This is a genomic window from uncultured Tateyamaria sp. (assembly GCF_947503465.1).
Taxonomy (GTDB): Bacteria; Pseudomonadota; Alphaproteobacteria; order Rhodobacterales; family Rhodobacteraceae; genus Tateyamaria.
Window position 1 is genome coordinate 1,176,751 of record NZ_CANNDN010000001.1, and the last position, 54,483, is coordinate 1,231,233.

Genomic DNA, 54,483 nt, shown 5'->3' on the forward strand with positions numbered 1-54,483 from the left:
AAAAGAAAGAGGAAGCGACGCATCCGCCTGGTTGTCCTGTCTGAAAGTGAAAAGCGCGCGGAAACCGCGCGCTTTGGCCTTGGTGCATGTGCCGCGGATCAGTGATCGAGGCCGGGCATCGTGCTGACGCCCCAGATGTAGACGGCCATGAACAGGAACAGCCACACGACATCCACAAAGTGCCAATACCACGCCGCCGCTTCGAACCCGATATGCTTCTCGGCCGAGAAATGTCCCTTCATCGCCCGCAGGAGGCAAACAAACAGGAAGATGGTGCCGATGATCACATGTGCCCCGTGGAACCCGGTTGCCATGAAGAAGCCCGAAAAGAACTTGTCGCCGCCAAATTCCCAGCCCTGGTACAGCAGGTAGGAATATTCGTAGGCCTGCAAAGCGGTAAACGCGACACCCAGAACCACGGCGATGGCAAGGCCGTTGATTACGTCCTTGCGTTCCCCGCCATGCACCAGCGCGTGGTGCGCCCAGGTCACGGCACAACCGGACAGCAAAAGGATCAACGTGTTGATCAGCGGCAGGTGGAATGCATCCACATGGTAGATTTCGGGCTGGACGTATTCAGTGCCGACATATTCACTCATCGGGTAGATGTAGCTTTTGAACGAGGCCCAGAACCAGGCGGCAAAGAACATCACCTCGGACATGATGAACAGGATAAAGCCATAGCGTAGGCCAATGCGCACGACGGGTGTGTGATCGCCAATCCGGCTTTCGGCAACAACGTCAGCCCACCAACCGAACATCGTATAAAGGACAGCGACAAAGCCGATCAGGAACAACCATGGACCGCTCAATTCGATCGACTTGAAGAAGATGGTCATACCGCCGGACATCCAGCAAACGGCGCCAAACAACATGGCAAAGCCCGCAAGCGCGCCAAGCAAAGGCCAGGTCGATGGCGCAAGAATGTGGTAGTCGTGATTTTTTGCGTGGGCCATGGTCCGTCCCTCAGTTCAGGTTTGTATCGTCCGCCTGCTCCAACGCGGCATAGCCGTCGGGCAGGTCGATTTGGTAAAAGGTATAACTCAGCGTGATCGTATGCACATATTTTGCGTCGCGGTCCGTCACGATGTCCGGGTCGACATAGAAGGTCACAGGCATCACCACCCGTTCACCGGGCTGCAAGACCTGTTCTTCAAAGCAGAAGCAATCGATCTTGGAAAAGAAGCCGCCCGCCTCGTAGGGGGCCACGTTATAGCTGGCCGATCCGGCCACGGGCCGGTCCGTCGGATTGTACGCTTCATAAAACGCGAGGCCGGTTTCACCGATGCGTAATTCCATCTCACGCACTTCGGGGGTGAATTGCCACGGCATGTGACGCTCCAGCGATGCGTCAAAGCGCACCTTGATCGTCTGATCCAGGATATCTTCGTTTGCGACCTCGGACACACCGGGCGTGCCACCGAAACCGGTGACCCGGCAAAACCAATCGTAGAAGGGCACGGATGCCCACGCCAGGCCACCCATGACCACAACCAGGCCCACGGTCTGGGCGACGGTTCTTGTAGGACCTTCCAGACGCATCACTGTGTCTCCTCGATCCGCGGCAGTTCGAACGCGCCGCCTGTGATTTTCACGAATGTCAGCGCCAGAACCAGCACGACGAATCCGGCCAACATCAGACCCACACCGACATTGCGCCCTTTGCGCCGCTGATGGATTTCATGTTCTGCCTTGATGCTCATGCCCAGATCCCCCACGCGGCGGGCAACATCGCCTCAACCAGGATCGCACCAAAGTGCAGGAACAGGTACAGCAACGACAGCTTGAAGAATGTCTTCTCGACCGCATAGCCGTCGGCTTCGGCCTGTGCCTCATCCCGGCGCCAGATGTCGAAGGCCCCCTTGAGGAACAATACGTTCAGGACCACGGCAGCCACCAAGTAGACCGGCCCGCCGATTGACGTGAACGCCGTGCCCACGGCCAGCGCAAACAGCAAAGCGGTGTAGGCCAGGATATGCACGCGGGTCACCTTGCGCCCGTGGGTCACGGTTAGCATCGGCACGCCCGCGTCGTCGTAGTCGGACTTCATGAACAGGGCCAGCGCCCAGAAGTGGGGCGGCGTCCACATAAAAATGAGCGCAAACATCAGCCACGCCTCGATGGACATGGACCCGGTGGCAATCACCCAGCCAATGACCGGCGGGAAGGCCCCGGCCGCGCCACCGATCACGATGTTCTGCGGGGTCGAGCGCTTGAGCCACATGGAGTAGATGACGGCATAGAAAAAGATGGTGAAGGCAAGCAGCCCGGCGGCCAGCAGGTTCGCGCTGAGCGCAAGCATCATCACCGACATGCCGGACAGGGCAAAGCCAAGCACCTTGGCTTCGTCCGCGGTTACCTTACCGGCGGGGATGGGCCGTTTGGCCGTGCGCTTCATCACGCCGTCGATATCCGCATCCCACCACATGTTCAGCGCGCCCGACGCGCCCGCGCCGATGGCCACGAACAGGATCGACGCAAATGCAATGACCGGGTGCACCGGCACCGGGGCAGCCAGCAGGCCGACCAGCGCGGTAAAGACGACCAGAGACATTACACGAGGTTTCAGCAGGGCAAAGTAGTCACCCAAGGATGCTTCTGCCTCTTGTGTCTGTGTCTGATAGCTGATGTCGGTCATTTCAATCCTGCTGGACGAACGGTGTATGCGGCGGGGTGACCCGCCGCGTCAGCCTTAGTTGGTCAGAACCGCGCTCACATCGACATAGTCGCCGCCGTCGCGGTTGGCGTCGAGCCACGCGGCATACGCGTCTTCGCTGACAACTTTGACAGTGATCGGCATATAGGCATGGGCAATGCCGCACAGTTCAGAGCATTGACCGAAATAGATGCCTTCCTTCTCGGCTTCGAACCACAGCTCGGCCAGACGGCCGGGCACCGCGTCCTGCTTCACACCGAAAGCCGGGATGGTCCACGCGTGGATCACGTCCGCACCGGTAACCTGCATCACGATGGTCTTGCCCACGGGCACGACGACTGCGGTGTCTGTGGCAAGAAGGAAATCTTCCTCGGAATAACCCGCAGCTTGCAGCTGGGCCACGACCTCGTCGTTCTTGGCATAGTCATACGCCAGCTCGGCATCCAGCGGCGCACTGGCCGGGGCACCGATCATGTAGCTGTCGAATGAGATATCCTCGTCCACATACTCGTAGCCCCAGAACCACTGGTAGCCAGTGACCTTGATGGTCACATCCGCTTCGGGGATCTCCTGCTGGTGGAACAGCGTCGGCAACGAAAAGGCACCGATGAACACCAGAATGACGATCGGGATCACGGTCCACGCAATCTCGACCGGGGTGTTGTGGGTAAAGCTCGAAGGCTCGGGGTTCCGGGTCCGGTTGTAGCGCACGATCACCCATGCCAGCAGCGCCACCACAAACAAGGTGATCAGCGTGATGATGACAAGGATCATGCCATCCAGCCATTGCAGGCGGCGGGCAATCTCTGTCGCGGCAGGCTGAAAGCCGATGCCGCCGTCAACGGGGCGGCCGATCACTTCCAGACCATCCTGGGCCCAGGCCGGGGCGGCGGCAAGGGCGCTCAGCACACCCGAAATCGAGAAAAGCTTTTTCATCTGGTCGTCCTGATCTTGATGATCAACATGAGGAGGGAGAAAGGCCACAGCGCGCACTGCTTCCGCCTCCCGTTGTATTGTCGCGACTTACAATCATATTCTGACTTCAAGATAAAGACGTAAGGGGCGCGTCAAACGGACGCTTGCCGTGGCGAAATGCCCCACAGCATACCGGAGTATACCTGATGACCGACGCCCCCTTTGCCTCGCTGGATCACGACATTGATCGCGGGGTGGCCCTGCAGGTGCTGCGCGATGCGACCGCCGGGGCCGATGATGGCGAACTGTTTCTAGAACGCCGCCGGTCCGAGGCGTTGGTGTACGACGATGGCCGCCTGAAAACAGCCAGCTATGACGCAGCGCAGGGGTTTGGACTGCGTGCGGTGCGTGGCGAAGTGGCCGGATACGCCCATTCCACCGACATCTCGGAATCGGCGCTGCGCCGTGCTGCAGAGACCGCGCGGCTTGCCGTCGGCAGCGGTGGCGGGACGCTCGCCGATGCGCCGACCCCGACGAACACGCGACTCTATACATCCGATGATCCCATCGCCGGGGCCAGCTTTCCCGTCAAACTCGACACCCTGAAGGATATAGACGCCTATGTCCGCGACCTTGATTCGCGGGTGGTTCAGGTCTCGGCCTCCCTTGCCGCCTCTATCCAAGAGGTCGAAATATTGCGTCCCGAAGGTCATTCCGTGCGGGATGTACGCCCCATGACCCGGCTCAACATCTCGGTCATCGTGGAACAGGACGGACGCCGCGAAAGCGGAAGCGCGGGTGGCGGTGGGCGCGTTGGTCTGGACGGCCTGATTGATCGTGACGACTGGCAGGCCAAGGCCCGCGAGGCGTTGCGCGTTGCCGTCGTGAACCTGGATGCCGTGCCCGCCCCCGCCGGGGTCATGGACGTGGTCCTTGGACCGGGTTGGCCGGGTATTCTGCTGCACGAGGCCATCGGGCACGGGCTGGAGGGCGATTTCAATCGCAAGGGCAGTTCCGCCTTTGCTGGGCTTATGGGCGAACGCATCGCGGCACCCGGTGTGACCGTCCTTGATGACGGTACGATCCCGGACCGGCGCGGGTCAATCACCGTGGACGACGAAGGCACGCCGTCGGCCAAGAACACGTTGATCGAAGATGGCATTCTGGTCGGCTACATGCAGGATCGGCAAAACGCGCGCCTCATGGACGTGAAGGCCACCGGAAACGGGCGGCGGCAAAGCTATGCCCACGCCCCGATGCCGCGCATGACCAACACCTACATGCTGGGCGGCGACACCGCGCCCGGCGATATCGTGGCGAACCTCAAGGATGGCATCTATGCCGTGGGATTTGGCGGTGGTCAGGTCGACATCACCAATGGCAAGTTCGTCTTTTCCTGCACCGAAGCCTATAGGGTTGAGAACGGCAAAGTGGGCGCGCCGGTCAAGGGGGCCACGCTGATCGGCGACGGCGCGACGGCCCTCAAGCAGATCCGCGGCATCGGCAATGACATGGCCCTTGATCCCGGGATGGGCAATTGCGGCAAGGCTGGCCAATGGGTGCCTGTGGGGGTCGGACAGCCCACGTTGATGATCGGCGGATTGACGGTTGGTGGGTCCGCAACCTGACGGCACGCTGATTCTGCATAGACCAAAAGACACAAGGACTTAGCCGCAGTCTCCCCATATCTGGGGAGGTTTGGGCAGCCTCGCAGTTCCTCGTTTGTTCTTTGCCGATTTTTTTGCCCAGAAATTTTCGTGGGAAATCAACCAGTAGACGAGCGATCCGCCATTCACTCGCGCTTGTTCACGCCTTGTTAACCTTGCCGCACTTAAAACACATTCAGCAACGGACGGAGCCACGGATGACTGAAAAGGATACCCATCCTTCTTCCACTCACCCCCCACTCCCACCCACCTCGGAAGATGACCAGTTCACACGTCTCCGTCTGTTGCGCTCTCGCCGGGTCGGCATCTCGACGTATAAACGCCTGCTGATTGAACACGGCACCGCGCAAAATGCGCTGGCCGCGCTACCTGAGGTAGCGCGCGCCGCCGGCGTTGAAAAATACCATGTCTGCCCCGAAGCCGTCGTGCACGCAGAACTGCGCGCCGCCCGCGCCGCCGGCGCGCGGCTGGTCGCACAAGGCGACCCCGATTACCCCGCTCCGCTGAATGACCTGAACGATGCACCTCCGTTTCTGTGGTTGCTGGGGGACGCGGCGATCTTGCAGCGGCCCATGATTGCCATGGTGGGCGCGCGCAACGCATCCTCGCTTGGCACGCGCATGGCCAGGTCCCTTGCCCGCGACCTTGCCGACCATGGCTATGTCATCGTGTCCGGGCTGGCGCGGGGTGTGGATGCCGCAGCCCATCTTGCTACGCTCGACACAGGCACCGTTGCGGTGCAGGCCGGTGGGGTCGATACGATCTATCCCGCTGAAAACACCAAACTGGCCGAAGACATTGCCGCAAAAGGTGCGCGCATCAGCGAGCAACCCATGGGGCTGCAACCCATGGCGCGGCACTTTCCAGCACGCAACCGCATCATCTCCGGCCTTGGCCGCGCAACCATAGTTGTCGAGGCGGCGGCCAAATCGGGCAGCCTGATCACGGCGCGTGACGCGCTGGATCTGGGACGTGATGTACTGGCTGTTCCGGGGCACCCGATGGATGCGCGTGCGTCGGGGTGCAACATGCTGATCCGCGATGGCGCGACGCTAGTGCGTGACGCCGCCGACGTGATCGAAGCCCTGGCGCCGATCGCGCCGCGCGTGCCGCCGGAACTGCCCTTGCAGCCGCCGACAACTAGGCCCCACGACAAGCGGAGCCTGCAGGCGACCGCCGCCTTGCATCAGCAAATCCTGGACCGGCTTGGCCCCTCCCCCCTCGCCGAGGATCAGTTGATCCGCGACCTTGGCGCGCCCTCGTCCACCGTGGCCCCTGCCCTTGTGGAACTGGAACTGGATGGCAGCATCGACCGCGCGCCCGGCGGGCTGCTGACCCGCGCCAGTTAAGCGCACCCCAGCGACCCTTCCAGCGGCGCTTGTTGACATTCGGCGCTTGCACCCCACATGTTGCGCCGCCATAGAGCAGCAAATTTTCCCGTCCGAGGTTAGCCCGTTACATGCCTGTCGTCGTTGTCGAATCCCCAGCCAAAGCCAAGACGATCAACAAGTATCTGGGCGACAATTACACCGTTCTGGCCAGCTACGGCCACGTGCGTGACTTGCCGCCCAAGGACGGATCGGTCGATCCCGACAATGAATTCGACATGCTTTGGGAAGTGGCGTCCGACAGCAAGAAACACGTCAAGGCCATCGCCGATGCGCTGAAAGACGACAATGCGCTGATCCTCGCAACCGACCCCGACCGCGAGGGCGAAGCGATCAGCTGGCACCTGCAAGAAGCGCTGACCAAACGGAAATCAATCAAGAAAGACACCGACGTCAAACGCGTCACCTTCAACGCGATCACCAAGGCAGCTGTGACCGAGGCGATGAAAAACGCGCGCCAGGTCGACATGCCGCTGGTCGAAGCCTACCTGGCCCGTCGCGCGCTGGATTACCTTGTGGGTTTCAACCTGTCGCCCGTGCTGTGGCGCAAGCTGCCGGGTGCGAAATCCGCGGGTCGCGTGCAATCGGTCTGCCTCCGCCTCATCACGGAACGCGAGATGGAGATCGAAGCCTTCCGCGCCCGCGAATACTGGTCGGTCAAGGCCGTCCTCGCGTCCCCGCGGGGACAGGAATACGAGGCGCGGCTGGTCAGCCTTGCAGGCAAGAAGCTGGAAAAATACGACCTGGAAAACCAGACGGCCGCTGAATTGGCCCAACAGGCCATCACCAGCCGCGATCTGAAAATCCAGTCGGTCGAGGCAAAGCCTGCCTCCCGCAACCCCTCGGCCCCGTTCATGACATCCACCCTGCAGCAAGAGGCCAGCCGCAAGTTCGGCATGGGCGCGCGGCAATGCATGTCGTCAGCCCAACGTCTCTACGAGGCGGGCTATATTACCTATATGCGGACCGATGGCATAGATATGGCACCAGAGGCTGTGCAGAACGCCCGCGACGCGATCAAGGATCGCTATGGCGCGGAATATGTGCCCGGCAGCCCGCGCATGTACAAGAACAAGGCCAAGAACGCGCAGGAAGCGCACGAATGTATTCGGCCCACGGACATGGCCCGCGATGCCGCCAGCCTGAAGATCACCGATGACGACCAGCGCAAGCTCTATGACCTGATCTGGAAACGGACGCTGGCCTGCCAGATGGAAGGCGCCCGGCTCGAGCGCACCACGGTCGAGATTGGCAGCGATGACGGCCAGGTGGTTCTGCGTGCCACCGGCCAGGTGGTGCTGTTTGACGGGTTCCTGCGGGTCTACGAAGAGGGTCGCGATGACGAGGTCGTCGATGACGACGACAAGCGCCTGCCGCAACTGAGCGAGGGCGAAGGCGCCGACAAGCGCTCGGTCACCCCCGAACAGCATTTCACGCAGCCCCCGCCGCGCTATACCGAGGCGACGCTGGTCAAGCGGATGGAAGAGCTGGGTATTGGTCGACCGTCCACCTATGCCAGCATCGTCACGACGATCCAGGATCGCGAATATGTCCGCAAGGACCGCAACCGCCTGATCCCCGAGGACAAGGGCCGGTTGGTGATTGCCTTCCTGGAAAACTACTTCCGCAAATATGTCGGTTACGACTTTACCGCGGGCCTAGAGGAAGAGTTGGACGATGTGAGCGCGGGCGACCGCAACTACAAGGATGTGCTTGGCCGGTTCTGGCAGGATTTCAGCGCCGCGATTGCCGAAACGTCCGAATTGCGGATCACAGAAGTGCTGGAAAAGATCAACGAGGTGCTGGAACCGCACCTGTTTCCGCCGCTTGAAGATGGCGGTGATCCGCGACTGTGCCCCAATTGCGGGGCCGGTCGCCTGTCCATGCGGACCGCCCGGTCGGGCGGCGCGTTCATCGGCTGTTCGAACTACCCTGAATGCCGTTATACCCGGCCCTTCGGCCCGCCGGACCCAGAGGCGGAGGCCAGCGCCATTCCGCCCGAAGGCAAGTTGCTGGGCACCGATGAGGGAGACGAGATTCGCGTGTTCAAGGGCCGCTTTGGTCCCTACGTGCAACGCGGCGAGGTGACGGAAGAGAACAAGAAACCCCCTCGCCAATCGATCCCCAAGGATTGGGTCCCCGAAGATCTGGAATTGGACCGCGCTGTCATGCTGCTGTCGCTTCCGCGCGAAATCGGCCCCCACCCCGAAGACGGGATCATGGTGTGGGCCAATATCGGGCGATATGGGCCCTACCTGAAACACGCCGAAACGACGTCGGACCGGGGCGGCACCAACGCCAATCTGGAAAGCATTGACGAGGTGTGGACCGTTGGCATGAACCGCGCCGTGCAGCTTTTGGCTGAAAAGGTGGCCAGTCGGGGTGGACGCGGGGCTGCCGCCAAGCCGTTGCATGAGCTGGGGGAACACCCAAGCGAAGGCGGGCCTGTCAACGTGATGAAGGGCAAGTACGGTCCTTACGTCAAATGGGGCAAGGTCAACGCGACCATTCCCAAGGGGACGGAACCCGAAGACGTGACCATGGACATGGCCGTTCAGCTGATCGCGGAAAAAGCGCCGAAGAAAAAGGCGACGCGTAAAAAGGCCGCCCCGAAAAAGGCGGCTGCCAAGAAGAAGTCAGCCTGACCCGTTCTCGAGCGCCGACACGCGCTCGACCACGCGCCCCAGCAAATCCAGCAATGCGGCCTGATCGTGCGGCTCCAACGCCGACAGGAACAGGTTCATGTTGTGCAGGTCCTGCGTGTGGATGGCGTCGGCGATGCGCCGCCCTTCCGACGTCAATTGCAAGTCGTAGGCGCGCCGATCTTCGGTGCTTTGCTGGCGCTCGATCAGTCCGCGTTTGATCAGGCGGGCCACGACGCTGCTGGCTGTGGTGGGCACAATCCCGAGCGCATCCGATATGCCGGATGCCCGCACCACACCGTTTTCCCGCAGCATGCCCAAGGCGTGAAAATCAAGCGCGTTGAAGCGCACCACATGCTGGTGTTCGGGCGAGGTCCGCTCGCTTACCAACATCACCCGCATCAACGTGCGGACATATCCCAACAGCCTGTAATCTTCGGTCATAGGCCGATTTCTGTGCAAAAGGACTTGAACGTTCAAGAGACAATCCCATTTAGTGCGACACTCGTATATTTTAGTACGAGATTCGTATCAAGGAGATCCTGACGATGACCCTACGCCCCTTTGTGATCGCGGCACTTGTTCTGGCGCCTATGGCAGGCATGTCCGTTGCTGGCACGAATGCTGCCGTTCAACTGCCCAACCTCACCTTCCAGACAACCGTCGAAGACACCCCTTCCGCGCATGTGTTGGCCAGTCAAAGCGAACCCACCGCGACCGAAGCCTTTATCGCGAAAAACCCCGATATCCCGCTGCCACCGGACTTGGCTGCCGACGGTTCCTATTTGACCAACACTGTCACGGCGACCCTGCATGGCACCGTTGCCGGTGTTCGTGCGCATTTTGAAGAAAACCCGGTGACAAATTTCACGGTGCCCACAGAATCGATCCCGGCGATCGAAGACATCACCTATCTTGCCGGGGCGTGGCCGGAACCCGGAGCGCTGCGCCGCGTCGATCTGGCAAACGGCTACAGCGTGCACGAGCAGGTCGTCGTGAACACCGAAAGCCGCTTCGTCTACCAGATCTGGAATATCACCGCACCTGCCGGGCGGGCCATCAACCATATCAAGGGCGAGTTCAACTTTGATCAGCAAGGTGACGACGTCAAAATCACGTGGGACTACAACATCAAACCACGGGCGTTTTTTGTTCGCCCCGCAATCAACACCTTCCTCAAAGAAGACTTCGCGCCGTTCATGCAAGCCGGAATGACGGGAACCGTGAACGCCTACGCCCCTCGTTGATCCGCTACGAAACCTGATGCGGCCGGCACCCTTGCTGGCCGCACAACCTGTACCAAGGTCCGGGACACCGGTGCGCGGCATTGCACCCACCGGCAAACGTGCGCCGACCAGCGGCAATCACCTGTTTTTTGATATATTTCGCCAGTCGTTGACGCCCATGATGGGCCATCACGCAATATAGCGCCTGCTTGGTTCAGCGCGTTGACTTTGATGATGTATACATTCACATACTATGCCCGGCGAACGATCCCTTGCTCGGGGTGATTTGGGGAAAGACATGAAGAAGATTTACGGCTCTGCCGCTGATGCGCTGGACGGACTATTGTTTGATGGCATGTTCATCGCCGCCGGAGGATTTGGACTGTGTGGCATCCCCGAACTGCTGCTGGATGCGATCAAGGACGCAGGCACCAAGGACCTGACATTTGCGTCCAACAATGCGGGCGTTGACGATTTTGGCATCGGCATCCTGCTGCAGACGCGTCAGGTGAAAAAGATGATCTCGTCCTATGTCGGTGAAAACGCGGAATTCATGCGCCAGTACCTGTCCGGAGAGTTGGAACTGGAATTCAACCCGCAAGGGACACTTGCCGAACGGATGCGCGCCGGCGGCTGTGGCATCCCGGGGTTTTACACAAAGACCGGCGTCGGCACCGTGATCGCGGACGGCAAGGAACATAAAGACTTCGGTGGCGAAACCTACATCATGGAAGAGGGCATCTTTGCCGACCTGTCGATCGTGAAGGCGTGGAAGGCGGACGAGACCGGAAATCTGGTGTTCCGCAAAACGGCGCGCAATTTCAACCCACCCGCTGCGATGTGTGGTAAGGTGTGCGTGGCCGAGGTGGAAGAGATCGTGCCAACAGGGAGCCTCGACCCCGATCACATTCATCTGCCGGGCATCTATGTCCACCGCTTGATCCAGGGCGAACATGAAAAGCGCATCGAACAACGGACAACGCGCGCCGCGTAAGGAACCAGGCCATGCCTGACACCATCGAAGAACTGCTACGGGACGACAAATCCTTTGAAGGGTTTTCCCGGTCCCAGGTCGCCATGATCGTGACCAACCCGCATCTTGAGGACAATCCGATTGTCTATGTGAACCAGGCATTCACCCGGTCCACAGGCTATGCCCGGTCATCTTCGATCGGGCGCAACTGCCGGTTTTTGCAGGGCGAAGCCACGCGCAAGGCGGACGTGGACAAGCTCCGCGCCGGGATCGAGGCCGAGGAAAGCGTGACGGTCGATATCCTGAACTACCGCGCCAATGGTGAGCCGTTCACCAACCGCCTGATCGTCGCGCCGGTGCATGACGACAAGGGACAGACGCAATACTTTGTCGGCATCCAGAAAGAACTGCGCCAAAATGAACTGTCGACCAGCGTCGAAGAAATCAACGCGCAACTGATCGAGATCCAGAACCGCGTGGCGTCCGACCTGTCGATGATCATCGGCATGATCCGCCAGCAATCCGGCGCCACGTCCGTTCCCGAGGATTTCGCGGCCCTGAGCCGCCGAATCGAAACGCTGCAACTGCTGTACGAAGAAATGAAGCTGAGCGATCAGCAGTCGAACCGCGATAGCATCCAGATGGGCAGCTACCTGTCCCGTCTGTCCGCCGCCATCGCCCATATCGAAGGGCGTTCGGGCATCCGCGTATCCTTGCAGATCGAAGCGCTTGAAGTGCCGATTGAAACAGCAACCCGTGTCGGTCTTGTGCTGTCGGAATTGTTGACCAACGCCTTCCAACACGCCTTCGATCGGATCGATATGGGCCTTGTCGAAGTGCGCATGAGCCGCCTGAGCGCCGGTGGCTTGCGCCTGACCGTGTCTGATGACGGTGTGGGCATCCCCAACGACATGGAGTGGCCGGACACCAAGACAGTTGGCGGAAGAATCGTTTCGGGCCTGATCGAGGGCCTGGAAGGTACGATTCATCTGGGCCGTGGCGCGGCCGGCAGCTTTATTACCATTGATGTGCCCGCGGGCGCAGCCCTCACCGACGAATAAGGACAATCGATGCCCTGGGATCGCAACCAAATGGCGGCGCGCGCCGCACAGGAACTTGAAGACGGCTGGTATGTGAACCTCGGGATCGGGATTCCGACGCTGGTGTCGAACTATATCCCAGAGGGGATCGAGGTTACCCTGCAATCCGAGAACGGGATGCTGGGCATGGGCCCCTTCCCCGTCGAGGGTGAAGAGGATGCGGACCTGATCAACGCGGGCAAGCAGACCATCACCGAACTGCCCCAGACAGCCTATTTCGACAGCGCCCAAAGCTTTGGCATGATCCGCGGCGGCAAGATCGCGATGGCGATCCTTGGCGCCATGGAAGTGGCCGAAAACGGTGACCTCGCCAACTGGATGATCCCGGGCAAGCTGGTCAAGGGCATGGGCGGCGCGATGGACCTTGTTGCGGGCGTGGGCCGCGTGGTGGTGGTCATGGACCACACCAACAAGCATGGCGACAGCAAAGTGCTTAAGGAATGCACCCTGCCCCTGACCGGCAAGGGCGTTGTCGACAGGATCATCACCAATCTCGGTGTTCTCGATGTTGTCGAGGGCGGGCTTGAGATTGTCGAAATGGCCGATGGCGTGACCGAAGACGAACTGCGCGCCGCCACGCAAGCCACCCTTGTCTGATGTCGACATCCGGCGGGAAGAAGGTGACACCAAGGGGCGTTACGTTCTGACCCGGAACGGGGTCGAGGCGGAACTGACCTATTCCATCCTGTCGCCCCAGACCCGCATCGCGGACCACACCGGCGTGCCCGACACATTGCGCGGCACCGGTGCGGGCCAGGCGCTGGTCAAACGTCTTGTGGACGACGCGCGTGCCGAAGGATGGAAAATCGTGCCGCTTTGCCCCTTTGTGAATGCGCAGCGGGCCATGCATCCCGATTGGGCAGATGCGTTCAACGTCTGACGCACCCCCTCAGTTCAACGCTGCAAACACGCATCCATCGGTGACCAGTTCCGGCGGCGTCAGGCACAGCCCGCTTGCGACTTGAAAGGTGGCCAGCACCTTGGGCACATAATCACGCGTTTCGGAAAAGGGCGGTACGCCTTGATGGGTGCGCACTGCCCCCTCGCCCGCGTTATAGCCTGCAAGGACCAGTACGGGATCGCGGTCAAACCGCTGCATCAGCCAATCCAGGTATTTCACCCCGCCCGCAATGTTGTCGGCGGCCGCGAAATTGTCTTTGACCCCGAAACGCGCCGCTGTGTCCGGCATCAATTGCATCAGGCCCTGCGCACCTGCGCTGCTCTGGGCGTCCACCTTGCCCGCGGATTCCACCATCATCACGGCCAGAACCAGGGCGGGTGACACGTCTGTTCCGATGGTGGCTTTCAGGATTTCTACTCCCTGCGCCTGCGCCAGCGCCTGCATTTGCTGAAGACGCGGAACCGGCACCGGCTGTTCCGCACGCGCCAGCGCCCGCAGCGCCAGGTCCAGCCGCCCCGGCCCTGCCTGTTCAATGTCGGGCGACACATCCTGCCAGAACCAGTCGAACCGCGCGGCAGCCGCCGGCGCATCTGCATTCGGCGTGGCGGATGGTGCAGGCGCGGCAGGGACGTCCGGTTCGATCTGTATCGTGATAAACCGTTTGGCACCGGGTTTCGGCGGTTTGACCCGCTTGGCGGAGAACTCCTTGAATGGCGGCGGGTCCTCTGCCGCGGCCAAACCACAGGACAAGCACAGCGCTGTCAGCACAGCAACAGACAAACGAACCATGAAACTGCTCTCGGTTGCGCCCGCTCTCCGGCAGGCATTGCCTAATATTCGCAAAAACTGGCGTTTCAGGCCAGCCCAGGACGGCGAAAAATGGCGATGCTGCCACATTTGCACCGGTGTTTAACGAAAATTACACGAATTCACATGGTCGCCCGACATGTAATTCAATGAAAACAGCAGCTTAAGAATTTTCCGCAAAAAAATCTGACCCAGACGTGAAATCCTCAATATGCCGCCAAATTCGTGCCCCAATCCCCCGACTATATAGCGTCATACCAAGTCGGACACGGGCCAATGAGAGAGAGCGGCCCACCAAGGACGGCGAGGTTGAAACGCAAATCTACTGATCCTTTGGAGGGACACTATCATGATCAAATTCATCAAAAACTTCCGCAACGACGAAGACGGCGCCGTGACAGTTGACTGGGTTGTTCTGACCGCTGCTGTGGTTGGCCTGGCAATTGCTGCTTACACATCGATCGAATCCGGTGCGACCGGCCTGACCGACGCAACTGACACGTTCCTGACCGGCCAGACTGTTGGCGAAATCGGCGAGCCTGCCGGCGAATAATATCGGACATATCGTCTGACACCAGGGGCCGTGACCGCAACAGGACGCGGCCCCTTTTTCGACCAACAAACATTCAAGTATGTGTAATGAGGCAGTCGATGATCCATTTCCTGAGAAACTTCAAGCGCAGCGAAGATGGGGCTGTGACCGTCGATTGGGTTGTGCTGTGTGCTGCCATCGTCGGCCTGGCCATCGCAGTCATTACAGCCATGCAGACCGGTGCGCTGACGCTGACCGGCAATGTCGGCGACTTTTTTGACACGACATTCTTCCAGGGCGAATAAAGTCCACACCTTGCAGATCGACATCCAATGACCCGACCGCCTCGTGCGCGCCGGGTCTTTGTCATTCGAGGGCCCGCCCGGCATCACTGCCTTCGACCTTCCCCACCCGCTCCCCGAAATCGCCACATTCTGATGTCAGTTGACTCGCAAGAGGTTCCGTCCCTTCCGGACAGGGGCCCAAGCAATGAGGTGCTGAAATGCGAATGGTATTTGGATTGGTCTTGCTTGCCGGGGTCGCCCTGGCTGGTGGGGCCGTATACATGGCCAAGAATTACATCGGGCAATATCAGACGGCTTTGGCCGCTGAACGTGCCCAACGTGACAAGATCGTGCCGACCGTCCCGGTCTATGTTGCCGACCGGCAGTTGAAATACGGGGAAACCCTGACGGAAAAGGACGTGCGCCGGATCGATTGGCCGCAAAACGCGCTGCCCGAAGGTGCCTTTACGGCTGAAAAACCGCTGTTCCCCGAGGGCCAGAACGAACCGCGTGTCGTGCTGCGCACCATGGAAAAATTTGAAGCCATCCTCGCGGTGAAAGTGACCGAACCCGGCGAAGAGGCTGGCCTGACATCCCGGCTGGAACGCGGAATGCGCGCCTTTGCCATTCGCGTCGACGTCGCCTCCGGCGTTTCCGGCTTCTTGCGCCCCGGCGACCGCGTGGACGTCTATTGGACAGGTCGCGTGAACCAGGACCTGGGCGGTACGCGCGGCGAAGTTACCAAGCTGATCCAGCCCGCCATTCAATTGATCGCCATCGACCAGAATGCGGCCGGTGACCTGGATGGCGCGATCATCGCGCAGACCGTGACCGTTTCCGTGGCCCCGGATCAGGTGGCCAAACTGGCCCAGGCGCAATCGACCGGGCGTCTGTCCCTGTCCCTTGTGGGCGCCGAGGACGACACGGTTGCAGGCGCAATCGAAGTGGACCAACGTGCGCTGCTGGGCATCGAAACCAAGGAGGTCAAGGTCGAGGTCGAAGAGGAAAAGACCTGTTCCATCCGTACGCGCCGCGGCGCCGAGGTGGTTCAAATTCCGATCCCCTGCACCAACTGATCGCCTCGATTTCAAGCACTTACCCCGGCGTCACCCCAAGTGGCGCCGGTTTTCGTTTGTGCCTCTGTTGCCAGTTGTCCACATAAACGAACTGCCTGAACCCATTGATTCTTGCAAAAAAATCTAAACTGCCGCATGGTGACCCAAATCGCGGGCACCAAGACCCGACACCGAGGCGTGATCAAAAAGGCAGGTCACATGAAAATTGACGGACTTATCAAAGCGGCCCTTCTCGGGTTGTGTTTCGCTGCAGGCCCAATTGCGGAAACCGTTCATGCGGAAAATCTGCGTGTGGTTCGCAAGTCAACTGAATCAACGCTGAATGTTCCGATGAACAGGGCGGTCGTGGTCGAAAGCGACACGGCCTTTGCCGAGCTCAGCATCGCGAACCCCGCGATTGCCGATATCTCGTCGCTCAGCGACCGGACGATCTATGTTCTGGGCAAGTCGCCCGGTCTGACAACCCTAACCCTGCTGGACGCGAACGGACGGCTCATCACGAACGTGAATGTTCGCGTGTCGGCGGATATCTCGGAATTCAAGGAACGGCTACGCCAGATCCTGCCCGGGGAAAAAATCGAAGTGCGTACAGCCAATGACGGGATCGTCCTGTCGGGCGTCGTATCATCGTCTGCGCGACTGCAACGGGCGTTGGACCTTGCAGAACGCTATGCCGAAGGGCGCGTGAGCAACCTGATGAGCGTGGGTGGCATCCAACAGGTGATGTTGAAAGTGCGCTTTGCGGAAATGAACCGCTCTGTATCAAAATCTCTCAGTTCGTCGCTGTCCCTGGGCGGGTCCGTCCTGTCCGGTGACCTCGGCATCAGTGGCGGTAACGGCACAACCGTTTCCGCGGGTGGTGTTGCGAACTCGCTGTCCGGTTCATTGCCAGCTTCAAACACCAATGCGGGCGCGATTCTGTTTGGCTTCAACGCGGGCAACGCGCAAATCGGCCTTCTGCTGGAAGCCCTTGAATCCAAAGGGGTTGTGCGGACGTTGGCAGAACCGAACCTGGTGGCCCTGTCCGGGCAAGAGGCGCGGTTCCTTGCCGGTGGCGAATTCCCCGTCCCAATCGCCCAGGAACAGGGCGTGATCACGGTTGAATTCAAACCGTTCGGTGTACAGCTCAACTTTATCCCCCGCGTGGTGGACAAGGACCTGATCAATCTCGAACTCGAGGCATCCGTGTCGGCCCTCGACCCCACCGCGTCGATTACGGCAGACGGGTTCAGCATCTCGGGCTTCAGCCGCCGCGAAACCTCGACCACAGTTGAACTGCGGGATGGCGAAAGCTTTGCAATCGCGGGCCTGCTCGAAGACAACTTCCTCGACAGCAACAGCCAACTGCCCTGGCTGGGCGATGTGCCGGTGCTGGGTGCCCTCTTCCGCTCCGCCTCATACCAGCGCGAACAGACAGAACTGGTGATCATCATCACCGCGCATCTGGTTTCGCCGGTCAAGGGTGACGCTTTGGCCCTGCCCACGGACCGCATCAAACCCCCGAGCGAACGGGACCTGTTCCTCTTTGGCCGCACAGCCGCAGGCACACGTCCCCCGAAGGAAGGTGCCGCAGGCGAGGTTGCCAAACAGGACTTCTCCGGCTCATATGGCTACGTGTTGGATTAAGGACAGGGTCATGAAACCGATCTTCACCGTCGCATTGGCAAGCAGCATCGCCCTTGGCGCCTGTGGACCGTCCAACGACCCGGTGTATACCCAATTCTACCGCGAAGCGGGCGCATTGGTGGATACGGGCCAGTTTGGCAACGCAACCGCGAACAACACGCTTTTGCTGACCGGTGAACGTCAATACACCTTCGATCTGGCCCAACGCTTCGCGTCCGAGGTTGGTACGACGGTGAACTTCGCCTTCAACTCGTCGCAACTGGATGCAGGTGCGCGTGACGCGCTGCGTGAACAGGCAGTGTGGATCCGTCAATTCCCAGAAATCCGGTTCCGTGTCTATGGCCATACGGATGCGGTCGGATCGGCGGCATATAACAAGCGGCTGGGTCTGGCCCGCGCCAATGCGGTTGTGCAGTACCTGACGACCCAAGGCATCAGCCGGTCGCGGCTCGAAGCGGTCGCCTCATTTGGCGAAACGCAGCCCTTGATCGTCACCCAGGGCCGTGAACGCCGCAATCGGCGCACCGTGACCGAGGTCAGCGGCTTTGTGAAATCGCACCCCACCGTCCTCGACGGCAAGTATGCGCAGATCATTTACCGCGACTACGTAACCTCGGCCGAGGCCAAGTCGACGCTGAGCGGCACAAGCGGCAGCGACTTCGTTACATCCGAGTAAATCTACCCCTTTCAATGCCAAGGGCCCGCAGACAATCCTGTCTCCGGGCCCTTTATCGTTCTGAGATACCCAACAATTGGAGTTTTTTGGCCCAAATCTCGCCTGAATTCGCTGCGACAACTCCCCCTGAGGACACGTATGCCCGGTGAAACGTACCGGGCGAGGGTCAGCGCATCCGCCCACAACGGGGCATTTGGCTGCAAGACCCTTTGAACAAAGGACGAGTGGGCAATGAGCAGCGTAATGCCACAACCGGAAACAGCGCCGATCACGGCTTGTACGATCAGCCGCGATGTACAGAACTTCGACCTTCTGATCGAAGACATGGAACATGCCCTGGGCGAGGCGTGGGGCGATCTCGGCTTTGCCGAAGCCCTGGCGTTTTTCAATCAACCCGAAGCCGAAGCAATGGAATTCGTGGCGCTTGCCCTTGATGAAGAAGACGAAGACAACCTGGTCCTTCTGGGCGAGATCATCAAGCAGGCGAAGTCACGCGGCATCAAGGTGATCCTGATCGCCGAAGACGTCACACCCGCCGCCCTGCACCAGCTCTTGCGCCAGGGCGCCGACGAATTTGTGCCCTACCCGCTTCCCGAAGGCGAATTGCAACAAGCCATTGAACGGATTCAGGCTGCAGACCGTCCACAGCCCGCCGACAGCGAACGCACATCGACACTGAAATCCGGGACCGACAAACAGGGCGCTGTCTTCGTTTGTCACGGCGTGGCCGGCGGCACGGGTGCGACCACGCTGGCCGTCAACCTGGCCTGGGAACTGGCACTGCTGTGCAGCGGCGAAACCCCCTCGGTCTGCTTGTTGGACCTTGATTTCCAGTTCGGGTCGGCCTCGACCTATCTGGACCTGCCCCGACGCGAAGCGGTGTTTGAAATGCTGTCGGACACCGAAAGCATGGATGACGAGATTTTCGGCCAATCCCTTCTGACCTTCGAAGAAAAACTTGAGGTGCTGACAGCCCCCGCGGACATGATCCCGCTGGATCTGGTCACCGCCGAAGATATCGGCCGGGTGGTCGAAATGGCCCGTGCGCATTTCGACTACGTGGTCGTCGACATGCCCTCGACCCTGGTGCAATGGACCGAAACCGTCCTGAACGCGTCGCATCTCTATTTCACAACGCTTGAGATGGACATGCGGTCAGCCCAGAACACACTGCGCTTCAAACGCGCCCTTCAGTCCGAAGAGCTGCCGATTGAAAAGCTGCGCTATGTTCTGAACCGCGCGCCGAAATTCACCGATCTTGGTGGCAAGGCACGGGTCAAACGGTTGTCGGAAAGCCTTGATATCGCCGTCGAAGTCCAGCTTCCCGACGGTGGCAAACCCATCACGCAGGGCGCGGATCACGGTCTGCCGCTTGCCACCTCCGCCACAAAGAACCCGCTGCGCCGCGAAATTGCGAAGCTTGCAGCGTCCATCCATGAACTCAGCGAGGACCACGCCAAAGCGGCGTGATCCGACAACCCGGGGGTCCCTCGATGTTTTCCAAGTACAAGAAAGCCGCACCAAAAGCTGCCGCACCCGAGGAAAAGGTCGCGGAACTGCCCAAGCCGGAAGCCACGAAAAAAATCGTGCGCAAGGCGAACCCGTCGGCTCCGGCGGCCACGGTCACCCCGATGGACAAGGAACGCAAGCGCAAGGAACGCATGGGCGAGATCAAGCTCGAGCTCCATCGCGCGCTGCTTGACAACCTGAACCTCTCCGCCCTTGAACACGCGTCTGAACAGGACCTGCGTCAAGAAATCAGTTCGATCTCGTCCGAAGTGCTGACGGAAAAGAACATCATCCTGAACCGCGAGGACCGTCAGACCCTGAACCAGGAACTTTTTGACGAAGTCACCGGGCTGGGTCCACTTGAGACACTTCTGAAAGATGAAACCGTCAACGACATCCTCGTGAACGGGCCCCGACAGATCTTCGTGGAACGCTCGGGCAAGCTGGAACTGACCGACGTCGTATTCAAGGACGAACGCCACCTTTTGCGGATCATCGACAAGATCGTGAGCGCCGTGGGCCGGCGCGTCGATGAATCCAACCCTTATGTGGATGCCCGCTTGAAGGACGGCTCGCGCTTTAACGCCATGGTGCCGCCCATCGCGGTGGATGGCAGCCTTGTCTCCATCCGTAAGTTCAAAAAGGACAAGCTGGGCATCGACGACCTGGTGAATTTCGGCGCCTTTACCGAAGAAATGGCCGCCTATCTGCAGGCTGCTGTCGCCACGCGTCTGAACGTCATCGTGTCGGGCGGTACTGGGTCCGGGAAAACGACCACGCTCAATGCGCTGTCGTCGTTCATCGACAACGCGGAACGGATCCTCACGATCGAGGATACGGCCGAACTTCAATTGCAACAGACCCATGTGGGCCGGATGGAAAGCCGTCCGCCCAACGTGGAAGGCAAAGGCGAAGTATCTCCGCGTGACTGCCTGAAAAACGCGCTTCGTATGCGCCCCGACCGCATCATCGTGGGCGAGACGCGGGGCGAAGAGGTCATCGACATGCTGCAGGCCATGAACACCGGCCACGACGGGTCGATGACGACAATCCACGCCAACTCTGCCCGTGACGGGGTGTCGCGCCTGGAAAACATGATCGCCATGGCCGGGATCGAAATGCCGCTGAAGGCTGTGCGATCCCAGATTTCCTCGGCTGTGAACCTGATCGTACAGGCCTCGCGTTTGCAGGATGGCTCGCGCCGCATGACCTCGATCACGGAAATCACCGGGATGGAGGGCGACGTGATCTCGATGCAGGAAGTGTTCCGCTTCCAGCGCGTCGGCCTGACGCCCGACAACAAGATCATCGGTCACTTCACGGCCACTGGCGTCCGGTCACACTATTCCGAACGCTTCCGCATGTGGGGTTACGACCTTCCCGCGTCGATCTATGAACCCGTCGCGGCCCAGTAAGAGGATCAGAAAATGAGCGCAGAACCAATTATTTACGGCCTCATCTTCGTAGGCGTGCTGGTGCTGGTCGAGGGCCTGTACCTTGTCGCCTTCGGCAAGTCCATCAGCCTCAACAGCCGCGTCAATCGCCGCCTCGAAATGCTGAACAAGGCCGGTGGCCGACGCGAGGAGGTGCTGGAACAGCTCCGCAAGGAGATGCAGCAGCACATGGGCGCGCGGTCCATCCCGCTCTATTCCCTTCTGGCCGACAAGGCACAGAAGGCTGCCATCGCCTTCACACCGCAACAGCTTATCATGATCATGGCAGGCCTCAGCGTCGTGGCGTTCATCGGGCTGAGCGTCGGCACCGAAACCGATCCGCCCGTGCGCATCCTGTTGTCGGTGGGCATCGGCATCGGCGCTGTGTATTTCTGGGTCGCAGCCAAGGCCGGCAAACGGCTGGGTATGATCGAAGAACAACTGCCTGACGCCGTCGAACTCATGGTGCGCAGCCTGCGTGTGGGTCACCCCTTCAGTTCGGCCATCCAGATCGTGTCGAAAGAGGTGCAGGACCCCCTGGCTTCGGAATTCGGACTTATCGCCGACGAAAGCGCCTTTGGCCGTGATGTGGGCGAAAGCCTCAAGGACATGGCCGAACGGCTCGACATGCAGGATTTGCGCTTTTTGTCGGTGGCTGTGACGATCCAGCAGCAATCGGGCGGTAACCTGGCCGAGATCCTTGCGGGCCTGGCCAAGGTGATCCGCGCCCGCTTCCGCCTGTTCCGCCGGGTCAAGGCGATCACGGCCGAGGCCAAGTGGTCAGGCAAGTTCCTTTCGGCCTTCCCCATCGTGGCGCTGATCGTGATCAACGTGACCGACCCGCACTACTATGACGAAGTGCGCGACCACCCCTACTTTATCCCGGCCTGTTTTGCCGTGGGCATCTTCCTCGCCGCGAACCTCATGGTGATGCGCGTGCTGACCAACATCAAAGTGTAAGGACCCCCCCATGGACGCCCTGCTGCAACCCATAACGGACATCCTTGGCCCCCTTGGCCCCATCGTGCTGGCCGGTGTGCTTGGCCTGATGATGATCGTGATCGTCTTCATCATGATGCTGCGCCAGCCCGAAGATCCGCTGAGCAAGCTGAAAAAGGCGCAAAACGGTGTCGTGGCCTCCGGCCCACAAAAGGAACGCCTGCGCCAGGGGGCGCGCAACGAACAGCTTGAACGCTTCTCCAAGTTTCTTGAGCCCGAGGACGTGGCCGAACTGTCCAAGCGCCAGTTGACGCTGCGCCAGGCCGGCTACCAATCCAAGGATGCGGTGCGCATGTTCCACGCCGCACAGTTCCTGCTTGGCGTGCTGGGGCTGATCCTGGGCGTGATCTATACCAACTTCATCGTCGGCACCGACAACATGACGACGCAAAAGATCATCATGTTCACCATCGGCCCGGGTGGTGCGGGATATTACCTGCCGCAATACTGGGTGACCAAACGGGTCGCCAAGCGGCAAGAGGAGATCACCCAGGGCTTCCCGGACGCGCTGGACATGCTGCTGGTCTGTGTCGAAGCGGGGCAGTCGCTGGATCAGGCGATCACCCGCGTGGCACATGAATTGCAGGCCTCCTACCCGGCGCTGGCCGACGAATTCATGGTCGTCAGCTACGAGATGAAGGCCGGTAAGGACAAGATCACCGTGCTGAACGACATGGGCGAACGCTGTGGTGTCCTGGACGTGGCGAGCTTTGTGACCGTGCTGGTGCAATCGGCCAGCTTCGGGACATCGATCGCCGAAGCGCTGCGGGTCTATGCGGGCGAGATGCGCGACAAGCGTGTCATGCGCGCCGAAGAGGCCGCCAACAAGCTGCCCACCAAGATGACTCTGGCGACGATGATGCTGACCGTGCCGCCCTTGCTGATCATCCTTGTGGGTCCTTCGGCACACGGTATCACGCAACTTGGCAACATGAACGCATTGGGGAACTAGGCCGAAACGCCAACACATGTTAAGGAACACGCACCGCGCGCCCGGAACCGGGCGCGCGGTGCAGTCAATGAAGACCGTCGCAAAGACCGATATGATCACAGGCACCCGGGCATTTCTGGCCCTTTCCCTCGTCCTTGCGCTGACCGCCTGCGGTCCGCCCACAATCGATGCCTCGCAAACGGGCCCGTTTGCCCCGGGTGTGGATGTCCGTGCCGAAGGGGTCGACGGGGTCGAGGTGGCGCACCGCCTGATTGCGGCAGGTGAATTTGAACTCGCCATCAAATCCTTCAACCGTGCCGCGCTGGAACGCGGCGGCTTTGATGCCGAAATCCTGTCCGGGCTGGGAACCGCAAATCTCGGGCTTGGTCGGCTGAACCAGGCCGAAACGCTTTTGCGCCGCGCCACCACCGAATACGATCCGGCGCCGTCGGACCTCAATAACCTTGGCGTTGTCCTGATGGAACGGGGCGAAACGGCCGAAGCGGTCCAGATTTTCCGCAAGGCCTTTGCATTGGATGACGGAGAAAGCACACTTATTCGGGATAATTTGCGCTTGGCACTCGCAAAATCCGAAAATTCTGCTAGCGTGGAACCCAATGAGAGCCAGTATAAACTGGTCCGTCGAGGCAGCAGTGACTTTCTGATCCGCACTGCATCTTGATATTCCGCCCGTTCGGGTGGGTCTGAGGCTGCGCTTTTCGGGGCGCAAAAGGGATGCGACCGGGCGGACAAGCACGGCGCGAACGAGCAGGATAAAGGACGCAAACATGCGCCACCCCGTGATTTTGGCCGTCTCTCTGGCAGGCGCAATGGCCCTCGCCGCGTGTGAACAGAAAAACGCCGATGAAACCGTCGAACGCGCCTTTCAGGACGTGAACGTCGTCGACGAAAACAACCTCAGCGACGTGATGCTGACGGTCGCGGACCCGAACGAAGCCGTGACCTATTTCCAGCGAACGGCCAAGGAAAACCCCAAGCGCATCGATGCGCAACGCGGCCTTGCGACCAGCCTTGTACGCGCCAAACGCTATACCGAGGCGACGTCGGCCTACGCCAAACTGGTCGAGATGCAGGGCGTCACCAATGACGACCGTGTCGACTATGCCGACGCACTGCTGCGTGCAGGCGACTGGGCCCGCGCCGAGCAAGAGCTGGACAAGGTCCCACCCACGATCGAGACGTTCAAACGCTACCGGCTCGAAGCACTGATTGCCGACAGCAACAAGGAATGGAAGAAAGCGGACAGTTTCTATGAAACAGCCGTGGGCCTCACGACGCGCCCCTCGGGGGTGTTGAACAACTGGGGATACTCGAAACTGACACGCGGCGACTTTTCCGATGCCGAACGTCTGTTCACCGATGCAATCCGCCAGGATCCCAGCCTGTTCACGGCCAAGAACAACCTGATCCTCGCCCGCAGTGCGCAACGCAACTACGCCCTGCCCGTCATTCCCATGGACCAGACGGAACGCGCACAGCTGTTGCACACGCTGGGCCTTGCCGCCGTGAAACAAGGGGACGTGCAAACAGGCAAGGGCCTGTTGCGTGACGCGATCGAAACGCACCCCCAGCATTTCGAAGCCGCCGTGCGGTCCTTGCGCGCGCTCGAAAACAACGTATCGAACGGCTAGGCCATGATGGCGCTTTCGGCCTCGGTTGCGCTGTGGTTCCTGCCACTGCTCGTTCCACTTTGCCTTTACGTTGCGTACACGGATCTGTCGCGCATGAAGATCACCAATCCCACGGTGGTTGCCATGGCGTTGATCTTTGCCGTGATGGGGCCGTTTCTGTATCCGCTGGACGCCTATCTGTGGCAGCTGGCGCATCTGGGCATTGTGCTGGTGGCCGGCATCATCCTGAACGCCGCCGGTGCCATGGGCGCGGGCGACGCCAAGTTCCTGGCCGCCGCGGCACCTTACGTGGCCCTGGGCGATATTCACATGCTGATGGCGCTTTTTGCGGCGGTGCTGCTGGCCGCCTATACCGTGCACACCATTGCCAAGCATACACGCCTGCGCAATCTGGCCCCCGGTTGGGCCAGTTGGACGCAAGAAGGGCGCAGGTTTCCCATGGGCTTTGCCCTTGGTCCGACACTCGCGGTCTATCTCGGGCTTGCCACCGTGTACGGCTCTTGACCCGCGAGGGCCATATTTTGGCCGAAGTGCTGCGCTAGGACAGTCCCAAACACAAGCAGATACCACAGGCCAAACCCATGAACATGCAAGTCTCTGACGTGATTGCACCCCCTGCCCCCAAACGGTTGCAGGACATGAAGCTGCCTGTAGTGATGATGCGGGACATCCTGCTGAAAACCATGTTTCGCAAGAACCTGGACATGGTGTCGGACCTGAGCGAAGCGATGTGCCTGCCCATCCCTGTCGTGCAGGAACTGATCGACATGTCGCGCGACCAGCGCCTGATGGAAGCAACCGGCACGCTCAACGCCAACAACGGCAATGAAATGGGCTACCAGTTGACCGATGGCGGCAAGGCGCGCGCGCTCGACGCCCTGTCCCAGTCCGAATACTTTGGCGCCATGCCCGTCCCGCTCGATGTCTACCGCGCGCAGGTCAAACGCCAGTCCATCCGCAACATCATGGTCACACGCCAGCAACTCGTGGGCGCCATGGGCCACCTCGTCCTGCCCGACGACTTGCTGGACCAGCTTGGCCCCGCCGTCTCCGCCGGTCGCTCGATCCTGATGTACGGCCCCCCCGGCAACGGTAAATCCTCGATCTCGAACGGCATCCGCGACGCGCTTGGTGACAATGTCTTTGTGCCGCGCGCCATCGAATACGCGGGCCAGGTGATCACGGTCTATGACCCCATCGTGCACTCCCTCGCTCAGGAAGAGGCCCAGGACCCAACGTCGCTTCGCCGCGTGACGCCCTATGACAAACGCTATGTCAAATGCGAACGGCCCACCGTGATCACGGGGGGCGAGTTGTCGCTCAACATGCTGGATCTGGTCTACAACCCCACCGCGCGGACCTACCAGGCCCCGCTGCAACTGAAATCCACTGGCGGCATCTTCATCGTGGATGACCTGGGTCGTCAGGCCGAACCGCCGCAGGCTCTGGTCAACCGCTGGATCGTGCCGCTTGAGGAAAGCAAGGATATTCTTGCCCTGCAATCAGGTGAGAAATTCGAAGTGCCCTTCGACACGCTCGTGGTCTTCTCGACCAACTTCCACCCGAACGAGATCTTCGACCAGGCCGCCCTGCGCCGGATCTTCTTCAAGATCAAGATCGACGGGCCCAATCAGGCCAACTTCCTGAAGATCTTTGCCATGGTGGCCAAGAAAAAGGGGATGGCCCTGAACGAAGAGGCGCTGGTGCACCTGCTCAAGGTCAAATACCCGACCATCGACAACATCTACGCCAACTACCAGCCGAACTTCCTGATCGACCAGATGGTGGCGATCTGCAATTTCGAAGGCATTCCCCTGCAAATGCGCCCTGATCTGATTGATCGGGCCTGGGCCAACATGTTCGTCAAGGACGAACATATCGTCAAATGATCGGGCTCGCGGGCTGCGGACGCATGGGCGCGCCGATGCTGGCGGCCCTGCGCGATGGCGGCACACGGGCCATGGGTTTTGACGTTGTGGACAAGGGGCTGGCCCATGTCAGCACCAACATCATGGCTTTTGCGCCCACGGTGGAAACCCTGTTCTCGGTTGTCCGGGACGAGGACGAGACAAACGCGCTGCTCTTCGACACCCAGAACCTGATGGGCACCGCGCCGAACCTGCGGCGCATCTTTGTCTGTTCGACCCTGTCGCCCCGCTATGTCCGGGGCCTGCGCGACCGGATGCCCGACCACGTCACCCTGATCGATGCACCCATGTCCGGGGCGGTCGTCGCCGCCGAAAACCGCACGCTCAGCTTCATGCTGGGCGGGACAACAGACGACATCGCCGACGCGACGCCACTCCTGTCGCTCATGGGCCGGCATTTCCACCACATGGGCGGCTTCGGGGCTGGCATGCAGGCCAAGGTGCTCAACAACCTGCTGGCCGCCTCGCACACGGCCATGACACGGCTGGTGCTGGACTGGGCGGACGAGGCCGGGCTCGATACCGCGGCACTCCTGACCCTGATCGAAACATCTTCGGGACAGAACTGGCTTGCCTCCGGTTTCGACACGATCGAATTTGCCAAGCACGGCTACGCCCCCGACAATTCCATCGGCATCCTGGTCAAGGACGTGGCCGCAGCGCTTGATGCGGCGCCCGAGGGCGCGGACACGGCACTGCCAGAGCAGGTACAGGCGACCGTTCGGGCACTCAAACCCCGAAAACCATAGACCGCAGACCGGGCTTCGGCCCGGCACCCGCCCATCCCGCACGCAACGCATGGGTCCCTTTACCTCTGGCCCGGATATGCCGCGCGGTGCACAGGTTGTGCACAGGGTGTGCACGCCCTGTGTATCGCAGTCTTGCCCTTAACCTCATTGAATAAATGGTAAACTCCTCACCAAATCACAAACCGGTCCGCGCCCCTATCTCATCGGCAAAACGCCCTATCAAAACTCTGTCCTTCTCTTGGCTGCAAATATCCCGGGGGTGTGGGGGCTGGCCCCCACGCCCGCACTTTCCACCCGCGCACCAGCCGCTACATTGCGCCCCATGACCACCCTCCCCCCCATCTTCTCCGACTGGTTCGCGTCCAAAGGCTGGTCCATCCATCCCCACCAGCAGCAGATGCTGGACCGCGCAAACGACCCTGCCCTCCTGCTCATCGCGCCCACCGGCGGCGGCAAGACCCTGGCCGGGTTCCTGCCCACGCTGGCCGACCTCGCCCAGAACGACCACGCAGGCATGCACACCCTCTACATCTCGCCACTCAAGGCGTTGGCCGCTGATATCAAACGCAATTTACGCACCCCGGTCGAAGAGATGGGCCTCGATATCCGCATCGAGGATCGCACCGGCGACACCTCGCAAACCCAAAAGAAACGCCAGCGCGCCGACCCGCCGCACATCCTTCTGACAACACCCGAAAGCCTGGCCCTCCTCACCAGCTACGAAGACGCCCCGCGCATGTTCGCCGGTCTTAGACGGGTGATCGTGGATGAAATCCACGCGCTGGCCGAAAGCAAACGCGGCGACCAGATGTTCCTCGCCCTGTCGCGCCTCCAGGCCCTCCGCCCCGACCTCAAGCGCGTGGGCCTTTCGGCCACGGTCGAAGACCCCGCCGCCATTGCCCACCTCCTCGCCAAGCACCCCGACCCCTGCGACATACTCCATGCTGACCCCGGCCCACCCCCCGACATCAGGATGCTGGTCACGGACGAGGCCCCCCCATGGTCCGGCTCGGGTGGCAAATACGCGATTCCGGCGGTTCTGGAAGAGGTCAAGAAACACAAGACCACCCTCATCTTCCACAACACCCGCGCCCAGGCCGAGCTGTACTTTCACAACATCTGGCTCGCCAATGAAGACCAGTTGCCGATCGGCATTCACCATGGTTCGCTCGACCGCCAGCAGCGCGAAAAGGTCGAACAGGCCATGGTGAACGGGCAACTCAAGGCCATCGTTTGCACCGGCACGCTGGATCTGGGCATCGACTGGGGCGACGTGGACCTGATCATCCAGGTCGGCGCACCCAAGAACGTCAAACGGCTCGTCCAGCGCATCGGCCGCGCGAACCACCGCTACAACGCGCCATCAAAGGCACTGCTGGTCCCCGCCAACCGCTTCGAGGTGGTCGAATGCGTCGCAGCCCTCGAGGCGGTCAAGGAAGGCGCGCTTGACGGCGACCCCCGCGGCCCCGGCCCGCGCGACGTTCTGTGCCAGCACATCCTGATCCGTGCGTGCGCCGGCCCCTTCGATGCAGATCACCTCTATGAGGAAGTCAAAAGCACCGGCGCCTACAGCGCGCTGACCAGGGAAGACTTCGACGCCTGCCTCGATTTCTGCGCCACCGGCGGTTACGCCCTGCGCGCCTACGACCAATGGAAACGCCTGCAACCGCGCCCCGACGGGCAATGGCAATTGCGCGACCCGCGGTCAGCGCAACGCATCCGCATGAATATCGGCACAATCCAGGACACCGACACACTCAAGGTGCGCTGGAAGGGCCGTGGCGGCAAACCCCTGGGCGAAATCGAGGAAGGCTTTGCCGCGACCCTCACCCAGGGCGATACGTTCCTGATCGGCGGCCAGGTCGTGCGCTACGATTCACTGCGCGAAATGACGGTCCAGGTGACCCGCGACGCCGCCAAGAAGCCCAAGATCGCCACCTTCCTCGGCACCAAATTCGCCACGTCGACACAACTGTCGCACCGCATCATCGAGATGTTTCAGCAGGACACATGGCCCGACCTGCCCGCCCACACCTCCGAATGGCTCAGCCTGCAACGCGCGGTCAGCCGCCTGCCGGAACCCGGCCGCCTGCTGATCGAAAGCTTCCCGCACGACAACCGCATCCACACCGCCGTCTACGGGTTCGCAGGCCGTAACGCCATGCAGACACTCGGACTTCTGCTGACCAAGCGGATGGAGGAAACGGGCCTCAACCCCCTGGGCTTTCTCGCCACCGACTACGCCACACTGATCTGGGGTCTCGACAAGATCACCGACCCGGCGCCGCTTTTCGACATCGAGGCGCTGCGCGACGGGCTCGACCGCTGGCTCGCGGGCAACGCGGTCATGAAACGCACATTCCGCGCCTCCGCGACCATCGCGGGGCTGATTGAACGCAACCTGCCCTCCAACCGCAAGACGGGCCGCCAGGCCACGTTCTCCTCCGATATCCTCTACGACACGCTCGCCAAATACGATCCCGACCACCTGATGCTGCACATCACGGCCGAAGAAGCGATGCGTGGCCTCGTCGACTTTGGCCGGATCGAGGAAATGTGCGCCCGCATCGGCACCCGCATCGACCTGATCGAACACGACCGCATCACGCCGCTTGCCGCCCCGCTGATGCTCGAAGTGGGCCGCGTGCCGATCAAGGGCCTCGCCGAGGAAAAGCTGCTCGCCGAAGAGGCCGAACGGCTCATGACCACGGCGGGCCTGCCGCCAGAGCCAAAAAGGAAAGACTGGCGCGTCCCCTTCTGATCCCCAACTTCTTCTGGCCAAAAATATCCCGGGGGAGGCCGCAGGCCGGGGGCAGAGCCCCAATCGTAAGGCGCATCTTGATGCGCCCCCTGCGGCAGCGTATGAACAAAGTATGAACACCTGCGACCTGTCCCTTGCTGGCACCCCGCTCCAGGCCCTCGGGTCCGGCGCGCTCTATTGGCCCGACCAGAACCTGCTCTGCGTCTCCGACCTCCATCTGGGCAAGGCTGAACGCATCGCGCGGCGCAGCGGCTTGCAATTGCCACCCTACGACACACGCGACACGCTCACCCGCCTTGCCGCCGACCTCGATCATACAAACGCCCGCACCGTCATCTGCCTGGGCGACAGCTTCGATGACCTCACCGCCGCCCGCAGCCTGCCCGAGGACGAACGGCTCTGGATCACCCGGCTTCAGGCAGGCCGTCGCTGGGTCTGGATCGAAGGCAATCACGATCCCGGACCCATCGAATTCGGCGGCACGCATCTGGCCGAACTGCCCATCGGGCCCCTGACCTTCCGGCATATCGCCAAACCCGGCGCCAGTGGCGAGGTGTCGGGGCATTACCACCCCAAGGCCACGTTGCACACGCGGGCACGGGTCATCTCGCGCCCGGCCTTTCTCATCGACAGCGACAAGCTGATCCTGCCGGCCTACGGCACCTATACGGGCGGGCTGCGCAGCCACGAACAGACACTTACCCGCATCATGCGCCCGGACGCCAACGCCATCCTCACGGGGCCAAAACCGGTGCAGGTGCCCATGCCGCGGGGGGCCGCATGAGGAACCGGATACAGGCCAGCTTTGACCGGCAAACCATGATGCAGACCTTTGGCGCAACTCTCGACAACGTCGCGCAAGGTCATGTCACCCTGTCCGCTCCCATTCTGGCAGGCAGCCGCCAGCAACAGGGCTTTGCGCATGCCGCCCTGACCTTCGGGCTGGGCGACAGTGCCGCAGGATACGCCGCCCTCACCACGCTCCCCGAGGACCAGGAGGTCGTCACGGCCGAGATCAAGATCAACCTGACCGCGCCCGCCACCGGCGACCGGCTGGTCGCAAGGGGCCGGGTCATAAAACCCGGCCGTCGTCTGATCGTCGTCACGTCAGAGGTTTTTGCGGTGAATGAAGGCCGCGAAACCCTCGTCGCGATCCTTCAGGGCACAATGGTCCCGGTCAAATTGCAAGGCGGACGCTGATCCGCCTCAGGCCGTCAGGCCCTCGGGTTCTGCCAGACCATTGGCCCGGCAACACGCCGTCACGGTGTTGGCCAGCAGGCACGCAATGGTCATCGGCCCCACGCCACCCGGCACCGGGGTGATGGCACCGGCCACCTCGGCACAACTGTCATAATGACAATCGCCCACAAGCCGCGTCTTGCCCGCGCCCTTCTCGGGCGCATCAATGCGGTTGATGCCCACGTCGATCACGGTCGCACCGGGCTTGATCCAGTCACCGGTCACCATCTCTGGACGGCCCACCGCGGCGACAACCACATCCGCTTCGCGCACCTTGGCCTCGATATCCCGGGTCCGCGAATGCGCGATTGTGACGGTGCAACTGTCGCCCAGCAGCAGCTGCGCCATGGGCTTGCCCACGATGTTCGACCGGCCAATGACCACGGCATTCAGCCCCGACAACGACCCGTGATGATCGCGCAGCATCATCAGACACCCCAGCGGCGTGCACGGCACCATGGACTTCTGACCGGTGCCCAGCAGGCCCACATTCGAAATATGGAACCCATCTACATCCTTGGCCGGATCAATGGAATTGATGACTAGGTCCTCGTTCAGGTGCCCGGGCAGCGGCAACTGCACCAGAATGCCATGGATCTCCGGATCTTCGTTCAGCGCCTTCACAACAGCCAGCAGATCCGCCTCGGACGTATCCGCGTCCAGCCGGTGCTCGACACTCTTCATGCCAACCTCGACCGTCATCTTGCCCTTTGACCGGACATAGACCTGGCTGGCAGGGTCCTCACCGACCAGCACGACCGCAAGACCGGGTGTGATCCCGTGGGCCTCTTTCAGACGCGCCACATGATCGGCCACCTGGCCCCGTACTTGGGCCGCAAAGGCCTTGCCATCAATTACAGTCGCGGTCATGTGGCCGAAATCTCCTTGCTTATCGGACGAAATTCACCTGATGCGCCCACGTCTCGCCATCGCTGATCACCAGCGTGTCGAATTCCATCAGCTGCAACAGGTCAAAGAAGGTCGCTACGAATTGCAGCTCTTGCGCACGAAAGAAATCGTTGTTGCGCATGTTGGATGTCATCTGCGCCAGCACGGCGCGGGCACGGTACAGGGTGGAAAAGATGTCGTCATCCAGCGCGATGACAGTCAGATGCTTGGCGTCGGACCCCTTGGCAAAGAACACGAAACGCGGGCTTTCGGGGGCGGCAAGCTGCGCCACGGTCAGGTTGGTGACAAACTCGACCCGCACGCCCTTGCTCGAATCCGGCGCTTGTCGGATCACACGCGTAAATTCTTCGGTCGAAGTCACACCGGGATAATAATACCCCTCATACCGTTCCTGGGCATGGGCGGTGACGGCGGCAAAGATGAAAGTGGCGATCAGGGCAAGCAATCTGGTCATGTATAGTCCTCCTGGTGATGGCTTGCACGCTGACCGCCAAAGCAGCCGCCGGTCAATGGCGTTTCAGCCCCGTCATCTGTTTGTGACGGGGCCTGTGTCAGATTTTGTGGTCAGAACAGGCCTTCGATCTGGCCCTCATCATTCAGCATGATGTTTTCGGCCGACGGCACACGCGGCAGCCCCGGCATGGTCATGATCTCGCCGCAGACCGCAACGATAAAGCCTGCGCCGGCCGACAGCCGCACTTCGCGCACCGGCACCGAATGGCCCGTGGGCGCGCCGCGCAGGTTCGGATCGGTCGAGAATGAGTACTGCGTCTTCGCCATGCAGACCGGCAGATGGCCATACCCCTGCTCTTCCCACAGTTTCAGCTGATCGCGGATCTTCTGATCCATCAACGCCTCGTCCGCACGGTAGATGCGCTTGGCAATGGTCTGGATCTTCTCGGCCAGTGGCATCTCGTCCGGGTAGATGGGCGAGAAGTTGGCAGTGTCCGCATCGGCCAGTTCGGCCACCTTGGTCGCCAGATCGGCGGACCCTTCGGACCCCAGTTCCCAGTGCCGCGACAGGATCGCCTCGGCCCCATGTTCGGCCACATAATCCTTGATGGCCTGCACTTCGGCGTCCGTATCGGTGACAAAGTGGTTGATGGCAACGACAACCGGCACGCCAAAGGATTTCAGGTTCTCGATGTGACGGCCCAGGTTCGGGCAGCCTGCCTTGACGGCGTCCACGTTCTCGGCGCCCAGATCGGCCTTGGCCACGCCGCCGTTCATCTTCATCGCGCGCACAGTCGCCACACAGACAACCACGGACGGGGCCAGCCCGGCCTTGCGACACTTGATGTTCATGAACTTCTCGGCACCAAGGTCGGCGCCAAAACCCGCTTCGGTCACAACGTAATCCGCCAGTTTCAGCGCCGTGGTGGTGGCAATGACCGAGTTGCAGCCATGCGCGATGTTCGCAAACGGACCGCCATGCACAAAGGCCGGGTTGTTTTCCAACGTCTGCACAAGGTTCGGCTGCATCGCGTCCTTCAGCAGGACGGTCATCGCGCCATCGGCCTTGATGTCGCGGGCAAAGACGGGGCTGCGGTCGCGCCGGTAGGCCACGATCATGTCACCCAGACGCTTTTGCAGGTCCTTCAGGTCCTTCGCCAGGCACAGGATCGCCATGACCTCGGACGCCACGGTGATGTCGAACCCTGCCTCACGCGGAAAGCCGTTGGCCACACCGCCCAGGGACGCCGTGATCTGGCGCAGGGCCCGGTCGTTCATGTCCACGACACGCCGCCACACGACGCGGCGGGTGTCGATCTCCAGCTCGTTGCCCCAGTAGATGTGGTTGTCGATCATGGCCGACAGCAGCGAATGTGCGGAAGTGATGGCGTGGAAGTCGCCGGTGAAGTGCAGGTTCATCTCTTCCATCGGCACAACTTGGGCGTAACCGCCACCCGCGGCCCCGCCCTTCATGCCAAAGTTCGGACCCAGGGACGCCTCGCGGATACACACGCAGGCGTTCTTGCCGATATGGTTCAGCCCGTCGCCCAGACCCACGGTGGTTGTGGTCTTGCCCTCGCCCGCAGGGGTGGGGTTGATAGCGGTGACAAGGATCAGCTTGCCGTTGTCGCGGTCCTGCACCGAGTTGATGAAGGACTGGCTGACCTTCGCCTTGTCATGGCCGTAGGGCAGCAGATCATCGCTGGAGATGCCCAGCTTGGCCCCGATCTCCTGGATCGGCTGTTTCTGCGCCTCGCGCGCAATTTCGATGTCGGATTTATAGGCCATGATGCTCCCCGCAGTCCTAAGTTGGGCACGTCTTTCGTGGCCTGCATACACGCGCATGCCTAGGGGTCATGCGTGCGATTCCGACATTTTGGGACGGTGCAGCGGCCCAATCGGGACCAAGGGTTTCATTTCGGAAACGACAGCAACGCCTGCGAAACCTCGCCAGCGCGCCGGGGGCACCGGCCTTGCGATAGCCTCACCCGGCCCGTGCAGCCTCAAGATGCGGCCAGGCAGGCTGGTCCGGGACATGCAATGTCAGGGTGTCGCCAAGTGCCAGGCGGCCTCCATGTTCGACCCAGGCCGTTACCCCACGCCGCCCTTTCGCCGCCGGTTTGTACCGCGCCCCAAATCCTTCTGCCTCCTGCTCGATCTCGCGTCCCGGCAGGATGCAGGGACGGTTCTCCATATCTATCGCAAGGCCCACACCGCTGTCGGACATCAGGCGCGACGATGGCGGCACATGCGTGAAATCCGGAATGCCTTCGACAATCATCGATGCGCCGATCCACGCGGGATCAAGGGCGTCCAGGCCCATGGTGGCCGCTGTAGCCGCCAGCTCTTCGGCACTGAGGATGGTCAACTGCCGTGTATTTCGGATCACCGTCCCCTGTTTGTACTGCGTTTTCACCCGCACACAGGACGGCCGTGTCGGCCCGCCATGATCCTCGCCCGGAAACCCGTCCAACGTCACCTCCACCGCGTCGGTGGGCTGTGCCCGCAGGCTGGCCGCGCGACTTGGCACATGGCCCAGCCAGGTGATGGTTGCTGTAAATTTCGTCGGTATCAGTGCAGGCATCGGGGCCCCTCATCTTGCGCTTGCAGCCCGAGGTAGCAGCGTTCGGCGCACCGCGCCAATGACGGTTTGCAACCGGGCGCACACAATTCGTGATGGGTCAGGCAGACACCCGCCTGCGGATACCACGCAGCACTAGGTGCAAGACCAGCGGCTGCGCGCAGACACCTGCCCAGACCGGTGGCCGTCAGTTCGATCAGACACCGCTGTCATATCTTATGGCCGGATCGGCCCCCAAAGCCCGCGAAGGGGCCGCCGCCCCGGACACAGCCCCGGCAAGCGCGCGGCGCGATCCTCCGCGCACGGACGCGACTGCACGAAAAAAAAGCCCGCCAAAAGCGGGCCTTTCCTGATCTTATCCTCGGGGCGCGTCAGCCCGTGGGTTCCGGCTCCATCCCGCCATCACCGCTGCCCGACGGGCCCGATTTTTTCTTGGCCTTGGGGATCGCGGTCAGGCTGGGTTTCTTGTCCTCGACCTTGGACCCACCTTCATCGTCGTCAGGCGCCTGGGGCGGATCGCCCCGCATGACACGTTCGATCTCTTCGCCGGTCAGGGTCTCGTATTCCAACAGTCCCTGCGCCAGACGCTCGAACTCTTCCTGGTTCTCCTCGATGATCTTCCGCGCCAGCTCGTACCCATCCTGGATGAACCGCTGCACTTCCTGCTCCACCAATTCCTTGGTGTTGGCCGACACCGAAAAGCCCGCAGTGTTGCCCTGATAGCCCTGCGCGGCTTCGGAATAGTCGATATTGCCGACCTTGTCCGACATGCCCCATTGCAGGACCATGGCGCGCGCCAGGGCCGACGCTTGCTGAATGTCGCCCGCAGGTCCGTTGGACACCTGGTCCTCGCCATATTTCAGGATTTCCGCCGCCTTGCCGGCCATGGTCATGGCCAGGCGCTGGTGGCATTCGTCCTTGAACATGTTCAGACGGTCCATTTCGGGCAGGCTCATCACCATGCCCAAGGCTCCGCCGCGCGGAATGATCGTCGCCTTGTAGACAGGGTCGCATTTGGGCAGCAAATGGCCCACCAGCGCGTGACCGGCCTCGTGATAGGCGGTCATTTCCTTCTGTTCCGGCGTCATGACCATGCTGCGGCGTTCAGGCCCCATCATGACCTTGTCCTTGGCGCTCTCGAAATCGATCATGGTCACGAAACGGCGTCCCACACGGGCGGCCATCAGCGCCGCCTCGTTCACGAGGTTCGCCAGATCAGCACCCGAGAAACCGGGCGTGCCGCGTGCAATGATGCGCAGGTCAACGTCAGGACCCAGCGGGGTCTTGCGCGCATGCACGCCCAAAATCTTCTCGCGGCCCTTGATGTCGGGGTTGCCCACTGTGACCTGACGGTCAAAACGACCGGGGCGCAACAGCGCAGGGTCCAACACGTCCTTACGGTTGGTGGCTGCGATGATGATCACGCCTTCATTGGCCTCGAACCCGTCCATCTCGACCAGCAATTGGTTCAACGTCTGTTCACGTTCGTCATTGCCACCGCCATAGCCCGCACCACGATGGCGACCCACGGCGTCAATCTCGTCGATGAACACGATGCAAGGCGCGTTCTTCTTCGCCTGCTCGAACATGTCGCGCACACGGGACGCACCCACACCCACGAACATCTCGACAAAGTCGGAACCCGAAATGGTGAAGAACGGCACACCCGCCTCACCCGCCACGGCACGGGCCAGCAACGTCTTACCCGTGCCCGGAGGGCCCACAAGCAGCGCGCCCTTGGGGATCTTGCCGCCCAGACGGCTGAATTTCTGCGGGTTGCGCAGGAATTCCACGATCTCGTCCAACTCGTCCTTGGCCTCGTCAATGCCGGCCACATCGTCAAAGGTCACGCGCCCATGCTTTTCGGTCAGCATCTTGGCCTTGGACTTGCCAAAGCCCATCGCACCGCCTTTTCCGCCGCCCTGCATGCGGTTCATGAAATAGACCCAGACGCCGATCAGCAGCAGGAAGGGCAGAAGCGAGATGATGAAGGTCTGGAAACCCGACTGTTGCTGCGGCTCGACCTGCACCGGCACCTCGTTGGCGATCAGCAGATCGGTCACGGCGGCGTCTTCGGGCCTGATGGTCACGAAATCTTCTGATCCGCGACGAAAGCGCACCTGCTCTCCGTCCAGCGTGGCCGCGGTTACAGTGCCTTCTTCCACGGCGCTCACAAATTCGGAATACGTGATTTCGCGGCTTTGCAGCGTGTTGCCCGACCCGCCAAACAGGTTGAACAGCGCGAGGATCAACAGAAACAGTACAACCCAGAAGGCGATATTACGTGCATTTCCCAAGGAAAATCTCCTGATTTTACCGGCACGCGGCCTGCGCCCGCACCGTTTCCCCTAAGATAGACATGCAGCGGCCATGTTCAATGCGATAAAAGTGCGGCGAAAAAGGCATCCTTGCCGCCATCCAGTTCCACGCTCCAATCATCATCCAGTCCGACGAAGGGGGCAGCGATCAACTCGTCATCATACCAGACCGCGGGCGATGCCGCCAAGGCGGCGCGCGGCAGGCCGATGTCGCGCCAGCCGTCTATATTGGCCAGCGCCTCGTATCCCAGCGCCCGCACTTCCAGTTCCGGGTCGTCTTCGGGTCCCGTGATCAACCAGCGGTCATCCCACATGTCGCCCACTTCGCACACCGTGTCCTTTACCGCGTTGAGTTCACGGTAGACCCAGATCATGCCCCCCTCGACCGACACCTGGCAGCCATCCAGCGTGGCCGTCTGGCCGGTGCGCACCGCCGAAATGGCCCGGGCCACCGGGTCCTTGCGGGGCGGATAACTGTGTTGCGAGGTCCAGCTGAGCGTGTGCACCATCAGGCGGCGCGCGACCTCCTGGGGCAGCAATCGGAACTTGGCCAGATCAATGGCGATGACACCATGGATCACCTGCGCCATCTCCTGCGCGGCAAGAAAGGTCTGCCAATCCAGTGCCTCGCGGGCGCGGGCCATGTGATCGGTCACTTCGACCAGCTTGTCGACGGTGATGCCCAGCGTGCCCAGAATGGTCAGCGCATCGCGCACGCGGACCCGCTCGTAATCGCGCGACGCGTTGCTGGGGTCCTCGGCCCAGGTGATCTGGGCCGCGCGCAGGTAGTGGCGCAAGGCAGAGCGTTCGATTTCCAGAAACGGGCGCACCCAGGTGATGCCGTGATGCACGCGCCGGGGTGCCATGGCGCTCAGCCCGTCCACACCCGACCCGCGCGCCAGGCGCATCAGGAAGGTCTCGGCCTGATCGTCTGCGGTGTGGCCCAGGGCGATGGTGCCGATCCGGTTGGCATAGCCCCAATCCGCCATCAGCTCGTACCGGGCATCGCGGGCGGCGGCCTGCAGGTTGCCCTGCCCGTCCCAGCCGGTCCAGTATTCCACGTGATGCGGCAGATCCCAACGGGCGCACAGATCGGTGACCAGCGCCACCTCTCGCTTGGTCTCCGGCCGCAGGCCGTGATCGATGGTGATGACGTGCAGTTCCACACCGGCACTGCCGCAGTAATGGGCAAGGGCGGCCATCAGGGCCACGGAATCCCCGCCCCCCGACACGGCCACGCCGACCCGCTCAGGCGGTGTTGCCCCCAGCTGTGCCTCAATCGCCGCAATCAGAGGCGCCAGCATGGCTCAGGAACAGCCGATGTTCTGCATCGCACCTCGTGCATCGGCAACGGCAGGGGCGGATGGAAAGCGGACCGCGACTTCGGCCAGGGTCACACAGGCCTCCTGCGTCTGGCCCAACCGACCCAGCGCCGCGCCCAGCTTGTAAAGGGCTTCGGGCGCCAGCGGGCCCTCGGGTGCCAGGGTAAAGGCCGACAGATAGGCGCGCGCCCCTTCGCGCACATCGCCCAGACCCTCCAACGCATCCCCACGGCGCAAATCGGCCTCTATTGCGAGGGGGCCGCCCGGGTAGGTCTGGTTAAAGGTCGCAAACTGGTCCGCGGCGGCGCGAAAGTCACCGGCAGCGAGCGCCTCCTGCGCCCGCTCAAAGTCGGCCTGTTCCTGCGTGGCAAGTTGGGGGGCATCCGGGGCGGGTTGCGCAGGTGCGGGGCCTGCGGCCGGGGCCTCTCCCCCACCCAGGGTGGGCGTGTCGCCCAGGGCCGCAATGTCACAGCCCTCCTCCAATTCGCACAGGCGAAACTCCAGATCTCCCACGCGGTTGGTGCCATCCGACACCACGCGGTCAATGCGAAACTGCAATTGCTCGGTCAGGTCGGTCAGACGCCGCAACTCGGCCTCGATCACGTCGACACGGTCCAGAACGGACCCGCCCGACACCCCACCGCCGACGCCGCCCGTGGTCGACAACTCGCGCTTGAGACGCTGCACATCCGTGTTCAGCACGATCAGTTCCTGCCGGATATCGGCCAGCGTCTGATCCTGCGCCACAGCAGGTGCCGCCAGCCCCAAGGCCAACGCCGCACCAAGAATAAACCGTTTCCCCACAGACTTGCCCCTTGTCGTCGCGCCCTAGCTGGTCAAACCGCCTGCCAGCACCGTAACAGCCCGGCGGTTCTTGGCATAGCAGGCTTCTTCACTGCACACCTCGATCGGGCGCTCCTTGCCAAAGCTGACCACCTGCAGGCGGCCCGGCTGAACGCCCTGGCTCACCAGGTAGGCGCGGGCGGCATCGGCGCGGCGGGCGCCCAGGGCCAGGTTGTACTCGCGTGTGCCCTGCTCGTCGGCGTGGCCTTCGATGACGGCGGTATAGTCGGCGTTCTGCAAAAGCCATACGGCCTGCCCGTCCAGTGTCGCCCGGCCTTCAGCCGTCAGGGTAGACTGGTCCACGGCAAACAGAACCCGGTCGCCCACCGCCTGCTGGAAATACGCGGGCGAGGCCGGATCAGACGCGCTGCCCGGCACGACGCCACCTGCGCCCGGGGCCAACGCATCTGTGCCACCGGCCCCCGCGCCACCCAGACGGGCGGGGTCGGTACAGGCCGCAACGCTCAACGCCGCACACAGCATCACAATGGAAGATTTCAGTTTCATGGCCTCTGCCTCTCTGGTTATCGCGCCGCTCCAGCGGCATCTTGTGGTCAGACTATCACGTTCCCACACAAGAGGGAATCGCGTCGCTTTATCGCTGCAACGGCCCCCAGGACGGGTCCGATCCGCCGTCGGGCGTGCGCACGGGGCGCAGGTTTCGGCCGGTGATGTCCACGGAATACAATGTGGACCGCCCCGCAGCCCCCTGCGTTTCACGGGCAAACATGATGACACGGCCGTTGGGCGACCATGTCGGCCCCTCATCCAGGAACGACGCGGTCAGCAACCGCTCCTCGCTGCCATCGGTGCGCATGACGCCAATATGGAACCGGCCCTTGGACTGCTTGGTAAAGGCAATCAGATCGCCGCGCGGGCTCCAGACGGGCGTGCCGTATCGGCCCTCGCCAAAGGAAATACGCTTCGCCTCGCCCCCGCCCGCTGGCATGACATAAAGCTGCTGGGTGCCGGACCGGTCGCTTTCAAACACGATCTGCGTCCCATCAGGGCTAAAGCTGGGGGCCGTTTCAATGGCCGGGGTCGAGGTCAGGCGCTGCGATTGCCCGGACGAGATGTTCATGGCCCAGATATCCGTGTTGGCCCCTTGGGTCAGCGAATAAACCACCGTCTGCCCGTTGGGGGCAAAGCGTGGCGCAAAGCTCATCGTGCCCTGCTGGCTTTCCAGAACCCGGCGCTGCACACTGCCCACGTCCAGCACATAGATGCGGGGGAACCCGGTCTCGTAACTGGTGTACAGCACCCGGTCCCCCGTCGCGGAAAAGCGCGGGGCCAGGACAATCGCCTCGGACCCGGTCAGGTACTGCACGTTCGCCCCGTCATAATCCATGATCGCAAGCCGCTTGCGGCGCTCGGCCTTGGGGCCGGTTTCGCTGACAAAGACCACGCGGCTGTCGAAATACCCCGTCTCGCCGGTGATGCGGGAATAGACGACATCGGCCATCTTGTGGGCGATGCGCCGCCAGGCATCCGTCGTGCCCGCCAGTTGCAGACCATCGCCCAATTCCGCGCCTGAAAACACGTCATACAGGCGGAATTTCACGTTGATCTGGTTGCCGTTCACGCTGACTGCGCCAGCGACCAGCGCCTGGGCGTTGATGGCCTTCCAGTCGGCATATTGGACAGGGGCAGCAAAGCTGCCGATCTGACTGATGAAGGCGGATGACGGGATTTCCCGGAACAGGCCCGTGCCCGTCAGGTCGTCGGCCACGACGCGCGCGATGCGCTGGCCCCAGTCGCCTGCCCCGGCGCCCTCGGCCACAAGGTCGGGAATGGCGACAGGCAAGGGCTCGATGACCCCTTCGGTGATCTCGATCCGCAGGGGGCCGTTCTGTGCCGCCGCCCATGCAGGCGCCAGACACATCAGGATCAGACAAAGCACTCGAACCATCATTTGATACGCATCCTTTCGGGATTGAACGTCATCTCGATTTCCTTCCATTGCCCGTACTTTTCGGCGGGCAGGTCATATCCATCGCGCGTGCAGCGAATGATCGCACGGCGCGCCGCCTCAAAGGCCTGCTGCGCCGCCGCCTGGCTGCCGCCACTGCTCGACGCCAGCCGGATCGACGGGATCACCGGCGTGCCGTCCTGCGCCATGTCCACGGTCACGACGACGGTGGTCTGCAACGCCTCGGACGACAGCGACCCGACATTCCAGCAATTTGACACAGCCACGCGCAACGCATCCTTTTCTCCGGCCGACAGCGGCGGTCCTTGCGGCACGTTGTCCTCTGCCCCACCCAACGCCTCGCGCAGCGCATCGTTCACATCATCCGACGTGTCTGCCGGTTCCGCTGTCTGGGTCGGCTGCTCAGGCTCCGGTTCCGGCTCCGCCGTCTGTACCGGTGGGCTGGGGCGGCGTGCCGGCGGGCGCAGCGACGCCGTGGGCGCGCCACTTGGCTCTTCGGCCTCGGTCACGATCTCGGTTGCCGCCTCGTCGGGGGCCGTGGCCTCCTGTTCGTCGGCCGGGGTCTCGCCCGTCTCGCTTTCGGTCACGGCGTCCTGCTGCACGTCATCGGGGGCGGCTTCGGGCGCAGGCGGGGCCACAGGTTCAGGCGCCACGCGTTCGGACGGACGCGGCACCGGGCTTGGCGACACATCAGGGGCGATCACGGCCTGATCCTGCGGCGCGGGCTGAACCGGCGCTTCGTCCACGATCTCGGGTTCGGGGTCTGGCGCGGGCGGTTCCGGCACCACGTCGGGTTCGGGCGCGGGGGTCGGTTCGGGCGGTGCCACCTCCACCGCCGCATCCGGCACCGGCGTCTCGACCGGGTCCGGGATCACTTCGGGTTCCACGGGAAGGGCCACATCCGTCGCGGTGTCGGGCGTCGGCCCGCTGGGCAACAGGGCTTCGAAGGCGTCCGATGAAATCACCGACACTTCCGTCACCTCAAACGGCAACGGTTCGGATTGAAAGCTGCCCCCAAACAGCATCCACCCAATCAGGCCCGCATGCCCGATCCCCGATATGACCTGCCCGGTGTTCAAGGATCACCCGTCCTCGCCATCCAGCGTCGGCCCGCCAATGTCGGTCACAAGGCCAATGTTGGAAAAACCACCTGCATTCAGCGCGCCCATGACCTGCATCACGTCGCTGTAGGGCACGGCACCATCTGCGCGCAAAAACACCTGGTCGCTCTCGCGCTCGGCGGCAATGGCACGAAGGCGGACAACCAGCTGATCCCGCTCCACCGCGGTGGTCTGGATCTGCACTTCGCCCGTCGCCGTCACAGTGATGGTCAAAGGCTCTTCCTGCTCGGTCGGCAAGGCATTGGCCGCCGTTTCGGGCAGGTTCACCGGCACGCCCACGGTCAACAGCGGGGCCGCCACCATGAAGATGATCAAAAGCACCAGCATCACGTCCACGAAGGGCGTGACGTTGATCTCGGACATGGGCCGGGACCGGCTGCGCCTGCGCCGCCGGGATCCGCTGCCGCCATCCTTCTGAATGACACCTGCGCCCATGGCCTAACCGTCCAACTGGCGGCTCAGGATGGTGGCAAACTCGTCCGAGAACGCCTCGTACCCCGCCACGATCTGATCACTGTCCGCGCTCAGCTTGTTGTAGAAGATCACCGCAGGGATCGCCGCCAGCAGGCCCAGCCCGGTGGCCAACAACGCCTCCGCAATACCGGGGGCCACGACCGCCAGGTTCGTGTTCTGCTGCTCCGCAATCTCGATGAACGCGTTCATGATGCCGATGACGGTCCCGAACAGGCCGATAAACGGCGCGGACGACCCCACGGTGGCCAGCACGGTCAACCCGCCCTGCAACTTGTCGGCCTCCTTGGCGATCGCCACGTCCATGCTGCGATCAATGCGGGACGTGGCCCCCGCAATCAGGGCCCCATCCTCGCGATGCGACCGCTGCCATTCGATCATCCCGGCGGCAAAGACCTTTTCGGCCGGCCCGCTTGGCTCCGGCCCGATCTGCTCGAACAGGCCGTCCAGCGGCTCGCCGGACCAGAACGCCCGATCAAAGCGCTCGGCCTCGGCCCGCGCCCGGCGGTAGACGATCAGTTTCTGAATGATGATGCCCCACGCCCAGAACGATGCGACGATCAGCATGATCATCACCAGTTTCACCGTAAATGTCGCGCGCAAGAAAAGCCCCCACATCGAGAAATCAACCTCGTGCGCCAGGGCGAGCGTGTCTGCTTCCATACTGCCTGCTCTTTTGTTTGGCCGCTTGTTCGGCTCTTGTCTGCGGCAAAGAGTAAGGCAAACCCAAGGGGAAAGCTATCACTTCGGCGTCAGAACGCCCTTATTTGGGGATCGCTGCGCGGATTTCCGCGGGCAACCGCATCGGTTTGCCCTGTGTGGTCATGGTCACGGCGACGACATGGGCGCGAAACAGCAGCTGACCGCCCCGCTGCACCTCCTGATCAAAGGTCCAGCGCACGGGGCTTGCGGCTTGATGCGTGGTCACCACTTCCAACCGGTCGCCCATCCGCGCGGGCGAAATGTAATCAGCCTCGACCCGCGTGACGACAAAGACAATGCCCCGGTTCCGCATCTCAAGCTGATCAAGACCCAGGTCTTCCACGATCGTCGACCGCGCGCGTTCGATATAGCGCAGGTAATTGGCGTAATAGACAACGCCCGCCATGTCGGTGTCTTCGTAAAACACGGTAAGGGGAAACCGATGCGGGATCATGGGCGGCTCGTTCAGGTGAGGTTCCGGGTATTGACCATGAGTATGGGCGGAAGGGCAAGCAGGAGGTGCCAAGCCAGCCCGTAGCGGGTGCTGGATTTAGGGTGCGGTCGGCTTGTTTGCGCGGACTTTGCAGCCGTTCCTGGCCTTTGCTTCAAAGGCCGCCTTCGAGTGTTTCAAGGAACGCGCATGACCGTCTCAGGACGATTTCGGCGGCATCGGCATCGTAATCCGGCAACGTCCTGTCCATAAAAAGGTGGCCAACGCCGGGGTATCGGTGCAGCGCACAGGCGGCGTCATTTGCACCCCCCATCCAGTCTTCGAAGAACGCCTCATCATCGAACGGGTCCGGCTGCGCAACGTGGGCCTGAACCGGCAAACCGGGTCTTGGGTCGTTCATCCAGGGCGCAATGCCCGAGAAGAGAAGCGCGCCCCGCATCTTCGGGCGTGACCCCCAAAGCGCTCCGACGAGAAATGCGCCAAAAGACACACCTGCAAGAACCGCAGTTTCAGGCGCGTTGCTCAGCGCTTCGCGGGCGCGCCGGTGAACAAGCTTGTCACCAATCGCATCTCTCAGCGCAAAGCCGTCTTCATAAGTTTTGGCGATCTCACCTGCAAAAAGGTCCGGCAGGGACACGCCGTGCCCATCCGCCTCAAAGATCGAGGCAATCTCGCGCTCCGCAGACCTGAGCCCAAGGATGGAATGAAAAAGAACCACATGCGCCAATTCGGTCACCTAGATCTTCACACCGGGACAGGTCAGTGCCTGCGCAATCCAGTTGGCAAGTTGCACTTCATCCAACGCGTCATCCTCATGGATATCCAGATATCGGATGCCCTCCACCTTGGACGCCTTCGGCGGCATGGGGTCCAGCGATGCGCCGTTCAGAAAGCTGATCTGGACATACTTCTTGTAGCAATACAGTGCGAGGAACCAGCCATCTTCCTTGCCGTAAAACGGCGTATTCCACCGCACCTTCTTTCTGACATCGGGAAAGGCCTTTGCAACGATCACGTCGATCTGCTTGCCGACGGCGCTTTTCCAGTCGGGCATGGCGGCGATGTAGGCCTGCACGGGGGCGTCGCCGTCGCCTTTCGGAATGTAAGGGTTCCCGGATGACGAATGTGTTGGCTTGCCGGTCGTGGTCATTGCATCCTCCTCCATCGGCGTAGGTCCAACCATACCGAAGTTCGGGATAAATACCAACATTGCTATATAGCGAAAATATTATATAAATTACGCATGCAAAATCTGGACACCGTTTTCCAAGCCCTCTCAGACCCCACTCGGCGCGCAATCCTGGCGCGCCTGGTTGAGGGAGAAGCCACCGTTGACCAACTCAGCGCGCCGTTCGACATGTCGCAGCCATCGATTTCCAGGCATCTGAAGGTGCTTGAAAACGCAGGCCTGATCTCAACCCGTATCGACGGAACCGCACGGCCACGGCGCATTGAGGTCGCGCCGTTCAGCGCCATTCGCGATTGGTTGGAGCAGTATCGAGCCGTCTGGGAGGCCAATTATGCGCGGCTCGACGGTGTGCTTACTGAACTTATGGATCAGGAGGAGAAAAGAGAATGAAGCCTCTGAAACTGAGCAGCCCAACAGACACGACGATTGAAATCATCCGAAGTTTCGACGCGCCAAGACACCTTGTATGGCGTGCGCATACCGAGCCTGCGCTTGTGAAGCGCTGGCTGACGGGCCCTGCTGGCCACACGATGCCGGAATGCGACATCGACCTGCGTGTTGGGGGCACCTATCGTTATGTCTGGGAATGGCCCGAGGGCCGGATGAGTGCGCGCGGCACCTTCCGTGAAATTGAGACCAATCACCGTATTGTTTGCACCGAAGCGTTCGACTTTGCGCCGGACAGCGAAACGCTCGTCGAACAAACATTCACAGAACAGGGCGGGCAAACCATCGTCACAATGCTGCTTCGTTACGACAGCACGGCGACACGTGATGCCGTGCTGCAGACACCGATGGAGGAGGGACTTGAGGCGAGCTACGCCAACCTTGATGCGCTGCTGCCCGAGACTGTTTAAGGGCGGTCGATGGGCATGACCGCCGCTGATCTCATCGCTGCGCTGGAGGATGTCGCAGATCCGGCGAAGATCCAATATGTCGCCAAGATCTTCCGAGGAGAAGATCCTGACACCCGGATCATGGGTGTGCCCATGCCAAAGGTCTTTCCTGTCGCAAAGGCATTTGTCGGGTTGCCACTGACGGAGATTGACGCGCTTCTGGATGATCCCCGTTACGAAGTCCGCATGGCGGCGGTCTCCGTCATGGATTTCCAGGCGCGTAAAAAGCGACTGCCGGATGAAGACCGCAAGGCTCTGTTTGATCTCTACCTGCGCCGACATGACCGGCTGAACAATTGGGACTTCGTGGATCGCGCGGCACCCCATGTCATCGGGGAATACCTGCTTGACAAGGACCGCTCGTTGCTCGACCGCCTGGCGCGCTCGGAAAATCCGCACGAACGGCGCACTGCCCTGGTCAGCACATTTGCGTTCATCCGGCGCGGGGACGTTTCGGATACCTTTCGGATTGCAGAGCTGCTGGCTGAGGACGCTGACACTTATGTCCAGAAAGCAATCGGTTCGTGGACACGCGAGGCCGGGAAGAAGAGCCCGGACGCCTTGATCGCGTTTCTCAACCGGAACAGACACCGATTGCCAAGGCCGACGATCACAGCGGCCACCGAGCATCTTTCAGACAAGCAGAAAGCTGCATTTCGAATGTGAAGGAACTGGTGAGGCTCGAAATCTCACGGGTCGCACGCAGCAGGCACAACCTGCTGCTTCGATCTGCGCACTGTGACGACAATCAAAAGTGCAACGGCAAGCCCCGCAATACCGATCGCTGCGTTGGCCGAGGCGAGCGCGGCAAGACGTTCGGCGTCGATCACCTTGCCACCGATCAAAGCGCCCAGGCCGATGCCAACTTGCGCGATTGTCACGCTCAGGGCTGATGCGAACGCCCGCGCTTCAGGGGCCTCATTCATCACGCGCAGCTGGTTTGCGATGACGCCCGCATTCCCGGCTGCGCCCCAGATCGCGAACGGGATCAGGAACAACATCGTTCGACCCGTCAGTGTAATCGTCGCGAGCGATGCGGCAGGCGGAACGGCGAGGGACAGTACCGTCACACCCATCGCGCTGCGATCCCCATATTGACCGGCCATCCCGTTGCCGAACAGACCGACAATCCCGACGCCCACCAGATACCAGGCCACCCGGCTTGCTGGCCCATCTGCGAGGGATTGCAGAATGTCGGCCAAATAGGTGTAGGCGACAAACTTCGACGCAAAGGCACGCAGTGTAGGAGCAGTTTTGCATGTTGATTTGGATGGCTCTAGGCGTCCGCATGACGCCGTGTCCGCCAATGATCAAAGGCATGATCGAACAGCGCGTTGAGCGCCGACACACTCAAGAGGGTCATCGCGGGGACCATCACACCGGTGCGAAGGAGGGGTCGGAGGACCAACGGCCAATCCTCGCGCAAACCTTCAAAGGCAAGTAGCAGAGCCGTGAGTGTCGGCCATGCCGCTGCCCATCTGATCAGAACCCCGCGCAAGTCAAGCAGCCAACGCCGCTGCGTTGTCTTCCAGATGCGTGAGTGTCGTTGTACCCGGTATGACAAGGATATTCGGCGACCGCGCCAGCAGCGTGCGGAGTGCCTCGCCAGGGTCAACCGTTGCCCCCTGTTTCATCGGGTTTGCACCCAATGGACCATGCGGCACAAAAGCGATGCCTTGGTCGTTCAGCCAGTCGATCATCTCTTCCAACGCGCCGTCGCGCGCATCGGCAGGCGAAAAGCGGTTCTGGACCGCCGCAACTGGTGCGACTTTCAACGCCTCCTCGACTTGCGCACGAGAGACGTTCGACACCCCGATCATGTCGATCCTTCCAGCTTGCCGCATGTCTTCCAGCGCGGCCACGCTCTCGGAAATCGGCGTGATCCCATCCGGCGAATGCACATAGTAGAGGTCGATCTTGTCGGTGCGCAGGCTGGCGAGGCTGTCCTCCAAATGGCGTTTCATCGTGTCAGCCGTTGTATCGCGGCTAATGCTTGTGGCGCTCTTCTCGACGCCCCCCTTGGACGCGATGAACATACCGCCATAGCGGCCATCGTCACCGACAAGCGCGTCGGCAATCAGCCGTTCGTTTTCGTGAGGGCCGTAGGCCCGCGCCGTGTCGATGTGATTGACGCCCAGATCACGGGCACGGCGCAGCAGATCAATACCGCCTTGCCAGTCAGCGTAAGCGCCAAAGTTGCGGGGCTGGCCGGTCAGGCGCATCGCGCCATAACCGATCCGGTTCACGGTCCGTCCGTTCGGGAAGGTGAAAGTGGTGTTGAGATCATGGGCCATGTCCTGGGTCCTTTCGTTGTCGTTGAAAGGAACATACCCAGCCCCCGGAAAAACGGTAGCGACATGAACAACAAGACTGCTATACGCTACACGTATGAGAACCCGCTTTGACCGCCTTGCCCTGCTGGAAACTTTCGTGCGGATCGCCGAACGGCAATCTCTTTCAGGGGCAGCACGCGATCTGGGCACATCCCAGCCGTCCGTTTCCCGGCAGCTAGCGGCATTGGAGAGCCGTCTGGGCGTCGTGCTGGTGCGCCGAACCACCCACGATGTAACGCTGACACCGGACGGTTTGGCGCTGTTGCCCGATGCGCGGCGCATGATTGGGGAATGGGAAGCCATTGAGGACCGCCACAGCGAGGAAGACGCGTTGAAAGGCACGATCCGCGTCATTGCTCCGGTTGCGCTTGGCCAAGGTCTGTTCGTCCGGGCCGCCGCACAGTTCATGAAAGATCATCCAGGCATCACCATCGACTGGCGGTTGCGCGATGATGTGATCCGTTTTGCGGAAGAGGGCTGTGATTGTTGGCTCAAGATTGGCCCGGTTCCAGACGACTCGCTTGTCGTGCGGGAAATGGCGCGTGTTGAACGTCTTGTCGTTGGAACGCCGGACTGTCTTGGGCGCCATGTCGGTATGGGCTTGGATGCCATGCCCTGGCTGACGCTTGGTCCCTTTGAAGGAAACCGGATTGAATTGTTCGACCAGAACGAAGCGGCGCAGAGTTTTTCCGTCATCCCAAAGATGGCAAGTGACAACATTTTCGCGATTTATGAAGCTGCGATACAGGGCGTCGGGATCGCCATCATGCCACGCTGGTTCGTCGCATCAGACCTTGACAATGGAACGCTCGTTGACGCGGCACCCGACCTACGGGCGGCTCGTTTGCCTGTGAACCTGGCACGCGCCTCGGGGACCAAACGCCCTGCACGCGTCGAGAAGTTCTGCAATGCGCTGCAAGACTGGTGCGCTGCGCGACTTTAGACAAATGATCGAAAGTGGGCGTTGGATTTAGGGTGCGTTCGGCTTGTTTGCGGGACTTTGCGGCCGCCCGGCGCTACGAACTGAATGTCTGCATTCTTCACGTCCGTGTTTGTCTGCTCATTTTTGTTCGTGAAGCGAAGCGAACCATGTAAGCTGCAAAAATGAAGGACAAGCTTCTTACTCTTGGAATTGGCGGCTCGGTTGTTGCAGCTCTGTGCTGTTTCACCCCGCTGCTGCCGATATTGCTGACCAGCGTTGGCCTCACCGGACTATTGAGTGTTTTTTACAATGATGCTGTCTTGCTTCCAGCGTTGGCTGGATTTCTCTTGATCACAGGATACGCGTTATGGCGACGGAAGAAGCAAAAGTAGTCTTGGCATCCACACTGACATGCCCTTCATGTGGGCACGTCGAAACCGAAACCATGCCGACGGATGCCTGCCAGTGGTTCTATGAATGCAAATCATGTCAGACCGTCTTAAAGCCGCTTGAGGGGGATTGTTGCGTTTATTGTTCCTATGCAACCGTTCCATGTCCGCCGATCCAAGAAGGCAAGTCCTGCTGCGCTTAGCCCGCGTTGGAGAGTTAATGCTCTTGGTCACAAAGCCTGTGATCAGCCAGTGACGCCAGCACGTAACAATCCTCGGAAACGCCATCACCGTAACAACCTTTGGACATTCGAACGAGTTCTTTCTCCAAAGCGCGCAACCGTTTGATTTTGGCGCGCACATCCGTGAGCTGCGATGTCGCAATCTCCGTCGCAGTTTGGCAAGAACGATCCGGGTGTTCCTGGAGTTCAATGAGGGACAGAATAGCTTCTATCGAGAAGCCCAAATCACGTGCGTGGCGAATGAAGCTCAACCGCTCTAGTCCGGCTGTGTCGTAGCGTCTTTGATTGCCGCTCGTGCGTTCGGCTTCTGTCAAAAGACCCATTTCTTCATAGTAACGAATGGTGGGAACCTTGACCTTTGTGCGCTTTGATAGCTCGCCAATAGAAAACATGAAGAAACCTCTTGAACCTCTAGTCACTAGAGACATTACACTATCATCAACGTAAGATGAAAGAGGTTACCCCATGGCAGGCTGCTGCGGACATGACGCCAAATTTGATGGTGTCTCAGATGACTACAAACGACGACTTTGGATTGTCATTGCACTTAATGCGATAATGTTCGCGGTTGAGATGACTGCGGGCCATTTGGCGAAGTCCCAGGCATTGCAAGCCGATGCTCTCGACTTTGCAGGTGATGCAATGACCTATGGCATCTCACTGGCTGTCATAGGGGCGTCACTTCGCGCCCGTACCAATGCCGCGCTATTCAAGGGTTTCAGCCTCTTGTTGATGGGACTTTGGGTCTTCGGATCGACCGTCTACCGCGTCTTTTATGTCGGAGTTCCCACAGCCGAAATCATGGGGGCTGTTGGTTTTCTGGCGTTGCTCACGAACCTTGCCAGTGTGTTATTGCTGGTGCGCTACAAAGACGGTGACGCCAATGTGCGTTCAGTCTGGCTATGCTCGCGCAATGACGCAATCGGCAATGTCGCCGTCATGTTCGCGGCCTTGGGCGTCTGGGGCACAGCAACCGGCTGGCCGGACTTGATTGTTGCGACGATCATGGCCGTGCTGTTCCTGTCGTCGGCCTTCCAGATTGTGCGACAAGCCATCGCGGAGCGACGGGAAATAAGCGACCACAAACACGCAGAGGCATAATGCAGAGTTTGCTGATTGCTCTGGGTCTTGGGGTTGCTGCTATGACCCTAGCCGCAATCCTCTGGTCGATTGCCTTTCCTGCGAGGCGGATATGGCCGCCCAAGCGCTATACGGCACTTACTCCGTTCCTTGTCTGGGTGCCGACATTCACGCTGTTTGGGGTTCTCATCTTGCTTGGGGTCTGGGGCTGGGGTGTTCTGGCCATTCCAAATTGGGTGCGGTTTGGCGTAGCCCTGCCTCTCATCCTGATAGGCAACATTGTGGTATGGATGGAAGTCTCACACTTTGGGGTGCCGCAGACTGGTGGAGCCAAAGGCAGCCTGCGCACTGAGGGCATGTATTGTTACTCTCGAAACCCGCAATATATGGCTGACATTGGCATCGTCAGTGGCTGGATGATCCTGTCAGCAGCACCTTCGGCGATGATCGTTGGCTTTCCGGCAATCGCAGTGCTTGTTGCCGCGCCGTTTTCTGAGGAACCTTGGCTGAAAGATCAGTACGGCATCGCGTTCGAGAACTACTCGTCGCGGGTGCGGCGGTATTTCTGAGGTACTGCCAAAAAGCCAGAGCCGACATTCGCCGCACTACAGAAAATCAGGAGTATGGGCTCAAAGCCGCCATCCCACACAATTTTGCAAAGTCCACCCCCTGCGGTTAACCGACCATCATTCACACCAACCGCACCCGATCGTGCGTCAGTCTCCATTTCCATGGTTAATTTCCGGTCACCCCTCCGTTCGGTGAACCAAACTACTGCAACGAAACATAAATCACATATCGCTAAACATCTTCTAAAGCGTCCGAACACGCTGTCCCCGCGGGGACAAACCCCGGTCCCCGCGGGGACAGCGGGCAAAGGCCGATGATCCGGCCCCGCAACTGACGCCATTGCACCTTGCCACAAGTGGCCTAAACTGCCTCCAAAGCAGCCCGGAAAAACAGGCCCGAAACATGTCCCTTACCCGCAGAACCACCCTGTTCGGCCTCGGTGCCGTCGCCCTGACGGCCTGCGCCTCCGCCACCGCCCCGACCCGCAGCACCTCGGGTGGTCTTCCGGCCGACCTGCGCCCCGCGCCCAACGCCGCCTACGACGCCTGGGTCGCCAGTTTCCGGACCCGCGCCGCGACCCAGGGCATCTCGCAGTCCACGTTGACCGCAGCCTTCCGAGGGACCGGCTACCTGCCCGGCGTCGTGCGCCGCGACCGCAACCAGACCGAGTTCATCCGCACGCTCGAAGACTACCTTTCCATCGCCGCCTCGGACGAACGCGTCTCCAAGGGCCGCGCTGCCTTTGCCCGACACCGCAGCACTCTGAACGCGGTCGAGGCGCGCTATGGTGTACCGGCCAACATCGTCACGGCCATCTGGGGGCTCGAGAGCTTTTACGGCGAACGGCGCGGGGACGTGCCGGTGATTTCCGCCACCTCCACGCTTGCCTTTGACGGACGTCGCGGGGCGTTCTTTGAAAAGCAATTGATCGAGGCGTTGCGCATCCTTCAGTCGGGCGACGTTACCCCCGCGAACCTGACGGGGTCGTGGGCCGGTGCGATGGGGCATACGCAGTTCATTCCCACGTCCTACCAAGCCTTCGCGGTGGATTTCACCGGCGACGGAAAGCGTGACATCTGGTCGGACGACCCCAGCGACAGCCTCGCCTCGACCGCCGCCTACCTGTCTCGGAACGGATGGCAGACGGGTCAAGGCTGGGGGCGCGAGGTGACGGGCAGCGCGGCGGGCACCGTCATCCAGCCGCAACCCGGTGGACCACGGTTCCAGGTGACCCGCAATTTCCGGGTCATCAAGACCTACAACAACTCCGACAGCTACGCGATTGGTGTGGGGCATCTGGCCGATCGCATCGCGGGTGGTGGACCTCTGCAAGGCACCTTTCCGCCCGATCAATACGGCCTGACCAAGGACGACCGCATCGACCTGCAGCGTCGCCTGACGCAACGCGGCTTTGACACCGGCGGCGTGGACGGCGTGCTTGGGACGAAATCGCAAGCAGCCATCGCGGCCTACCAAACCAGTCGGGGCCTGCCCGCGACGGGAACACCATCGCTGGACCTGCTGCGATCCCTGGGCGGCTGAGCCGTCCCCGCGGGGACGGGTCAGGACGTGGTGGGAAGTCTTGCGCTGAGACGCAGCGCGTGGGCGGCGTCATTGGCGCTTGCGGGCAATACGGCATCGTATGTTGCGCGGATCAGCGCGGCGATGTCGGGGCGCAGGACGGTCGTCTCTCCGGCCACGGCGAGGGGGGAACGGTCGCGGAATGCGCGGTCGGACCAGAGCAGGATGGATTGCACCGTCTGGCTGAGCGCCAAAGTCTCAGCCGGGACCTTACTGAGGTGGTCATCCATGCGCAGGAACACGAAGCAGGCCTTGATCGCGCCCGCCGCATCAAAGCGGAAGATGCGGTATTGGTTGGCATCGGCGTCTCGCAACCGTTCAACCAGCGGGCCGAGGTCGGGGACGAGGCGGTCAAGACCCGGCACCTCGGGCAGTTCGGACCAGTCGGAAAAGAAGAACCACATGAAATTCGAGCCAAGCTCGGGGTCCGTCTCGGCCATCTCGTGGCCCGCCAGTTGGCACACGGCCTCGACTGCGCCCTTGATCACGCCCAGGGTTTCGTCCTTCACG

General features: G+C 61.3%; 62 protein-coding genes (2 of these 62 cut by a window edge). 34 read left to right on the forward strand and 28 right to left on the reverse strand.

Features of this window, described 5'->3' with window-relative positions; all coding sequences use genetic code 11:
• From Q0844_RS06025 to coxB, 6 genes are all read right to left on the reverse strand, one after another.
• Positions 1–23, reverse strand: the 5' end (the start) of a protein-coding gene (locus Q0844_RS06025; protein WP_299043059.1) for an SURF1 family protein. The gene continues 652 nt to the left of window position 1, outside the view; the window shows 23 of its 675 coding nt (coding positions 1–23); it begins with the start codon at positions 21–23; its stop codon lies off the left edge, out of view.
• A gap of 75 nt (positions 24–98) precedes the next feature.
• On the reverse strand, positions 99–956 hold the full coding sequence (locus Q0844_RS06030; RefSeq protein WP_299043060.1) for a cytochrome c oxidase subunit 3: 858 nt from the start codon (positions 954–956) through the stop codon (positions 99–101).
• A gap of 10 nt (positions 957–966) precedes the next feature.
• Entirely contained in the window at positions 967–1,542 is a 576-nt protein-coding gene (locus tag Q0844_RS06035) for a cytochrome c oxidase assembly protein (protein WP_299043062.1), read from the reverse strand.
• The gene (locus tag Q0844_RS06040; RefSeq protein ID WP_299043064.1) at positions 1,542–1,703 is read right to left on the reverse strand and encodes a cytochrome C oxidase assembly protein; all 162 of its coding nucleotides are present in this window, start codon (positions 1,701–1,703) and stop codon (positions 1,542–1,544) included. The genes Q0844_RS06035 and Q0844_RS06040 overlap by 1 nt, the downstream gene beginning before the upstream one ends.
• Positions 1,700–2,638: a heme o synthase gene (cyoE, locus tag Q0844_RS06045; protein WP_299043066.1), complete on the reverse strand. Its 939-nt coding sequence runs from the start codon at positions 2,636–2,638 to the stop codon at positions 1,700–1,702. Before cyoE ends, Q0844_RS06040 begins: the two co-directional genes overlap by 4 nt.
• A gap of 54 nt (positions 2,639–2,692) precedes the next feature.
• Positions 2,693–3,592, reverse strand: a complete 900-nt coding sequence (gene coxB, locus Q0844_RS06050; RefSeq protein ID WP_299043067.1) for a cytochrome c oxidase subunit II — start codon at positions 3,590–3,592, stop codon at positions 2,693–2,695.
• 185 nt (positions 3,593–3,777) lie between these two features.
• Between coxB and tldD the strand changes: the two genes are divergently transcribed.
• The 3 genes from tldD (at position 3,778) to topA (ending at position 9,271) form a co-directional block, all read left to right on the forward strand.
• Positions 3,778–5,199, forward strand: a complete 1,422-nt coding sequence (gene tldD / locus Q0844_RS06055) for a metalloprotease TldD (protein ID WP_299043069.1) — start codon at positions 3,778–3,780, stop codon at positions 5,197–5,199.
• Positions 5,200–5,435: 236 nt separating this feature from the next.
• Positions 5,436–6,587 (forward strand): DNA-processing protein DprA, encoded by a 1,152-nt coding sequence (gene dprA / locus Q0844_RS06060; protein ID WP_299043071.1) that lies wholly within the window; start codon positions 5,436–5,438, stop codon positions 6,585–6,587.
• A 110-nt stretch (positions 6,588–6,697) separates the two neighbouring features.
• A complete protein-coding gene (gene topA, locus Q0844_RS06065) occupies positions 6,698–9,271 on the forward strand; it encodes a type I DNA topoisomerase (RefSeq protein ID WP_299043073.1) in 2,574 nt (857 codons plus the stop codon).
• Here the strand turns inward: topA and Q0844_RS06070 are convergent.
• Positions 9,263–9,712 (reverse strand): MarR family transcriptional regulator, encoded by a 450-nt coding sequence (locus Q0844_RS06070; RefSeq protein WP_299043075.1) that lies wholly within the window; start codon positions 9,710–9,712, stop codon positions 9,263–9,265. The two genes, topA and Q0844_RS06070, sit on opposite strands and share 9 nt — an antisense overlap.
• 158 nt (positions 9,713–9,870) lie before the next feature.
• On the opposite strand from Q0844_RS06070, the gene Q0844_RS06075 reads away from it, so the two are divergent.
• The 5 genes from Q0844_RS06075 (at position 9,871) to Q0844_RS06095 (ending at position 13,447) form a co-directional block, all read left to right on the forward strand.
• Positions 9,871–10,515: an SRPBCC family protein gene (locus Q0844_RS06075; protein WP_299043077.1), complete on the forward strand. Its 645-nt coding sequence runs from the start codon at positions 9,871–9,873 to the stop codon at positions 10,513–10,515.
• 277 nt (positions 10,516–10,792) lie between these two features.
• The gene (locus Q0844_RS06080) at positions 10,793–11,488 is read left to right on the forward strand and encodes a CoA transferase subunit A (protein WP_299043079.1); all 696 of its coding nucleotides are present in this window, start codon (positions 10,793–10,795) and stop codon (positions 11,486–11,488) included.
• 11 nt (positions 11,489–11,499) lie between these two features.
• Complete coding sequence (locus Q0844_RS06085) at positions 11,500–12,528, forward strand: PAS domain-containing protein (RefSeq protein ID WP_299043080.1); 1,029 nt, start codon at positions 11,500–11,502, stop codon at positions 12,526–12,528.
• 9 nt (positions 12,529–12,537) lie between these two features.
• Complete coding sequence (locus Q0844_RS06090) at positions 12,538–13,164, forward strand: 3-oxoacid CoA-transferase subunit B (RefSeq protein ID WP_299043082.1); 627 nt, start codon at positions 12,538–12,540, stop codon at positions 13,162–13,164.
• Positions 13,157–13,447 carry a GNAT family N-acetyltransferase gene (locus Q0844_RS06095; protein ID WP_299043084.1) on the forward strand — a complete coding sequence of 97 codons (291 nt, stop codon included), beginning with the start codon at positions 13,157–13,159 and terminating at the stop codon, positions 13,445–13,447. Before Q0844_RS06090 ends, Q0844_RS06095 begins: the two co-directional genes overlap by 8 nt.
• Before the next feature lie 9 nt (positions 13,448–13,456).
• Here the strand turns inward: Q0844_RS06095 and Q0844_RS06100 are convergent, their stop codons facing one another.
• On the reverse strand, positions 13,457–14,257 hold the full coding sequence (locus tag Q0844_RS06100) for a lytic transglycosylase domain-containing protein (RefSeq protein ID WP_299043085.1): 801 nt from the start codon (positions 14,255–14,257) through the stop codon (positions 13,457–13,459).
• 367 nt (positions 14,258–14,624) lie between these two features.
• Between Q0844_RS06100 and Q0844_RS06105 the strand changes: the two genes are divergently transcribed.
• From Q0844_RS06105 to cpaB, 3 genes are all read left to right on the forward strand, one after another.
• Entirely contained in the window at positions 14,625–14,828 is a 204-nt protein-coding gene (locus Q0844_RS06105; RefSeq protein WP_299043086.1) for a hypothetical protein, read from the forward strand.
• A 98-nt stretch (positions 14,829–14,926) separates the two neighbouring features.
• Positions 14,927–15,112 carry a hypothetical protein gene (locus Q0844_RS06110; RefSeq protein WP_299043088.1) on the forward strand — a complete coding sequence of 62 codons (186 nt, stop codon included), beginning with the start codon at positions 14,927–14,929 and terminating at the stop codon, positions 15,110–15,112.
• Between the two features lie 197 nt (positions 15,113–15,309).
• Complete coding sequence (cpaB, locus tag Q0844_RS06115; protein WP_299043089.1) at positions 15,310–16,167, forward strand: Flp pilus assembly protein CpaB; 858 nt, start codon at positions 15,310–15,312, stop codon at positions 16,165–16,167.
• A 123-nt stretch (positions 16,168–16,290) separates the two neighbouring features.
• Here the strand turns inward: cpaB and Q0844_RS06120 are convergent, their stop codons facing one another.
• Positions 16,291–16,443 carry a hypothetical protein gene (locus tag Q0844_RS06120; protein WP_299045310.1) on the reverse strand — a complete coding sequence of 51 codons (153 nt, stop codon included), beginning with the start codon at positions 16,441–16,443 and terminating at the stop codon, positions 16,291–16,293.
• On the opposite strand from Q0844_RS06120, the gene Q0844_RS06125 reads away from it, so the two are divergent.
• The 14 genes from Q0844_RS06125 to Q0844_RS06190 all read left to right on the forward strand — a co-directional run bounded on the left by Q0844_RS06125 (position 16,405) and on the right by Q0844_RS06190 (position 31,631).
• Positions 16,405–17,793 carry a type II and III secretion system protein family protein gene (locus tag Q0844_RS06125; RefSeq protein ID WP_299045219.1) on the forward strand — a complete coding sequence of 463 codons (1,389 nt, stop codon included), beginning with the start codon at positions 16,405–16,407 and terminating at the stop codon, positions 17,791–17,793. The two genes, Q0844_RS06120 and Q0844_RS06125, sit on opposite strands and share 39 nt — an antisense overlap.
• Before the next feature lie 10 nt (positions 17,794–17,803).
• Positions 17,804–18,469: an OmpA family protein gene (locus tag Q0844_RS06130; protein WP_299043090.1), complete on the forward strand. Its 666-nt coding sequence runs from the start codon at positions 17,804–17,806 to the stop codon at positions 18,467–18,469.
• Positions 18,470–18,700: 231 nt separating this feature from the next.
• Positions 18,701–19,939, forward strand: coding sequence for an AAA family ATPase (locus tag Q0844_RS06135; protein WP_299043092.1), 1,239 nt, complete (start codon positions 18,701–18,703; stop codon positions 19,937–19,939).
• Between the two features lie 23 nt (positions 19,940–19,962).
• A complete protein-coding gene (locus Q0844_RS06140) occupies positions 19,963–21,393 on the forward strand; it encodes a CpaF family protein (protein ID WP_299043094.1) in 1,431 nt (476 codons plus the stop codon).
• Between the two features lie 12 nt (positions 21,394–21,405).
• Positions 21,406–22,371, forward strand: coding sequence for a type II secretion system F family protein (locus Q0844_RS06145; RefSeq protein ID WP_299043096.1), 966 nt, complete (start codon positions 21,406–21,408; stop codon positions 22,369–22,371).
• 10 nt (positions 22,372–22,381) lie between these two features.
• Positions 22,382–23,362, forward strand: a complete 981-nt coding sequence (locus Q0844_RS06150) for a type II secretion system F family protein (protein ID WP_299043097.1) — start codon at positions 22,382–22,384, stop codon at positions 23,360–23,362.
• Between the two features lie 67 nt (positions 23,363–23,429).
• Positions 23,430–24,023 (forward strand): tetratricopeptide repeat protein, encoded by a 594-nt coding sequence (locus tag Q0844_RS06155; RefSeq protein WP_299043099.1) that lies wholly within the window; start codon positions 23,430–23,432, stop codon positions 24,021–24,023.
• Positions 24,024–24,129: 106 nt separating this feature from the next.
• On the forward strand, positions 24,130–24,993 hold the full coding sequence (locus Q0844_RS06160) for a tetratricopeptide repeat protein (protein ID WP_299043101.1): 864 nt from the start codon (positions 24,130–24,132) through the stop codon (positions 24,991–24,993).
• Positions 24,994–24,996: 3 nt separating this feature from the next.
• Positions 24,997–25,497: a prepilin peptidase gene (locus tag Q0844_RS06165; protein ID WP_366522978.1), complete on the forward strand. Its 501-nt coding sequence runs from the start codon at positions 24,997–24,999 to the stop codon at positions 25,495–25,497.
• A 77-nt stretch (positions 25,498–25,574) separates the two neighbouring features.
• The gene (locus tag Q0844_RS06170) at positions 25,575–26,882 is read left to right on the forward strand and encodes an ATPase (RefSeq protein ID WP_299043102.1); all 1,308 of its coding nucleotides are present in this window, start codon (positions 25,575–25,577) and stop codon (positions 26,880–26,882) included.
• Entirely contained in the window at positions 26,879–27,670 is a 792-nt protein-coding gene (locus Q0844_RS06175; protein WP_299043103.1) for an NAD(P)-binding domain-containing protein, read from the forward strand. Before Q0844_RS06170 ends, Q0844_RS06175 begins: the two co-directional genes overlap by 4 nt.
• A 322-nt stretch (positions 27,671–27,992) precedes the next feature.
• Complete coding sequence (locus Q0844_RS06180) at positions 27,993–30,431, forward strand: ligase-associated DNA damage response DEXH box helicase (protein WP_299043105.1); 2,439 nt, start codon at positions 27,993–27,995, stop codon at positions 30,429–30,431.
• Positions 30,432–30,543: 112 nt separating this feature from the next.
• The gene (gene pdeM / locus Q0844_RS06185) at positions 30,544–31,215 is read left to right on the forward strand and encodes a ligase-associated DNA damage response endonuclease PdeM (RefSeq protein ID WP_299043107.1); all 672 of its coding nucleotides are present in this window, start codon (positions 30,544–30,546) and stop codon (positions 31,213–31,215) included.
• Positions 31,212–31,631 (forward strand): PaaI family thioesterase, encoded by a 420-nt coding sequence (locus Q0844_RS06190; RefSeq protein WP_299043109.1) that lies wholly within the window; start codon positions 31,212–31,214, stop codon positions 31,629–31,631. The genes pdeM and Q0844_RS06190 overlap by 4 nt, the downstream gene beginning before the upstream one ends.
• A 6-nt stretch (positions 31,632–31,637) precedes the next feature.
• Here Q0844_RS06190 and folD read toward each other — a convergent pair whose 3' ends face one another.
• From folD to Q0844_RS06265, 15 genes are all read right to left on the reverse strand, one after another.
• A complete protein-coding gene (folD, locus tag Q0844_RS06195) occupies positions 31,638–32,540 on the reverse strand; it encodes a bifunctional methylenetetrahydrofolate dehydrogenase/methenyltetrahydrofolate cyclohydrolase FolD (protein ID WP_299043110.1) in 903 nt (300 codons plus the stop codon).
• Between the two features lie 19 nt (positions 32,541–32,559).
• Positions 32,560–33,033 (reverse strand): hypothetical protein, encoded by a 474-nt coding sequence (locus Q0844_RS06200; RefSeq protein WP_299043111.1) that lies wholly within the window; start codon positions 33,031–33,033, stop codon positions 32,560–32,562.
• Positions 33,034–33,143: 110 nt separating this feature from the next.
• Complete coding sequence (locus tag Q0844_RS06205; protein ID WP_299043113.1) at positions 33,144–34,820, reverse strand: formate--tetrahydrofolate ligase; 1,677 nt, start codon at positions 34,818–34,820, stop codon at positions 33,144–33,146.
• Positions 34,821–35,016: 196 nt separating this feature from the next.
• On the reverse strand, positions 35,017–35,616 hold the full coding sequence (locus tag Q0844_RS06210; RefSeq protein ID WP_299043114.1) for a sulfurase: 600 nt from the start codon (positions 35,614–35,616) through the stop codon (positions 35,017–35,019).
• Between the two features lie 368 nt (positions 35,617–35,984).
• Complete coding sequence (gene ftsH / locus Q0844_RS06215) at positions 35,985–37,910, reverse strand: ATP-dependent zinc metalloprotease FtsH (protein WP_299043116.1); 1,926 nt, start codon at positions 37,908–37,910, stop codon at positions 35,985–35,987.
• Between the two features lie 77 nt (positions 37,911–37,987).
• Positions 37,988–39,235: a tRNA lysidine(34) synthetase TilS gene (tilS, locus tag Q0844_RS06220; RefSeq protein WP_299043118.1), complete on the reverse strand. Its 1,248-nt coding sequence runs from the start codon at positions 39,233–39,235 to the stop codon at positions 37,988–37,990.
• A gap of 3 nt (positions 39,236–39,238) precedes the next feature.
• Positions 39,239–40,057 (reverse strand): tol-pal system protein YbgF, encoded by an 819-nt coding sequence (ybgF, locus tag Q0844_RS06225; RefSeq protein WP_299043120.1) that lies wholly within the window; start codon positions 40,055–40,057, stop codon positions 39,239–39,241.
• Between the two features lie 24 nt (positions 40,058–40,081).
• Positions 40,082–40,603: a peptidoglycan-associated lipoprotein Pal gene (gene pal / locus Q0844_RS06230; protein ID WP_299043121.1), complete on the reverse strand. Its 522-nt coding sequence runs from the start codon at positions 40,601–40,603 to the stop codon at positions 40,082–40,084.
• A gap of 88 nt (positions 40,604–40,691) precedes the next feature.
• Entirely contained in the window at positions 40,692–42,005 is a 1,314-nt protein-coding gene (gene tolB / locus Q0844_RS06235) for a Tol-Pal system beta propeller repeat protein TolB (RefSeq protein ID WP_299045221.1), read from the reverse strand.
• Complete coding sequence (locus Q0844_RS06240; RefSeq protein ID WP_299043122.1) at positions 42,005–43,105, reverse strand: energy transducer TonB; 1,101 nt, start codon at positions 43,103–43,105, stop codon at positions 42,005–42,007. The genes tolB and Q0844_RS06240 overlap by 1 nt, the downstream gene beginning before the upstream one ends.
• A gap of 3 nt (positions 43,106–43,108) precedes the next feature.
• Complete coding sequence (gene tolR / locus Q0844_RS06245; protein WP_299043123.1) at positions 43,109–43,582, reverse strand: protein TolR; 474 nt, start codon at positions 43,580–43,582, stop codon at positions 43,109–43,111.
• Positions 43,583–43,585: 3 nt separating this feature from the next.
• Positions 43,586–44,281: a protein TolQ gene (gene tolQ, locus Q0844_RS06250; protein WP_299043124.1), complete on the reverse strand. Its 696-nt coding sequence runs from the start codon at positions 44,279–44,281 to the stop codon at positions 43,586–43,588.
• Between the two features lie 100 nt (positions 44,282–44,381).
• Complete coding sequence (locus tag Q0844_RS06255; RefSeq protein ID WP_299045222.1) at positions 44,382–44,771, reverse strand: YbgC/FadM family acyl-CoA thioesterase; 390 nt, start codon at positions 44,769–44,771, stop codon at positions 44,382–44,384.
• Between the two features lie 154 nt (positions 44,772–44,925).
• On the reverse strand, positions 44,926–45,507 hold the full coding sequence (locus tag Q0844_RS06260) for a dienelactone hydrolase family protein (RefSeq protein WP_299043125.1): 582 nt from the start codon (positions 45,505–45,507) through the stop codon (positions 44,926–44,928).
• The gene (locus Q0844_RS06265) at positions 45,508–45,981 is read right to left on the reverse strand and encodes a DUF1801 domain-containing protein (protein ID WP_299043126.1); all 474 of its coding nucleotides are present in this window, start codon (positions 45,979–45,981) and stop codon (positions 45,508–45,510) included.
• Positions 45,982–46,014: 33 nt separating this feature from the next.
• Here Q0844_RS06265 and Q0844_RS06270 point away from each other — a divergent pair, with 33 nt between their 5' ends.
• Genes Q0844_RS06270 through Q0844_RS06280 form a run of 3 tightly spaced genes read left to right on the forward strand, consistent with a single transcriptional unit; the run spans position 46,015 to position 47,522 of the window.
• A complete protein-coding gene (locus tag Q0844_RS06270) occupies positions 46,015–46,350 on the forward strand; it encodes a metalloregulator ArsR/SmtB family transcription factor (protein WP_299043127.1) in 336 nt (111 codons plus the stop codon).
• A complete protein-coding gene (locus tag Q0844_RS06275) occupies positions 46,347–46,817 on the forward strand; it encodes an SRPBCC family protein (RefSeq protein WP_299043129.1) in 471 nt (156 codons plus the stop codon). Before Q0844_RS06270 ends, Q0844_RS06275 begins: the two co-directional genes overlap by 4 nt.
• A gap of 9 nt (positions 46,818–46,826) precedes the next feature.
• Positions 46,827–47,522 (forward strand): DNA alkylation repair protein, encoded by a 696-nt coding sequence (locus Q0844_RS06280; RefSeq protein ID WP_299043130.1) that lies wholly within the window; start codon positions 46,827–46,829, stop codon positions 47,520–47,522.
• Between the two features lie 23 nt (positions 47,523–47,545).
• Here the strand turns inward: Q0844_RS06280 and Q0844_RS06285 are convergent, their stop codons facing one another.
• The gene (locus Q0844_RS06285) at positions 47,546–48,058 is read right to left on the reverse strand and encodes a hypothetical protein (RefSeq protein WP_299043132.1); all 513 of its coding nucleotides are present in this window, start codon (positions 48,056–48,058) and stop codon (positions 47,546–47,548) included.
• A gap of 297 nt (positions 48,059–48,355) precedes the next feature.
• Positions 48,356–49,150, reverse strand: coding sequence for an aldo/keto reductase (locus tag Q0844_RS06290; RefSeq protein WP_299043133.1), 795 nt, complete (start codon positions 49,148–49,150; stop codon positions 48,356–48,358).
• Between the two features lie 94 nt (positions 49,151–49,244).
• Between Q0844_RS06290 and Q0844_RS06295 the strand changes: the two genes are divergently transcribed.
• The 3 genes from Q0844_RS06295 to Q0844_RS06305 all read left to right on the forward strand — a co-directional run bounded on the left by Q0844_RS06295 (position 49,245) and on the right by Q0844_RS06305 (position 50,703).
• On the forward strand, positions 49,245–50,132 hold the full coding sequence (locus tag Q0844_RS06295; RefSeq protein WP_299043134.1) for a LysR family transcriptional regulator: 888 nt from the start codon (positions 49,245–49,247) through the stop codon (positions 50,130–50,132).
• A gap of 161 nt (positions 50,133–50,293) precedes the next feature.
• On the forward strand, positions 50,294–50,503 hold the full coding sequence (merF, locus tag Q0844_RS06300; protein ID WP_299043135.1) for a mercury resistance system transport protein MerF: 210 nt from the start codon (positions 50,294–50,296) through the stop codon (positions 50,501–50,503).
• A complete protein-coding gene (locus Q0844_RS06305) occupies positions 50,479–50,703 on the forward strand; it encodes a GDCCVxC domain-containing (seleno)protein (protein ID WP_299043137.1) in 225 nt (74 codons plus the stop codon). The genes merF and Q0844_RS06305 overlap by 25 nt, the downstream gene beginning before the upstream one ends.
• Before the next feature lie 14 nt (positions 50,704–50,717).
• Here Q0844_RS06305 and Q0844_RS06310 read toward each other — a convergent pair whose 3' ends face one another.
• Complete coding sequence (locus Q0844_RS06310) at positions 50,718–51,134, reverse strand: helix-turn-helix domain-containing protein (protein ID WP_299043138.1); 417 nt, start codon at positions 51,132–51,134, stop codon at positions 50,718–50,720.
• 73 nt (positions 51,135–51,207) lie between these two features.
• Between Q0844_RS06310 and Q0844_RS06315 the strand changes: the two genes are divergently transcribed.
• From Q0844_RS06315 to Q0844_RS06325, 3 genes are all read left to right on the forward strand, one after another.
• Positions 51,208–51,843 (forward strand): cation diffusion facilitator family transporter, encoded by a 636-nt coding sequence (locus Q0844_RS06315; RefSeq protein ID WP_299043139.1) that lies wholly within the window; start codon positions 51,208–51,210, stop codon positions 51,841–51,843.
• A complete protein-coding gene (locus tag Q0844_RS06320; RefSeq protein WP_299043141.1) occupies positions 51,843–52,391 on the forward strand; it encodes a methyltransferase in 549 nt (182 codons plus the stop codon). The genes Q0844_RS06315 and Q0844_RS06320 overlap by 1 nt, the downstream gene beginning before the upstream one ends.
• 403 nt (positions 52,392–52,794) lie before the next feature.
• Positions 52,795–53,934 (forward strand): lytic murein transglycosylase, encoded by a 1,140-nt coding sequence (locus tag Q0844_RS06325; RefSeq protein ID WP_299043142.1) that lies wholly within the window; start codon positions 52,795–52,797, stop codon positions 53,932–53,934.
• A 20-nt stretch (positions 53,935–53,954) separates the two neighbouring features.
• Here the strand turns inward: Q0844_RS06325 and Q0844_RS06330 are convergent, their stop codons facing one another.
• Positions 53,955–54,483, reverse strand: the 3' portion of a protein-coding gene (locus Q0844_RS06330; protein ID WP_299045224.1) for a hypothetical protein. It continues 95 nt past the right edge of the window; 529 of the gene's 624 nt are visible here — the last part of the coding sequence; the start codon falls outside the window, past its right edge; its stop codon occupies positions 53,955–53,957.

What these genes read in the sequence shown, in the direction of transcription:
- Q0844_RS06030 (WP_299043060.1), bottom strand. Translation starts at nt 956, where the DNA reads ATGGCCCACGCAAAAAATCACGACTACCACATTCTTGCGCCATCGACC.
- Q0844_RS06035 (WP_299043062.1), bottom strand. Translation starts at nt 1,542, where the DNA reads ATGCGTCTGGAAGGTCCTACAAGAACCGTCGCCCAGACCGTGGGCCTG.
- Q0844_RS06040 (WP_299043064.1), bottom strand. Translation starts at nt 1,703, where the DNA reads ATGAGCATCAAGGCAGAACATGAAATCCATCAGCGGCGCAAAGGGCGC.
- cyoE (WP_299043066.1), bottom strand. Translation starts at nt 2,638, where the DNA reads ATGACCGACATCAGCTATCAGACACAGACACAAGAGGCAGAAGCATCC.
- coxB (WP_299043067.1), bottom strand. Translation starts at nt 3,592, where the DNA reads ATGAAAAAGCTTTTCTCGATTTCGGGTGTGCTGAGCGCCCTTGCCGCC.
- tldD (WP_299043069.1), top strand. Translation starts at nt 3,778, where the DNA reads ATGACCGACGCCCCCTTTGCCTCGCTGGATCACGACATTGATCGCGGG.
- dprA (WP_299043071.1), top strand. Translation starts at nt 5,436, where the DNA reads ATGACTGAAAAGGATACCCATCCTTCTTCCACTCACCCCCCACTCCCA.
- topA (WP_299043073.1), top strand. Translation starts at nt 6,698, where the DNA reads ATGCCTGTCGTCGTTGTCGAATCCCCAGCCAAAGCCAAGACGATCAAC.
- Q0844_RS06070 (WP_299043075.1), bottom strand. Translation starts at nt 9,712, where the DNA reads ATGACCGAAGATTACAGGCTGTTGGGATATGTCCGCACGTTGATGCGG.
- Q0844_RS06075 (WP_299043077.1), top strand. Translation starts at nt 9,871, where the DNA reads ATGTCCGTTGCTGGCACGAATGCTGCCGTTCAACTGCCCAACCTCACC.
- Q0844_RS06080 (WP_299043079.1), top strand. Translation starts at nt 10,793, where the DNA reads ATGAAGAAGATTTACGGCTCTGCCGCTGATGCGCTGGACGGACTATTG.
- Q0844_RS06085 (WP_299043080.1), top strand. Translation starts at nt 11,500, where the DNA reads ATGCCTGACACCATCGAAGAACTGCTACGGGACGACAAATCCTTTGAA.
- Q0844_RS06090 (WP_299043082.1), top strand. Translation starts at nt 12,538, where the DNA reads ATGCCCTGGGATCGCAACCAAATGGCGGCGCGCGCCGCACAGGAACTT.
- Q0844_RS06100 (WP_299043085.1), bottom strand. Translation starts at nt 14,257, where the DNA reads ATGGTTCGTTTGTCTGTTGCTGTGCTGACAGCGCTGTGCTTGTCCTGT.
- Q0844_RS06105 (WP_299043086.1), top strand. Translation starts at nt 14,625, where the DNA reads ATGATCAAATTCATCAAAAACTTCCGCAACGACGAAGACGGCGCCGTG.
- Q0844_RS06110 (WP_299043088.1), top strand. Translation starts at nt 14,927, where the DNA reads ATGATCCATTTCCTGAGAAACTTCAAGCGCAGCGAAGATGGGGCTGTG.
- cpaB (WP_299043089.1), top strand. Translation starts at nt 15,310, where the DNA reads ATGCGAATGGTATTTGGATTGGTCTTGCTTGCCGGGGTCGCCCTGGCT.
- Q0844_RS06120 (WP_299045310.1), bottom strand. Translation starts at nt 16,443, where the DNA reads ATGAACGGTTTCCGCAATTGGGCCTGCAGCGAAACACAACCCGAGAAG.
- Q0844_RS06130 (WP_299043090.1), top strand. Translation starts at nt 17,804, where the DNA reads ATGAAACCGATCTTCACCGTCGCATTGGCAAGCAGCATCGCCCTTGGC.
- Q0844_RS06135 (WP_299043092.1), top strand. Translation starts at nt 18,701, where the DNA reads ATGAGCAGCGTAATGCCACAACCGGAAACAGCGCCGATCACGGCTTGT.
- Q0844_RS06140 (WP_299043094.1), top strand. Translation starts at nt 19,963, where the DNA reads ATGTTTTCCAAGTACAAGAAAGCCGCACCAAAAGCTGCCGCACCCGAG.
- Q0844_RS06145 (WP_299043096.1), top strand. Translation starts at nt 21,406, where the DNA reads ATGAGCGCAGAACCAATTATTTACGGCCTCATCTTCGTAGGCGTGCTG.
- Q0844_RS06150 (WP_299043097.1), top strand. Translation starts at nt 22,382, where the DNA reads ATGGACGCCCTGCTGCAACCCATAACGGACATCCTTGGCCCCCTTGGC.
- Q0844_RS06155 (WP_299043099.1), top strand. Translation starts at nt 23,430, where the DNA reads ATGAAGACCGTCGCAAAGACCGATATGATCACAGGCACCCGGGCATTT.
- Q0844_RS06160 (WP_299043101.1), top strand. Translation starts at nt 24,130, where the DNA reads ATGCGCCACCCCGTGATTTTGGCCGTCTCTCTGGCAGGCGCAATGGCC.
- Q0844_RS06165 (WP_366522978.1), top strand. Translation starts at nt 24,997, where the DNA reads ATGATGGCGCTTTCGGCCTCGGTTGCGCTGTGGTTCCTGCCACTGCTC.
- Q0844_RS06170 (WP_299043102.1), top strand. Translation starts at nt 25,575, where the DNA reads ATGAACATGCAAGTCTCTGACGTGATTGCACCCCCTGCCCCCAAACGG.
- Q0844_RS06175 (WP_299043103.1), top strand. Translation starts at nt 26,879, where the DNA reads ATGATCGGGCTCGCGGGCTGCGGACGCATGGGCGCGCCGATGCTGGCG.
- Q0844_RS06180 (WP_299043105.1), top strand. Translation starts at nt 27,993, where the DNA reads ATGACCACCCTCCCCCCCATCTTCTCCGACTGGTTCGCGTCCAAAGGC.
- pdeM (WP_299043107.1), top strand. Translation starts at nt 30,544, where the DNA reads ATGAACACCTGCGACCTGTCCCTTGCTGGCACCCCGCTCCAGGCCCTC.
- Q0844_RS06190 (WP_299043109.1), top strand. Translation starts at nt 31,212, where the DNA reads ATGAGGAACCGGATACAGGCCAGCTTTGACCGGCAAACCATGATGCAG.
- folD (WP_299043110.1), bottom strand. Translation starts at nt 32,540, where the DNA reads ATGACCGCGACTGTAATTGATGGCAAGGCCTTTGCGGCCCAAGTACGG.
- Q0844_RS06200 (WP_299043111.1), bottom strand. Translation starts at nt 33,033, where the DNA reads ATGACCAGATTGCTTGCCCTGATCGCCACTTTCATCTTTGCCGCCGTC.
- Q0844_RS06205 (WP_299043113.1), bottom strand. Translation starts at nt 34,820, where the DNA reads ATGGCCTATAAATCCGACATCGAAATTGCGCGCGAGGCGCAGAAACAG.
- Q0844_RS06210 (WP_299043114.1), bottom strand. Translation starts at nt 35,616, where the DNA reads ATGCCTGCACTGATACCGACGAAATTTACAGCAACCATCACCTGGCTG.
- tilS (WP_299043118.1), bottom strand. Translation starts at nt 39,235, where the DNA reads ATGCTGGCGCCTCTGATTGCGGCGATTGAGGCACAGCTGGGGGCAACA.
- pal (WP_299043121.1), bottom strand. Translation starts at nt 40,603, where the DNA reads ATGAAACTGAAATCTTCCATTGTGATGCTGTGTGCGGCGTTGAGCGTT.
- tolB (WP_299045221.1), bottom strand. Translation starts at nt 42,005, where the DNA reads ATGGTTCGAGTGCTTTGTCTGATCCTGATGTGTCTGGCGCCTGCATGG.
- tolR (WP_299043123.1), bottom strand. Translation starts at nt 43,582, where the DNA reads ATGGGCGCAGGTGTCATTCAGAAGGATGGCGGCAGCGGATCCCGGCGG.
- tolQ (WP_299043124.1), bottom strand. Translation starts at nt 44,281, where the DNA reads ATGGAAGCAGACACGCTCGCCCTGGCGCACGAGGTTGATTTCTCGATG.
- Q0844_RS06265 (WP_299043126.1), bottom strand. Translation starts at nt 45,981, where the DNA reads ATGTTGGTATTTATCCCGAACTTCGGTATGGTTGGACCTACGCCGATG.
- Q0844_RS06270 (WP_299043127.1), top strand. Translation starts at nt 46,015, where the DNA reads ATGCAAAATCTGGACACCGTTTTCCAAGCCCTCTCAGACCCCACTCGG.
- Q0844_RS06275 (WP_299043129.1), top strand. Translation starts at nt 46,347, where the DNA reads ATGAAGCCTCTGAAACTGAGCAGCCCAACAGACACGACGATTGAAATC.
- Q0844_RS06280 (WP_299043130.1), top strand. Translation starts at nt 46,827, where the DNA reads ATGGGCATGACCGCCGCTGATCTCATCGCTGCGCTGGAGGATGTCGCA.
- Q0844_RS06290 (WP_299043133.1), bottom strand. Translation starts at nt 49,150, where the DNA reads ATGGCCCATGATCTCAACACCACTTTCACCTTCCCGAACGGACGGACC.
- Q0844_RS06295 (WP_299043134.1), top strand. Translation starts at nt 49,245, where the DNA reads ATGAGAACCCGCTTTGACCGCCTTGCCCTGCTGGAAACTTTCGTGCGG.
- merF (WP_299043135.1), top strand. Translation starts at nt 50,294, where the DNA reads ATGAAGGACAAGCTTCTTACTCTTGGAATTGGCGGCTCGGTTGTTGCA.
- Q0844_RS06305 (WP_299043137.1), top strand. Translation starts at nt 50,479, where the DNA reads ATGGCGACGGAAGAAGCAAAAGTAGTCTTGGCATCCACACTGACATGC.
- Q0844_RS06310 (WP_299043138.1), bottom strand. Translation starts at nt 51,134, where the DNA reads ATGTTTTCTATTGGCGAGCTATCAAAGCGCACAAAGGTCAAGGTTCCC.
- Q0844_RS06315 (WP_299043139.1), top strand. Translation starts at nt 51,208, where the DNA reads ATGGCAGGCTGCTGCGGACATGACGCCAAATTTGATGGTGTCTCAGAT.
- Q0844_RS06320 (WP_299043141.1), top strand. Translation starts at nt 51,843, where the DNA reads ATGCAGAGTTTGCTGATTGCTCTGGGTCTTGGGGTTGCTGCTATGACC.
- Q0844_RS06325 (WP_299043142.1), top strand. Translation starts at nt 52,795, where the DNA reads ATGTCCCTTACCCGCAGAACCACCCTGTTCGGCCTCGGTGCCGTCGCC.